We start from the raw sequence: 57671 nt of genomic DNA on the forward strand, positions 1-57671 counted from the left end.
CGTGACCACGTCGCTCCAACACCCGTCCCTCCGCATACACGCCCGCACTTTTTGAGAAGTTACAGTCACTCCTTCTAAGTGCTTGATTTGCTGTACACCACGCGGAGTGACTTCGGGGCGATTTGCGGCCGGCGGCCCGATTACTTCGCTAACCCGGCCTACAACCCTGCAACACTCGTTTCGTCCCGTAGCGCCTGGCGAAAATGCCCTAGCAGGCGCAGCCCGTTGAACACCACCAGCAAGCTCGCCCCCATGTCTGCGAATACCGCCATCCACAACGTGGCGTGGCCGGCAATCGCCAGCCCGAGGAAGACAACCTTGATGCCCAGTGCCAGCGCGATGTTCTGTTTCAACACCGACCCGGCACGTCGGCTCAGGCCGATGAAGGCAGCGATCTTGCGCGGATCGTCGTCCATGATCGCCACGTCGGCCGTTTCCAGCGCGGTCGCGGTGCCGGCAGCGCCCATGGCAAAACCGATGTCGGCTCGCGCCAGCGCCGGCGCATCGTTCACACCGTCGCCGACCATGCCCACCGCGCCATGACGTTCTCTGAGTTCAGCGACGGCGGCCTGCTTGTCTTCCGGCATCAGGTTGCCGCGTGCGACTTCGATACCGAGTTGATCAGCGATCGCTCGCGCGGTAGCCGGGTTGTCGCCGGTCAGCATCACCGCTTCGACGTGCAGCGCTTTGAGATCCGCCACCGCCTGCCGGCTCTCGGCCCGAAGCGCATCGGCGACGCCGAAAATGGCCACCGGACCACTGACTGCACAGAGGACTACGGCGGTCTTGCCGGCATTTTCCAGTTCAGCCAGGCGCGCTTCGAGTGCCGGCGAGCAGACTCCCAGTTTTTCGACCAGGCGATGATTGCCCAGATGCCAGGACGCTCCGTCGATACTGCCTCTGACGCCCCATCCGTTGAGCACGGCGAAATCGTCGACCTTCAGGGTCTTGGCGTCGCGCTGCCTTTCTCGCCAACCGTTGACCACGGCTTGCGCAACCGGATGCGTGCTGTGCTCGTCGAGGCTGGCGGCGATCAACAACGCTTGCTCGATCGGCAGGTCACCGAAAGCCGCCGCATCGGTCAGCACGGGTTTGCCCCGGGTAAGCGTTCCGGTCTTGTCCAGCGCCACGACCTTCAGCAGTCGGCCTCCTTCGAGGTAAGCTCCGCCCTTGATCAGGATGCCGTGCCTGGCTGCCGCTGCCAACCCGCTGACCACGGTCACCGGAGTCGAGACGACCAGCGCGCATGGACAGGCAATCACGACCATGACGAGTGCCTGATAGAACCACTCCGCCAGGGTGCCAGCGAAGAGCAGTGGGCCAAGCACGACCACCAGGACTGCCAGGGCGACCACCGTGGGAGTGTAGTATTGGGCAAAACGATCGACGAAACGCTGTGTTGGCGCGCGTTGGGATTGCGCGTTCTGGATGGCGGCAGCGATGCGAGCCAGGGTGCTGTCGCCGGCCGTCGCCGTCACGGTCGCCTCGATGACCCCATCGGTGACTATGCTTCCGGCGTAGAGCGCGTCGCCGACCTGCTTGTCTACCGGCAGACTCTCGCCGGTGATTGGCGCCTGATCAAGCGCGGCGCGGCCGTATTCGATGCGTGCATCGAGCGGCACGCGTGCGCCGGTGCGAACCCGGATGCGGCTGCCGATCGCGACCGCGGCCACGGGCCGTTCCTGCCAGCCATCGGCGACCTTGACCTCGGCCGTTTCCGGCGCCAGCGCGGTCAACGATTTGATCGCCTTGCGCGCCCGTTCCAGCGACAGGGCCTCGATGGCTTCGGCGACGGCGAACAGGAAGACAACCATCGCCGCTTCCGGCCACTTGCCAATGATCACCGCGCCAGCGACAGCCAGCGACATCAGGAAGTAGATATTGACGGTCAGATTCCTGAGCGCGATCCAGCCTTTCCTGAGCGTTGGCAGGCCGGCGCTCAGAATCGACAGCGCTGCCAGCGCCATCACCGGCCAGGCTGTTTCCTCCCCGGTCGTCCAGGCGAGGCCTTCGGCAGCCACCGCGGCCAACCCGCTGATGGCCAGCAAGCCTGTCAGTCGACCACTCAGGGCTGGGGCCAGCGGCGCTGCCGGCGCGCCGGCTTCGAGCAGGCTGGGAGCCATGTCCAGTGCCACGAGCGCGGCGCCGATCGGCCCGCTGTCGGCCAGCCGGTGGTAGACCGTCAGTTCCCGATCGAGCAGATCGAAGTCCAGGCGGACGACCCCGGGCATCGTTTCGAGTCGTTTGCGGATCAGCTTTTCCTCGGTCGGGCAGTCCATCTTGTCGATGCGGTAGCGCACCCCGCTGGCACCCTCGGGCGGCGGGTTGTTCCTGGCAGGCGCTGCGCCCTGGCCGGCGTCCGTGCCGGCGGTGCAGCACGCATGGGCATGATCATGGTGGCCGACGTGGCGGTGATCGTTAACAGCGTCATCGGTGTCGCGATGCTCGTGCCGATGTTCATCGTCGTGGTCTGCGCCACAGCGCTGCTCATTGCCCTGGACGTGCAGAAGGATTACCGGTTGGGGCTTGGGGTGTTGAGTCATGGCGGCATACCTCCGGGAACGGTGCGCTCATTCAACAGTCTGTAGTGGGTACAGGGTCAAGGACTTTTTGAGGTGGGCGGGATGAGAATTGGCGAATTGGCACAACGCAGCGATTGCGACGTGGAAACGGTGCGCTTTTACGAGCGCGAAGGATTGCTCGACCTTCCCGACCGCGAGGCCAACGGTTATCGTCGCTACAGCGAAGCACACCTGGTACAGATCAAGTTCATTCGCCACTGCCGCTCGCTCGGCATGGGACTGCATGACGTGCGCCGCTTGCGCAGCTTTCAGGCCAACCCCGAACTGGCCTGCGACGAGATCAATCAGTTGATCGACGGACAGATCGACCTTATTCACCAGCAGATCGATTCACTTCGCTTGCTCGAACGACAACTGCACACCCTGCGTGAGACCTGTCACGCCAATCAGAAAGCCAGTGAATGCGGGATCATGCGCAATCTGGCACGCGCGGCAGAGGGAGAAGACTGCTCGTGCCATCCCGCGGACGGCGCGCACTGAAGCACTGAACCGCTCTCCCTGCCCATCAAACTTGACGTATCCTATCCTGGGGGATAGGATACGTCGCATGAGCACACACACTTCCCATCCGGAAATCATCAAGCGTCTGAAGCGCGCCGAGGGGCACCTCAGAAGTATCGTCGGCATGCTTGAGGACGGCCGCAAATGCCTGGACATCGCCCAGCAACTGCAGGCCGTAGAAAGCGCCGTCGGCAACGCCAAGAAGACGCTGGTGCACGACCACATCGATCACTGCCTTGAACAAGCGGTTCGCGACAGCCCGCAAAGCGCGGACGAAACCATCCGTGAGTTCAAAGCGATCACCAAATACCTGTGAGGGAAACCCGATGACCCCTTTTGCCACCCTGCTGGCGCAGGGCACGACCAGCGCCTGGCTGTTCATCCCCAGCGCGATTCTGCTCGGCGCGCTGCATGGCCTCGAACCCGGCCACTCGAAGACGATGATGGCCGCTTTCATCGTCGCCATTCGCGGCACGGTGGCGCAAGCCATTCTGCTCGGGTTGGCGGCGACGATCTCGCATACGGCAGTGGTGTGGGTGATCGCGCTTGGTGGGATGTACTTCGGCCAGAAATGGGATGCAGAAACCAGCGAGCCTTATCTCCAGGTGGCGTCCGCAGTGTTGATCATCGGCGTCGCATTGTGGATGATGTGGCAGACTTGGCGGCAACAGCAATTTTCCGGGCAAGGCGATGACCACGATCACGACCATCATCACGACGAGAGCAAACGAATCGACACCGGCCACGGGGTGGTACGGCTCGATGTATTCGAGGACGGCGTGCCGCCGCGCTTCCGCATGTTCCGCGAAAACGGGCGCGGCCACACCTGGACAGCCGATCAGGTGAGGATCGAGACCGAGCGGCCGGACGGTAGCCGGCAGACATTCAGCTTCGTCCAGCGCGCTGGCTTCGTCGAGTCAGAGCAGGAGATTCCCGAGCCGCACGCCTTTGTCGCCCGTCTGCGCCTGGGCGATGAGCAGCACAGCCATGACTATGACCTAGAGTTCGTCGAGCACGACCACCCTCAGCACGCGATCAAGGATTACGAAGGTCTGGACATATCGGCACCCGGCTACCAGGACCCGCACGAACTTGCACACGCCAATGACATCCGCCACCGTTTCGCCAACCGCGAAGTGACGACCGGGCAGATCATCATGTTCGGACTGACCGGCGGTTTGATCCCCTGCCCGGCTTCGATCACCGTACTGCTTCTGTGCCTGCAACTGAAGGAAATCACGCTTGGCGCGACGCTGGTCCTGTGCTTCAGTATCGGCCTGGCCTTGACCATGGTCCTTTCCGGGACGCTGGCGGCCCTGAGCGTCAAGCACGTTTCCAGGCGCTGGAGCGGTTTCGGCGAGTTCGCGCGCAAAGCGCCGTACTTCTCCGGCGCGCTGATCCTGCTGGTTGGTTTTTACCTGGGCTATCAAGGCGTGCACGCGCTGGCCTGATCCGGTCAGCATGCTCATCACTGCTCTCGTTGTACTCGCCCGGCAGGATGCCCGGCGCACCCTGATTTTCTTGACTCAAGTCAATCATTTCGCTGGCTGCGCCGAGTAAATCCACATTCCAGTTGAAAAACCCTGGCTGAGGCGCTTATGCTTGCACCTCGGTCAACAGTGGGAAGCAAAGGAATGAGTCAAGTGCCCTCGTCACAGGCGGTCGGGACCGTGTACATCGTCGGTAGCGGGCCGGGGGCACTGGATCTGCTGACCCTGCGCGCCGCCCGCCTGATCGGCGAAGCCGATGCGATCGTCTACGACCATTTGATTGCCGAAGGCGTGCTTGACCTGGCACGTCCTGACGCCGAGAAGATCTACGCCGGCAAGCAAAGTTCGAAACACGCCGTCCCGCAGAACGAACTCAATCGGCTGTTGGTCCGTCTGGCGCGTGCGGGCCACAACGTCGTTCGCCTCAAGGGTGGCGACCCCTTCGTTTTCGGGCGCGGCGGCGAAGAGATCGAGACCTTGGTCGAGTCTGGAATCCCGTTCGAGGTGGTTCCCGGAGTGACGGCCGCCGCCGGTTGCGCGGCTTATGCCGGCATCCCTCTGACCCATCGCGAGCACGCCCAGGCAGTCGCCTTTGCCACCGGCCATCTCAAGGACGGGACGATCAATCTCGACTGGCCGTCGCTCGCCCGCCCCCGGCTGACCGTCGTCTTCTACATGGGCGTTGGCGGCCTTGCCGAGATCTGCCGCCAGATGATCGCGCACGGCCTCCCGCCAGACCACCCGGCAGCGGTCGTACAGAACGGAACGACCAAGCGTCAGCGCGTGTTGACCGCCGATCTGGCCACCTTGCCGGCGAAAGTCGAAGCGGCCGGAATCAGATCTCCCGCCCTGATCATTGTCGGCACCGTGGTCCGCCTGCAGCAGAAACTGTCGTGGTTTCGACCGTCATCGTCGCACGACTTCCATAGGGAAGCGTAACGTTCTGATTTCTTGAAGGCCATCGCCTATTCTCTGGGTGCCCAGTGCCGGGCACCGGAAGGCGGTCAGCTTACCGCATGGGCGGAATTGGACATGTGCCGATGGCGGGTGGGGTGTAGAATACTGCCGCTTCAACTACTCAAAAGGCTCGAAAACCTGTGGAGAAGTGGCAAATCAATCGCCGATTTACACCTGCCCGATTTACAGTGGCCCCTTTGAAAGCCCTGTGCTGCTTGTTGCCTTGGTGCCGAGAGGGGGAATCGAACCCCCACGATGTTTCCATCGGCGGATTTTGAGTCCGCTGCGTCTACCGATTCCGCCATCTCGGCTTGGGCGCGCAGTTCGCACGCCGGAAGAGTGGCCGATTATCGCTGATTCTCCGGCCGCCGACAAGCTGATTGGGCATCATTGCCCGACCCGAAAGGCCACCCCTTCGCAGACCAGGTTTGCCATGCTCACGCTCGACGATTTCGACTTCGATCTGCCCAGCGCACTGATCGCCCAGCATCCGACGGCCGAGCGCACGGCCAGCCGCCTGTTGCAAGTCACTGACCAGGCCTTGCATGACCACCGCTTCGGCGACCTTCCCGAACTGATCGCTGCGGGCGATCTGCTGGTTTTCAACGATACGCGTGTGATCAGGGCGCGCCTCTTCGGGCGCAAGGAAAGCGGTGGCCGGATCGAAGTGCTGATCGAACGGATCAGCGACGCTCGCCACGCGCTGGCGCAGATCCGCGCCAGCAAGTCGCCGAAGCCGGGCAGCCGGATTCTTCTCGAAGACGCGATCACGCTGATCGTTCGCGAGCGCAGTGGCGAGCAAGGCGAATTCTTCGCCCTGGAACTTGCCGGCGAGGGCGATCTGTGGGCCTTGATCGAAAAACACGGGCGACTTCCCTTACCCCCCTATATCACCCACGCCGCCGGCAGCGACGACGAAAAGCGTTATCAAACCGTATTTGCCCGCCATCCAGGCGCTGTTGCGGCGCCGACTGCCGGCCTGCATTTCGACGACGCCCTGCTCGCGCAACTTGGTGAGCGTGGCATCGAGGCCGCCTGGCTGACGCTGCATGTCGGCGCCGGCACCTTTCAGCCGGTGCGCGTCCACTCCGTCGCAGAGCACCGCATGCACGCCGAGCGCTTCGAGATTCCACCGGCGACGATCGCCGCCATCGCCCGCACACACGCGCGCGGCGGCCAGGTGATCGCCGTCGGGACGACCAGCCTGCGTGCGCTCGAAGCGGCCGCGCAGGGCGGCGAACTGCACGCCGGTCCTGCCGAGACGGACATCTTCATTACCCCCGGCTACCCGTTTCGGGTCGTCGACCGGCTGATCACCAACTTCCATCTGCCAAAATCGACGCTGCTGATGCTCGTCTCGGCCTTCGCCGGAATGGACGCGATCCGTTCCGCCTATCGGCACGCGATCAGCCACGGCTATCGCTTCTTCAGTTACGGCGACGCGATGTTCCTGGATCGCCGTGAGTCCCCACGCGCAGCCCTTTCCGATCTCTCGAACACCTGCCAATGAACAGAACGATACTCAATGTTGCCGCCCTCGAAGCACTCGACCGGCGCGGACTGCGACCCGACACGCACAAGGTGGCGCTGGGCAGTGCGCTGCTGTGGACTTATCGAACGCCGACCGAGCTGCAGCGCCTGATGAGTCTCAGCGGCCTGCCCACCACTGAGACCAAGAGAGTATTCTCAGCCACCGATGTGAAAGTTGCCCTCAGCGAGCTGCGGCGCAAGGACCTGCTGGTCGACGACCCGACACGCCCCGCTGCCTGCCAACTGGTGGACTCACTGCGCGTACCGCTCTACAGACAGTTGCTCGAGACCCACACGGGTGACCGCCTGGCGCGCATGGTCGTTGAAGCCGATTCGATCGACCCGACGCGGTCCTCGGCAGGTTTCTACGGGCCCATGGGCGGCATCCCGACGACCATCGCCTACGTCCGTGCCAAGTTCTTCTCCGGTGCGCCGAGCGACGAGTTGACGCAGATCAGGAACACCGTCGCGCGGTCGATGGAGTGGGGCCCGATCCTGACGCGAGCCATCCTGTTCGGCTTTGACGGCCCCAGCTTCGAGCGCATAGAACCTCAGTGGCGCTGGCAGGCCGCTGCTCAGGCCGTGGGCACCATTTGCCTCTACTGGTCGAGAGACTTCGATCTTGTCGCTGACTGGGCTTTTGATCAACTGGCACAGCATCCCGAGCAGTTGACCCCGGGTCTGCGCGAGGTGCTCGCCGATCTGGCACTGCAACGCGGTGATGTCGCTGCGCTGGAGTCGGCGCTGGCCGGACTCGACAGCAGCCTGACGGCCGTCCTGCGCGCGGCACGATTGGTCATCGACGGTCAGTGGGCAGCCGGGCAGGCAGCCTTTGAAGCGGCTCTGAAGCAGCGCAAGAGCGAATTCAGTGGCCACAAACGCCTTCTGCCGGACAGCGTCGCCTGGCTCTATCCATTGGCGCTGCTCGCCCAGCAGACGCCCAGACACCTGGAGCTGGCGCGCAAGTTCTGCCTGACCGAGTCCGGCAGACGCGAGCCCGACGCATACGACCGCTGGGGACGCTGGGCACACGCCACTGATGTCCGTCTCGGCAAGACAGCGATTGTCAGTCCCGCTTTCCGGCCCATGCGCACGGCACCCTCCCGACCGACAATCGACTCGCTGTGGCCGATTCTGTTGTCGGCCTGGATCGGCAGCGAGCTGCTCTCGCCCGGCGACTCCGGGCTGCCGGCGGTCGAGTGGCGCGAAACGATCGAGTCGCTGCGCGGCGAGTTGACCCAGCGCCGGCTCAAGACGATGCTGCGCATGCTCGACGGAGCGCAGGCCGTGCTCGAAGGGCGCGACCCACCCAGAGGCTTCTTTGTCGCCGGTCCCGGTGAACAGTGGAGAGAGATCCTCATCGCCCTGCAAGCGCTGGCCGGCGAGCAGCCAGCGGACGCTGGCGGCGGAGAAACGACGCGTGTGCTGTGGGCCGTCGAGGTCGGCCAGCAAGGCGAGCTGCTGACCATCAAGCCGCTCGAACAGAAACGCGGTCCGCGCGGCTGGAGCCGCCCGAAAGCCCTGAGCCTGGCCAGAATCGCCGGCAACGAGCAGTTGCCGACCTGGGATAGCAAGGTCGCGCGGGCACTGCGCGCCGACTACGGCTACAGCAATCGCTACCACCTCGATCTGGCGGCGGCCATCGTCGCTCTCGTCGGTCACCCGTGCGTGGTCCTGGTGCAGGCGCCGGGACAGTTGGTCGAGCTGATTGAAGCGCCGCCGGAACTTGAACTGGTACGCCAGGGTGACCGTTTCGTGATGCGCATCGAACCGCCGCTGCGACCGGCAGTAAAAGCGCTGGCCTACTATCCGCTGAGCACCGAAGAGCGGCGCGAGGCCGAGGCGCTGAGTTTGATCACGCTCGTTCCGGACGGACCGCAACGCCTGCGACTGGTGCGCTTCTCGGCTGCCCAGCGGCAGGCCGCCCGACTCGTTTCCGGCCGCTTCGCCGTGCCGACCGACGCGCCGGAGGCACAGCCCGAACTCGACAAGACCCTGCGCGCACTCGCCGGGCATTTCCAGGTGCATGCCGATTCGGCGCAGGCGACCCGACAGGTGAGCAGCGATGCTCGCCTGCACGCCGAGCTCTCGCCGATGGGCGACGCCCTCTCGCTGCGCCTGGTCGTCGCGCCGCTCGGCCCGGAAGGACCGCGATTGCCGCCAGCCAGCGGCAGGATCCGCCTGATGGCCGTGCACGGCACCGAAACGATTGGCACCGAACGCGACCTGACCGCCGAACGCCGCAATCTCGAAGCGGTGCTTGACGCCCTGCCCTTCCTCGACAGCAGTGGCGACGTCAGCGAGTGGCTCATCGAAGACCCGGAACAGGCGCTCGGCCTGGTCGAAACGCTGCCCACTCTACCGGCGATTGCGGCGGTCGAATGGCCCAAGGGCAAGAACGTTCGCGTCGTCACCGTCGACACCCGCCAGCTCGGCGTACGCGTCAGCCGCGAGCGCGACTGGTTCCGCCTGTCGGGACAGGCGACGCTCGACGAAGGACTGGTCGTCCAGCTCGAAACCCTGCTCAGCGCGGCGCGCGAAAAAACGCGTTTCGTGCCCATGGGCAATGGTGTCTATGCGGCGCTGACGCGTTCGCTGAAGCAGAAGTTGAGCGATCTGGCAGCCGTGCTGGAAACCGACAAGGACGGCGCCAAGGCGCCGACGATTGCCGCCGCCTGGCTCGATGAAGTCCTCGACGGCACGGATACCCAGGCCAGCAAGGAGTTTCGCCAGGCCATCGACCGCCTGCGCCAGGCACAGGCCACCGAACCGAAGCTGCCAAGCCTGCTGCAGGCCACGCTGCGACCGTATCAGGAAGACGGCTACCAGTGGGCGATTCGCCTGGCGACCGCCGGCATGGGCGGCTGCCTGGCCGACGACATGGGCTTGGGCAAAACTCTGCAGGCGCTCGGCGTCCTGCTCGAGCGCGCCGCCGGCGGAGCGGCGCTGGTCATTGCGCCGACCTCGGTGTGCGGCAACTGGCTGGCCGAAGCGCAGCGCTTCGCACCGACCCTCAACGTGCGCATCTACAGCGAAGCAGGCGACAGCGAACGCGAGGACCTGGTCACCAAGGCCGGACCGCAGGACGTGCTGATCGTCTCCTACACCTTGTTGCTCCTGGCGCAGGAACGTTTCGCCGGGCGCAACTGGCACACCCTCGTCGCCGATGAAGCACAGGCGATCAAGAACGCCGCCGCCAAGCGCTCGCAGGCGGTCTTCGACCTCGACGCTGACTTCCGCCTGGCAATGACCGGAACGCCGGTCGAAAATCGACTTGCCGATCTGTGGTCGATCATGCGCTTTGTGAACCCTGGGCTGCTCGGCACGCTCCACCGCTTCAACGAACGCTTTGCCGGCCCGATCGAACGTAACCGCGACCGCGAGGCGCAGCATGTCCTCAAACGTCTGGTCGGCCCCTTCATCCTGCGGCGAACCAAGTCCGAAGTGCTCCAGGATCTGCCGCCACGGACCGAACTGATCCTGACCGTAACCCCGGAGGCGGCCGAAGCGGCGCACTATGAAGCACTGCGGCGTGAAGCGGCGAAGGAGATCGACGCGACGCTCGATGGCGCACCCGAGGCGCAGGCACGTTTCAACATCCTGGCGCAGCTCACGCGCCTGCGCCGCGCGGCCTGTGACCCACGCCTGTGCAGCCCGGAATTCGGGATTACCGGCGCCAAGGTGCAGGCCTTTGCCGAACTGGCCAGCGAACTCATCGCCGGCGGCCATAAGGCACTCGTCTTCAGCCAGTTCGTCGATTTCCTGCAGGTGTTGCGCGAGCCCCTCGACGAAACAGGTGTCCGCTATCAGTACCTCGACGGCGCCACCCCGGCCGCCGAGCGCAGCCGCCGCGTTGCCGCCTTCCAGGCCGGCGAAGGCGATCTGTTCCTGATCAGTCTCAAAGCCGGCGGCTTCGGCCTCAACCTGACCGCCGCCGACTACGTCGTGATCACCGACCCGTGGTGGAACCCGGCAGCCGAAGACCAGGCCATGGGTCGCGCGCACCGTATCGGGCAGTTGCGCCCGGTCACCGTCTATCGACTGGTGACCAAGGGCACCGTCGAGGAGCGCATCGTCGACCTGCACCACGAAAAACGCGCCCTCGCCGACAGCATTCTCGCCGAAGGCGAAGCCAGCGCCTTGCCCTCGACCGAGGATCTGGTGGCGCTGATCCGCGGGGAATAGATCGACCACAGGACCGTGGCCCGGATGCTGCGGATACGGAATTCGCGGCCGAAAAGCGGTGATGTGGAAGTCCACTGAGCGCTCGCGACTCTTGATACTTGATAGCGCTTGTCACCGCACGCCTTTGGCGCAATGCGCATTGCTTGTTGCGCCCTACGCGACCACTGCTCGCTGACCCATGCCACCGCATCCGTTTCGCGACCTGTCTTGGAACAGCCTGGAGGAGCCCCGCGCCGGTACTTTCGCTCTGCGCCATGACGGCTGAGATATGCTCACGCATGGGCTGAGCTTTTATCGTTTGCCGCTATCACCACGACGAACTATAGTCGCTTCATGGGCGTTCAGATGCTGCGATTCACGCCAGACGGGGACTATCGAAAGCCGGCATCCACCGCAACGAAGCCATTCACAAGCAAGAGGAGAAGGAAAATGAGAGCAGAAACACCGGGTTTGGCGGCCGCTTTTTCGGTCTTTGTCATGGTTGCCTGTTTATCCCTGCCAGGCGCAGGTTTGCTGGTCAATTGGCTCACGGGCCAGCGCAGCAAGGCAACGCCGAGCGACAACGCTGCCGTTTAGGCCGCCAGGGCGCCCGGTTCTCACCAATTCTGCGCTGTACGCGCGATGACCAGTCTAGCTGCCTTGCGAAAAAGCTACGAACGCGCCGAACTCAGCGAGGATGCGTCGCACAGCGACCCTCTCAAGCAGTTCGAGGAGTGGCTTAGCGCAGCGATTGCTGCGCGTGTGCCCGAGCCGAATGCCATGACCCTGGCCACGGTGGGCGCCGACCTTCGCCCATCCACCCGGGTGGTGCTGATCAAGGGCTTCGATGAAAAGGGCCTCACCTGGTTCACCAACTATGACAGCCGCAAAGGGCGGGAATTGGCTGGCAATCCCTGGGCAGCACTGCAATTCCACTGGGTCGAACTGGAACGAGTGGTGCGCATCGAAGGCCGGGTTGACAAGGTCAGCGATGCGGAAAGCGACGCCTACTTCGCCAGCCGCCCACTCGACTCGCGCATTGGTGCCTGGGCCAGTCCGCAAAGCCAGGTCATCGCCGGCCGCAGCGTGCTGGTGGCCAACGCCGCTCGCTATGGCGCCCGGTTCCTGCTCCACCCTCCGCGCCCGCCGCACTGGGGTGGCTATCGCCTGCAGCCCGACACCTGGGAGTTCTGGCAGGGCAGGAAAAGCCGTTTACACGACCGCCTGCGCTACCGGCTCGACAGCGACCGGCACTGGCTTCGCGAACGGCTGGCGCCCTGATGCGCTGCGGCCTACCACCGGTGGGGCAGGGCAAGGCAAGGGGCTAGTGCTAGTTGTTGACCGGAGCGACCTTCTGCCACACGCTTGGACACTGGGTGACTGCCGGATAGTAAGCACCCTTTTCCCGGCAGTAATACCAGTAGCCAGGCTCTAGCGCCCGCCCGGGGGACACCAACGGAGCGATCACTTCGTCTCTCTCGACGTAGACCACAGGTGGCGGCACAGCGATCACTTGAGGATAGATCACCGGCGGTGCGTAATAGGCCGGAGGTCCCCACGCCCCCCAGTACAAGGGGGCACCCAGATACACCCCGACGCCCGGGCCACGATAGCCCCATCCGCCTCCGTAATAGCCCCCGCGCGGCCCGCCGTAGCCACCGACGACGACAGCGCCAGACCCCTGGTAGGGGCCACGCCACCCGCCATCGGCCTGAACCAGCATCGGTTGAATGAGGGCCAGCAAGAGCAGCGCGCTGATCGAAGTTTTCATGGAATGCTCTCCCGTATGATGACTCGCCATGAGTTGACAGTGGTCGCCGGATTTCGTCACCATCCGTTTCACTCGGCAGTCGCCGGAACGATCGCCTCGACGATGGCTTGCCTCGCGCTACAGCGCCACTTGATTTCCAGATCGTAGAGCCGAAAGCCATATAGCCGCCGCGGATCGTCAGCGTAGGCAGGACGAGGATCCTGTGCCAGCAGCTCGCGCAGCAGCGTCTCCAGATCGGGCCAACGCGACTCGTGCTGGCACAACTGGGGCAAGGCCTGCGCACTGAAAGCGACCGCCAGAGTTGACGGTGGTCCGTCCACATAACCGGCGCGTGCAGCCGGCTGGCTGTCGACAAACGGGATGTAAGGCTTGATATCCAGTACCGGCGTGCCGTCCAGCAAGTCGACACCGCCAAAGGTAAGCAGCACGCCGTCGCGCGTGTCAATGGCCAACAGTTCGACCAGCGACAAGCCCAGTGGGTTGGGGCGAAACGGGCTGCGGCTGGCGAAGACGCCGACCCGTTCATTGCCGCCGAGGCGCGGCGGACGAACGGTGGGGCTCCACCTGCCGGCTGTCCGATGGAAGATGAAACTGAGCCAGACATGCGAAAAAGCCTCCAGCCCACGTACCGCCTCGGCTCGATCATAGGGTCGCAGGAGGCGCAGGCGGCCGCGAGCATGCGGTGCCAGCCGCGGCTGTCGGGGAATGCCGAAGCGGTCCCGAAACGGCGTCGCCAGATAGCCGATCGGTGAGAACGTGGCCTCAGGCACCGCCGCCGTCACTCGCGACCGACGGCGCTGGCGAAAGCTGCGCCTTGCCGGCAAGCAACTTGCTGATCGCAGCGTCCGCCATGCCCATCGTGACCCGCTAGACGCCGGCGATCGTCAGCGCATGTCTGGCCATCGCCTGCACGATGGACTCGGCCTCACCAACCGCCGCAGCTAGTTCAAAGCGCGCTTGCGGGTTGCGCTCGCGCAAGTCATCAAGCAGAAGCGGCACGTCGCGCCTCAGATGGCCACCCCGAGCGATAAACATCGGTAGCACGACGATACGTTCGAAACCCTCGTCCAGCAGCGCTTCGGCGCACTCGCGCAAGGCCGGCGTCATGAACTCGAGGAAAGCGAGTTCGACTCGCAGTTCGGGAGCCTGGTCGCGCAGCGCCGCGCAGACACGCTGCATCGGGTCAGCCCATTCCGGATCACGGGCGCCGTGTGCAAAGAGGACAAGCGCTGTTCTTGACATGTGGTCAGCCATTTTTTACGGTATGCAGGAGGTAATTCACGTCGGTGTCTTGGCCAAGAGCATATTTACCGGTAAAGGGATTATAGGTCATCCCGCGCAAGTCACACGGATCGAGACCAGCCATCCTTGCCCAGCGCAGAAGCTCCGAAGGCTTGATGAACCGGGCATAGTCATGGGTGCCCTTCGGCAGCATCTGCAGCACGTATTCGGCGCCGATGACGGCAAACAGGTAGGCTTTCGGGTTGCGATTGATCGTCGAGAAGAAGACGTGCCCGCCAGGTTTGGTCAGCGCCGCACAAGCGGCGACTGTACTGGCCGGATCGGGAACGTGTTCGAGCATTTCCATACAGGTGACGACATCGTAGCCGCTGCCGTTCTCGGCAGCCAGTTCCTCGGCGGCGATCTTGCGGTAGTCAACACTTCGCCCGCTCTCGAGCAGGTGCAGGCGAGCAACATTCAGCGCCTTGTCGGAAAGATCGATGCCGGTGACCGTCGCACCTCTCGCGCACATTGCCTCGGAGAGCAGACCACCGCCGCAACCGACGTCCAGAACGCTCTTGCCGGCGAGTTTGCACTGGCCGTCGATCCACTCCAGACGCAAGGGATTGATGTCATGCAGCGGCTTGAAATCGCTACTCGGATCCCACCAGCGATGGGCAAGCTGGCTGAATTTCTCGAGTTCGGTCTGATCAGCGTTGAGGGCCATACCTGCGGTATCCTTGACGAGAGGCAAAAAAAACAAAAAAGCCCTGCCGAGACAGGGCTTCGCGTGCCGCTGGCGGATTACTTGGTGCCGATGAGTTCGATGTCGACACGACGGTCAGGCTGCAGGCAGGCAATGACCTTCGGGCTCGTCTTGCCGAGGCACTGATCAGGCTTGGTGACCGGATTCTTCTTGCCCTTGCCTTCGGTGTAGACACGGTTCGCTTCGATTCCCTTGCCGACCAGGTATTGCTTGACCGACGCAGCGCGCTGCTCGGAGAGTTTCTGGTTGTAGGCATCGGTTCCGATGCGGTCGGTGTGACCAACGGCCAGGATGACTTCGAGCTTGAGTTCCTTCGACTTGGCGACCACTTCGTCGAGCTTCTTCTTGCCTTCCGGACGCAGCGCGGACTTGTTGAAGTCGAACAGCGCATCGGCAGCGATGGTGATCTTGTCACCCGACGGCTTCGCTGACGGCGCAGCGGCCGGCGCGGCCTTGGCGATCACTGCCGGCTCGCAAACCTCCTTCGGAATCAGATCCTTGTCGCACTTGCAGCCGGCCGGGTCTCGGGCGGCACCGGCTGGCGTCCAGAACCCTGTGCGCCAGCAGAGGCCATTGCCACTGACGACCACTTCACCGCGCTGATCGATCACGTACACCCTATCCAGAGGAGCCGAAGTCTGTGCCTGAGCCAGCGAGACGCCGAAGCCGAGAGTGGCGGCGAGCAGGGCCATAATGGAGTTTCTTGCAGTTGTGTTCATCTAGGTTTCCCTCGTTAGTTGGAGCTTGCGAAACGGATCCGCATAGCCGGTTATGCCTCGTTGTCGACTGAACTCATCACGGACGAATTTTATTTTGCCACAAGAGCGCCAGCTTTATCAATCCAGGCGCGTTGTTTTCAACCAGTTGCCCGTTTTCAACGCGTATCCGGCCCGCCACCCATACGTCAGAAACATGCTCCCGGCCTACTGCGTAGGTCAGGTGCGAGACCGGGTCGTAGCAGGGAGCGAGGGCAATATCGTTGAGACTGACGGCGCACAGGTCGGCATACTTGCCCACTGCGATGGAGCCGATGTCCGCCTCGAGACCAAGAGCCCGAGCGCCCCCGAGCGTCGCCATGTGCAATACACGGTGGGCATTGATGGCATCGGCACGCCCACTTTCTTCCTTGGCCAGCAACGCGGCCAGGCGCATTTCCTGAAACAGGTCGAGACGATTGTTACTCGCGGCGCCGTCTGTACCGAGACCGATGTTGATCCCTCTCGCAGACAGTGCGGTGATCGGTGCAATGCCACTGGCAAGCTTGAGATTCGAACTTGGACAATGAGCGACCGAGCATCCATGCTGCGCCAGCAATTCGATTTCCTCGGCGTTGACGTGCACCGCGTGCACGGCAATCAAGGCCGGACTCAGCAAACCCAGCCGACGAATGCGCTCAATCGGGCGCATGCCGAAACGTTCCATGCTGTCGTTGATTTCATGCGCCGTTTCGTGCAAATGGAGGTGAATCGGCAAGTCGATTTGCTCAGCGAGTGTCAGCACCCTGGCAAAACTCCGCTCGCCGACCGTGTATGGCGCATGCGGGGCGAGGCAGAACGACAACAACGGCTCGTCGAGGCGCTGGTCGCGAACGGCGAGACCTTTGGCAAGATAGTCATCCGCATCAGCCGCGTAGTTGCTCGGAAAGTCGACGGTGATCAGACCTATCGCGGCGCGGATTCCTGAGGCGAGCGCTGCGTCAGCCGCGGCGCCGGGGAAGAAATACATATCGTTGAAGCACGTGATGCCACCGCGCAACATTTCGGCGCAGGCCAGCCGGGTGCCGTCATGGACGAACTGCGCCGAGACGTGCTGTGCCTCGGCCGGCCAGACGTGATGGTGCAGCCACTCCATCAGCGGCCGGTCATCGGCAAGACCACGGAGCAGGGTCATCGCGGCATGCGTGTGCAGATTGATCAGCCCCGGAATCAACACATGCTGGTCGAGCCGCTTGCGCTGGCGTGGCGAAAAGCGGGCTGCGACCTCACTCTGCGGGAGAACGTCAAGGATCCGGCCGTGATCGATGGCCACCGCGTAGTTCTCGAGAACTGCCTCAGGCGGATCGACGGGGACCAGCCACCGCGCCTCGATGACCAGGTCGACAATTTCCACAGGCGCCATCATTGCGCTCACCGCTCGCAGAGCCTAAAAAAAACCCCGCCGAAGCGGGGTTTTTTCACATGGCCGGAATTACTTGGTGCCGATGAGTTCGATGTCGACACGACGGTCAGGCTGCAGGCAGGCAATGACCTTCGGGCTCGTCTTGCCGAGGCACTGATCAGGCTTGGTAACCGGATTCTTCTTGCCCTTGCCTTCGGTGTAGATACGGCTCGCTTCGACGCCCTTGCCGACCAGGTACTGCTTGACCGACGCAGCGCGCTGCTCGGAGAGTTTCTGGTTATAGGCATCGGTTCCGATGCGGTCGGTGTGACCAACGGCCAGGATGACTTCAAGCTTGAGTTCCTTCGACTTGGCGACCACTTCGTCGAGCTTCTTCTTGCCTTCCGGACGCAGAGTCGACTTGTTGAAGTCGAACAGCGCATCGGCAGCGATGGTGATCTTGTCACCCGACGGCTTCGCCGACGGGGCGGCGGCCGGTGCGGCCTTGGCGATCACTGCCGGCTCACAGACTTCCCGCGGAATCAGATCTTTATCGCACTTGCAGCCCGCCGGATCCGTAGCTGCCGCGGCTGGCGTCCAGAACCCCGTGCGCCAGCAAAGGCCGGTACCGCTGATCACGACTTCGCCGCGCTGGTCGATCACGTAGACGCGATCAGCAGCGGTTTGGGCCTGTGTAGCGCCAGCGGCCGCGAAAAGGCCGATAGAGGCCAGTAGGGTGGTGATGATTTTCGATTTCAAGATGTTCCTCCTCGATTAATTTCTGTTGGGTCCAAATGCGTGTGATGCGATGCGATTTTTGCGCAGTGAGGAGATTTAAGCATACAAACTTGTTTTGCTTCAACCATCGGTTTGGCATTGTGTCGCATTTATACAACGAACCGTCCGTAAAACGTCGTTCGCTGGAGCGAATGGGCGACTGCAGATCCCCAGCCGGTGCACGGCGGTGGCCCAGCGCGGCGCACGCGCGCGCTTCCCGCGTATCCTCGTATACTTGCCTGCTTGCATCTTTGCATCTTTGCTGCTGAATCCTGCGCAACGGGTTCGGAAGCCGGTACGCCGTGCGTTCGTGCGGCTCAGAAACAGGGAGGAACCAAGGAGAGCCTCATGCCATCACCCAGCCTGGAGTCGGTCGCTCGCATTCTGCACGAGGTACGCCAAGCGCGGGAAATCGTCGTCTTCTCGGGCGCCGGGCTGTCTGCGGACAGCGGCATTCCCACCTTTCGCGATGGCTCAACCGGCTTGTGGAACAACGTGGACCCTGACGAAGTCGCCAGCATTGAAGGCTTCTTGCGCCAACCGCGGGTGGTCTGGGACTGGCTGCTGCAACTGAAGCACCTGGTCGATGACCGGAGTCCGAATGCAGGTCATCGCGCGATTGCCAGGCTTGAGGAAATCTGTGCGACGAAGCGGCTGACCATCATCACCCAGAACATCGACGGCTATCATGCGCGTGCAGGGAATGATGACGTACTCGAAGTCCATGGCACGATTCATCGGCTGCGTTGTCATCGGCGCTGCGGCTTCGTTGCCGTCTGGCAGCAAGACGCCGTCGAACCTTTTCCTTGCCCCGACTGCGGCGGCCCGGTGCGGCCCGACCTGGTATTGTTCGGCGAGGCGCTCGATGAGGAAGTATTTGCCGCTGCCGAACTACGCAGTATCAATGCTGATGTCTTCTTCTGCGTCGGCACGTCGTTCACCGTCCAACCTGCCGCCCGCCTGCCGCTCTGGGCAAGAAGCTCCGGTGCGACGGTGGTGGAAGTCAATCCCCACCCGACGCCTCTCTCGGACGCCGTAGATTACTCGATTCGTAGCGGCGCCTCGCAGTTCTTCAGTGCGCTGTGCGCTCGGCTCGATCACGTATAATGCCCCCCTTTCGCTGCCTTGCCTTGACCAGCCTGCGCAGATCCCATCAGCTCAGATGTCGAGTCGCGAGTCGTCTTCCTTGTCATTGCCGCTTCCCGTGTCGCCGCTGCCAGCCATCGGCGAAAAGCTTCATTTCCCCCCGTTTGCCGGCTCGGCCGACGCGCTTCTGATCGCCAGAGCGGCAGCGGGCGCCGGTATCGGCGCCCGGCGGCGCATGCTGGCGGTAGTGACCGCCCACGCCAGCGATGCCCAGCGCCTGCTGGACGAAATCCCGTGGTTCGCCGCCGATCTGCGCGTACGGTTGCTGCCGGACTGGGAAACATTGCCCTATGACGGCTTTTCGCCACACCACGATCTCGTCTCAGAGCGCCTGGCAACGCTATATGCCGTCACCCGCGGCGATTGTGACGTGCTGCTGGTACCCGCCAGCACCGCCGTTTACCGCCTTTCGCCGCCAGCCTATCTGGCCGCCTACACCTTCTTTCTCAAGCAGGGCGAAAAACTCGATTCGGCGCAGTTCCGCGCCCAGCTGACGCTTGCCGGCTACGCTCATGTCACGCAAGTCGTCGCGCCGGGCGAATACTCGATCCGCGGTGGCATCGTCGACCTTTTCCCGATGGGCTCACCACTACCTTACCGTCTCGATCTCTTCGACAACGAAATCGAAAGCATCAAGACCTTTGACGTCGATAACCAGCGCACGCTCTATCCGGTGCCTGAAGTCCGCCTGCTGCCGGCGCGCGAGTTTCCGCTCGATGACCAGGGACGCGCGCGTTTCCGCCAGCGCTTCCGCGAAATCTTCGAAGGCGACCCCGGCCGCTCGCGGATCTACAAGGATGTCTCGAATGGCGTTCCGCCAGCGGGTATCGAATACTGGCTGCCGCTTTTTTTCGAGGAAACGGCCACCCTCTTCGACTACCTGCCGAAACAGACCGTGCTTTGTCTGCACCGCGACGTGCCCGAAGCGATTCGCACCTTTTGGCGTGAGGCGCAGTCGCGTTACACCATGCTCTCAGGTGACCGAACCCATCCGCTGTTGCCGCCAGCCGATCTTTTCCTGGCCGAGGAACCCTTCTTCGTCGCCGCCAGGTCCTACGCCCGCGTGGACATCGCTGCCGGCGAGTGTGGATTACTGAGTGGGTCGCTCAACGGCCCGGTGCGCAGCTTGCCGTCCCTGGCCGTCGACCGCCGGGCTGAAGACCCGCTGTACCGTCTCAAGGCCTTCATCGACGGCTTCCCTGGCCACGTGCTGCTGCTTGCCGAGACCCCCGGGCGGCGGGAAATGCTGGCCGGACTTTTCGCGGAATACGGACTACACCCCGAACCCTACGCCGGTTTTTCCGAGTTCCTGGCCTCCCGCAGCAAGCTGGCGCTGGGGATGGCGCCGCTGCATGACGGTTTCCTGCTCGATCAACTGGCAATCATCACCGAAGCCGAACTCTACGCCGACAGCCCATCACGTCGCGGGCGCCATGTGGCCCAGCGCAAGGCATCGGTCGACAACTGGCTGCGCGACCTGACCGAATTGAAGATCGGTGCTCCGGTGGTCCATGAGCAACATGGCATCGCACGCTATCAGGGTCTCGTTCTCCTCGACCTGGGTGAAGGCGACACGGAGTTCCTCGAACTCCATTACGCCGGCGATGCCAGGTTGTATGTGCCTGTGTCGCAATTGCACGTCATCTCGCACTACTCGGGCGCTGACCCCGACGCAGCTCCGCTGCACACGCTCGGCTCGCCACAATGGGAAAAAGCCAAACGCCGTGCCGCTCTGCAGGCCCGCGATACGGCGGCGGAGCTGCTCGCTCTCTATGCCCTGCGGGCAGCACGGCAGGGGCACGCCTGTGAGTTCAAGGCTCATGACTACGACGCCTTCGCCGACGGTTTTGGCTTTGAAGAAACGGTCGATCAGGCAGGTGCGATCACCGCGGTGATTGAAGACATGAAGTCGGGCCGGCCGATGGACCGCCTGGTCTGCGGTGACGTCGGCTTCGGCAAGACCGAGGTGGCCTTGCGCGCCGCGTTCTGCGCGGTCGCTGGCGGCCGACAGGTGGCCGTCCTCTGCCCGACCACCCTGCTCTGCGAACAGCATTTCCAGACTTTCAGCGACCGCTTTGCCGACTGGCCGGTGACCATCGCCGAGATCTCGCGCTTCAAGAGCGGCAGGGAGGCCAACCAGGCACTCAGGGAACTGGCCGACGGCAAGCTCGACATCATCATCGGCACGCACCGCCTGCTGCAGAAGGACGTGCAGTTCAGCCGTCTTGGTCTGGTGGTCATCGACGAGGAACACCGCTTCGGGGTCCGCCAGAAGGAGGCGTTGAAGGCGCTTCGTGCCGAGGTTGACGTGCTCACCTTGACCGCCACTCCGATCCCGCGAACGCTCGGCATGTCGCTCGAAGGCCTGCGCGACTTCTCGGTCATCGCCACGGCACCGCAGAAGCGGCTGGCAATCAAGACCTTCGTCACCCGCTTTTCCGACGGCATCATCCGCGAGGCGCTGCTACGTGAATTCAAACGCGGGGGCCAAGTGTACTTCCTGCACAACGAAGTCGACACCATTGAAAACATGCGCGACAAGCTTGCCAAGCTGTTGCCCGAGGCCCGTATCGTCGTCGGCCACGGCCAGCTCAAGGAACGTGACCTGGAGCGCGTGATGCGCGACTTCACTCAACAGCGAGCCAACGTCCTGCTGTGCACGACGATCATCGAGACCGGCATCGACAATCCGCACGCCAACACCATGGTCATCAACCGGGCCGAGAAGTTCGGCCTTGCCCAGTTGCACCAGCTCCGTGGTCGCGTCGGGCGCTCGCACCACCAAGCCTACGCCTACCTGCTGACGCACGACGAGACGGCACTCAGCAAACAGGCTCGCCTGCGACTCGAAGCCATCCAGATGATGGATGAACTGGGTGCCGGTTTCTACCTGGCCATGCATGACCTCGAAATCCGCGGCGCCGGTGAAGTACTCGGCGACAGCCAGTCGGGGGAGATGCAGGAAGTCGGTTTCAATCTGTTCACCGAGATGCTCAACCGGGCCGTCGCGGCGCTCAAACAAGGGAAGGAGCCCGACCCGACGCAAGCGCTGGCGATCGCTACCGAGATAAACCTGCACATCCCTGCCCTGCTCCCCGACGCCTACGCACCGGACGTCCACGAGAGGCTGACGCTTTACAAACGCCTGGCCAACTGCCGCGTGGCCGACGAAATTTCCGCCCTGCAGGAAGAACTGGTCGATCGCTTTGGCGAGTTGCCGCCGCAGGGCCGCGCGCTGCTCGACAGCCACCGGCTACGCCTGCTCTGCAAACCGCTCGGCGTCAGCAAACTCGACGCGACCCTGGAGCAGATCGTCGTGCAATTCGAAGCCGACCCGCCGATCGACCCCATGAAGATCATCAACCTGATCCAGAAGGACCACCACTACCGGCTGGCCGGGCAGGACAGGCTGCTCCTCAAACGCCACTGCCCGACGCTCGCCGACCGTGTGGCAGCGGTCAAAGACCTCGTTCATCAACTCTGCAAGTGACTGTGCCCATGACCATGCTCGACCTCGGCAACATCAACGTTAGCGCCTTCGACCCCATGCCCTCGCCGGAGGAAATCGACGCTCGCCTGCCGCTGCCCCCTGGCGCAGCCAGCGAGGTCATGCGTGGCCGCGAGGTCCTGCGCAACATTCTCGATCGCAGCGACCAGCGCATCTTCGTCGTCGTTGGCCCATGCTCTATCCACGACCCCGTGGCCGGTATAGACTATGCCAAACGCCTGAAGCGGCTCGCTGACGAGGTCAGCGACACCCTCTATCTGGTGATGCGCGTCTATTTTGAAAAGCCACGCACGACGACCGGCTGGAAAGGCTATATCAATGACCCCGACATGGACGATTCCTTCCATGTCGACCAGGGAATGGTCAAGGCGCGCCAGTTCCTGCTCGAACTCGCTGAACTCGGTCTACCGGCGGGCACCGAGGCGCTCGACCCGATTGCGCCGCAGTATCTCGGTGACCTGATTTCCTGGACGGCGATCGGCGCACGCACTACCGAGTCGCAGACGCACCGCGAGATATCGTCGGGCCTGTCGACCCCGGTCGGCTTCAAGAACGGCACCAACGGCGATATCGGGATCGCCGTCAACGCCATCGTCTCGGCGTCCGGGCCGCACAGCTTCCTCGGCATCAACGGACAGGGACGCACGTCGATCGTGCGCACGCGTGGCAATCGTTACGGTCACCTGGTCTTGCGCGGTGGCGACGGCCGACCCAACTATGACACGGTCAGCGTACAGATGGCCGAACAGGCGCTGCGCAAGGCGGGTTTGCCGACCAACATCGTGGTCGACTGCTCACATGCCAACAGTTACAAGAAGCATGACCTGCAGCCACTGGTCATGGCCGACGTCGTCAATCAGGTACGTTTGGGCAACCGGTCGCTGGTCGGCATGATGATCGAATCGAATCTGGTGGCCGGCAACCAGCCGATTCCCGAGGATCTCTCGCAGCTCACCTACGGTTGCTCGGTCACCGACGCGTGTGTCGATTGGCAGACCACCGAGAAGATGATCCACGATGCCGCCAGTCTGCTGCACGATGTTCTACCGGGGCGAACAGGCTAACGGGTCATGGTCAAGCCGCCATACCGGCGGCGTCACACGCCCCCCGCGTAAGCCTTCTGACGCCAGGCCTCGAAGCCACGAGGCCGGTCACCGAATCCACCCACTCCTGCAGTCCGAAATACTGGACCGCAATGGCCCCGCCGCCGATTCCGGTGACCACGGTGCTGATGACGCCGACTGCCCATTCCCGATGCGTTCGGAGTGGCGTCATCAAGATGAGCATGATCCTACATTCCGCTGCTGAGACCTCGGTCGGATGGCTGAAAGCCAGTATCGGCAAACGTTTGCGACCGAGTTTTGCAACTGCACCCCAGTTCCATTTTGGTGTCCGTCAGCTCTCTGAAAAACCGTTTGACGATGGTCACTTAGCGTTCTTCGGTGTCTTCAACGGAGGAATCTAGGATGATGTCTTTCCGCTCGTCCGCCCACGCTGCGGCGGCGAAATGCGAGTCATCGCCACCGACCAGGAGCGCGGCTCGAAGTCACAGCCGACAGCCATCCCCACACACGACAATACAATTCCCAGGCACCCGAGCCCGAAGGCACGGCGCCGGACAGCGCTGGCTTGCCAGCCACGAACGTTTTTTTGCTTCCCCTCTGGTATTTATTAGCCGATCGGTCTAATATAACCATCCATGGACACCGTCAGCTTGATTCCGCGTCGTCGAGGCCGCCCGCCAAAGCGCAGCGATAGCCCGTTCGCCACCCGCGAGTTACTGCTGCGGGCGGGCGTTGAAGCCCTTACCGAAAAAGGCTTCTCGGCGACGGGTATCGACGAGATCCTGCGCCGCGTCGGCGTTCCCAAGGGGTCCTTCTATCATTACTTCGACAGCAAGGAAGCTTTCGGCGCCGCCTTGATCGATTCGTATGGCGCCTACTTTGCTCGCAAACTGGAACGTTTTCTTGCCGACCCGGCGCACCCCCCGCTCGACCGCTTGCGCGCTTTCATCGCCAATGCGCAGGCCGGGATGGCCCGGTACGATTACCAGCGCGGCTGCCTGATCGGCAACCTCGGGCAGGAGATGGGCTCGCTGCCGGAATCGTATCGTGCGCAACTCGGTGGCGTGTTTGCCGATTGGCAGGAGCGACTGGCACGCTGCCTTTCGGCAGCACAAGAAGCGGGCGAGATTTCAGCGGCGGTCGATTGCCTGGAACTGGCCGCTTTTTTCTGGATTGGATGGGAGGGAGCAGTGCTCCGGGCAAAGCTTGAGCGCCATCCACTGGCACTCAATATTTTCTCGGAAGGGTTTTTCGCCGGCGTCTTATCGCGGTGATTTTTTTACATATTATTAGACGACCAGTCTAATCACACAGAAGGAGCAGCAAATGTTCAAAGGCATTCTCATCGAGAAGGACGACGCGGGCTATCGCGCCGCACTCCACGACATCGACGAGTCGCAACTGCCCGACGGTGATGTGACCGTGCGGGTGAGTCATTCGACGCTCAACTACAAGGATGGCCTGGCCATCACCGGCAAGGGCCCGGTGGTACGCAAGTTCCCGATGGTTCCCGGCGTCGACCTGGTCGGCACAGTCGAGGCGACCAGCCACGCAGAGTACAAGGTCGGCGACGCCGTCGTGCTCAACGGTTGGGGCGTCGGTGAGGGCCATTGGGGCGGACTGGCGCAAAAAGCACGTCTCAAGGGCGAATGGCTGGTACCGCTACCTAAGCAATTCACCCCGCAGCAGGCAATGGCCATCGGCACTGCCGGTTACACCGCGATGCTCTGCGTGCTCGCCCTCGAACGCAATGGCGTGACTCCGGACAAGGGCGAGATCCTGGTCACCGGCGCTGCCGGTGGCGTCGGCAGCGTCGCGGTTGCCGTCTTGTCCAAGCTCGGTTACACGGTAGTCGGCGTCAGCGGTCGGCCGGAGGAGAGCGATTACGTCAAGCGACTGGGAGCGACCGAGGTCCTTGAACGTTCGCTCTTCTCGTCGCCGGGCAAGCCTTTGGCAAGGGAACGCTGGGCGGGAGCCGTCGACGTCGTCGGGAGCCATACCTTAGCCAACGTTTGTGCGACGACCAAATACCGTGGCGTCGTCACGGCCTGTGGTCTGGCCGGCGGAATGGACTTCCCGTCGACCGTCGCGCCCTTCATCCTGCGCGCCGTGACCCTGGCCGGCGTCGATAGCGTGATGTGTCCGCGCCCGGATCGTCTGGTCGCCTGGCAGCGCCTGGGCCTTGATCTGGACGTCGCCAAGCTCGATCTGATCACCAATGAGATCGGCCTCGCCGAAGCCATTCCGATGGCCAGCCAGTTGCTCGACGGCAAGGTGCGCGGACGCGTAGTGGTCGACGTAAATCGCTAGCGGCAGGCGCGGTGCCCGGCGCGAGCCGGGTCCGGACAACCCACCAATGTGAGGAGAACAGACTGGTCTTCGGTTGGCTGGATTCCCTTCTACGCGGAAAATCCGGCCGCCGGTAGCGACCGTTTCCGCGGCGGCTACCTCTACGCCGAGCTGATGGGTCCGTGGGGCGACCTGCGCATCAAGGAGATCGACGGCGAAAAGGTCGGCGCCGAGATCGGCATGACCGTGCAACTGTTCAATACCGCCTACCCCTTCCACTATCACCACCCGCAGGAAATCTACATGACCCTGACCAAGCCTCAATGCATCGACCAGAACAAGTATATGGTCATGCACTGGGACAGCGATCAGTTCACACAGGAACGCAAGGACAAGGGCTGGCAGGTGGCCATTGACGGCTCGCAGGGAAAATGGAAGAAGTGGTTTGCCAATCAGGACTCGAACAAGGAGTGGCTGACCTACTTCGAACGTAACGCGATCCATGCCTTCTACTCCATCGACGGCTGCAATCAGACCATCAAGAACTCCGGTCTGGTCACCGTCTGGGCTCGCTCGACGGCGCAGGACAACGAGCAGAGCACCCGCCTCTGTCGGCCGCCATACCTGCGGCATCACGCGCCCCCCGCGTAAGCATTCTGACGCCAGGCCTCGAAGACCACCACCGCGACAGAATTCGATAGGTTGAGGCTGCGCTGGCCGGGTAGCATGGGCAGCCGTAGTCGCCGTTGATCAGGGAATTCGGCGACGATCCCCGCCGATAGGCCACGGGTTTCGGCGCCGAACACGAACACGTCGCCGGGCAGAAAGGCTTGGCCGGAGATCGTTTGAACGGCGCTGGTCGTGCAGGCAAACAAGCGCCGCCCAGCGAGCGCAATGCGCAAGCTGGACCAGTCGTCATGCACCCGCAGTTCGACGTATTCGTGATAGTCGAGTCCGGCGCGGCGCAGGTTCTTGTCTGCCAGGTCGAAACCGAGCGGTTTCACCAGATGCAGCCGACAACCGGTATTCGCGGCGAGTCGGATCACGTTGCCGGTATTGGGAGGGATCTCCGGCTCGACCAGGACGATTTCGAACATTTTTTTGTGTGCCTTTTCTCTCAGATTGACGACAGTTCATCAAGGCTCCTATACTGCCACTGCGTGTCCTTGGGTTTTCTATCCTTTACCGGGAGCACATCATATGTTCAAGAACATCCTCATCCCAACCGACGGTTCGGTTCTGTCGCTCAAGGCGATCAAGGCTGGCATCAAGTTGGCACAATCGCTGGGGGCAAAGGTCACCGGCTACTACGGGATAACGGCGCTGCAGCCCTCAGCCTTCGGCGACGGCGACCTGATCGACAAAAAAATGGTGGATAAGCTCGACCAGGTGGCACAGGCCGCGGGGGAGAAGTACCTCGCTCGTATCGCCAAGGCCGCCGCAACTGCCGGCGTCGCGTACACCGGGCTGGTCACCAAGACACCGACGGCTTACGAAGGAATCATCGACGCGGCGAAGAAAAACAAGTGCGATGCTGTCTTCATCGCCTCGCGCGGTCGCAGCGAGATCAAGAATCTGCTGCTTGGCAGTGTGACACAGAAGGTGCTGTCGCACTCCAAAGTGCCGGTGATCGTCTTCCGTTAACTGACGGCAAGAATCCTGACGCAAGCGGTCAATGAGCGCTGTTCATTGCCGGTCTCGCGGTGCGCGAACAGACTCGTGCTCGCGTCGACTCCTTCGTTCGACGGCTGTGCACAGGATGTCGGCGGCAGCGTCGATGGCCTTGGCGTCAACCGCAGCAAATCCGAGAATCATCCCGGACCGGCACTGCCGAGAATCCGCGTAATACATGGATAGCGGACGCAAGACGATGCCTGCGGCAAGCATTTCGCTGGACAGCGCCACGTCGTCGAGCGCTTGATTGAAAAAGTACGGAAGGTGCAAACCGGCCAGGCCTCCAGTGGTGCTCACCAGGGCGCCGAGCCGAGATTCGATGGCTTTGCGGAGCACGTTGCGCCGCTCCTGATAGATGCTTCGAACCCGTCGCAGGTGGGTGGTCAGGTGCCCCTCGTCGATGAATTCGGCGAGCGCGGCCTGTTCGATCAAGCGCCCTTCCCGGTAGAGTTCGGCATTGCCGATGGCAAACGCTTCGGCCAGGTGTTCGGGGACCACAAGGTAGGCCAGGCGCAAGCCGGGAAACATGGTCTTGCTGAAAGTGCCCAGGTAAAGGACTCGTTGCGACCGCGCCTGACCGAACAGTGAGCCGATAGCGTACGGGTGATAGCGGATCTCATTGTCGTAGTCATCTTCTATGACCCAGGCGTTATGCTCCTCGGCCAGTTCCAGTAGCTTGATTCGCCGACTGAGCGACATCACCACCCCGGAGGGATATTGACTCGATGGCGAGACGAAAATCAGGCGCGGCGGTGACGCCGGAGCGGTTGGCAGCGAGATGCCCTGCTCGTCCAGCGGGATCGGTTCAATGTGTAGTCCGGTGGCTCGCAAGACGTTGCTGGCGCCCCAGTATCCCGGGTCCTCCATCCAGACCAGATCCTTTTCATCGCAGAGCATCCGCGCGCACAGGTCAATGGCCTGATGCGAACCGTTGAGGATGAGGATCTGCCGCGGGGAACAGGACATCATTCGCGATGCTCGCAGGTACTCCGCCAATACTGCCTTCAACGGCCCATATCCGCCGTGGCCATAGCGTGCCAACTGGCGGTGTTCATGGCCAATGTACTTGGACAAAAGGCGCCGCCAGGTCGCGAAGGGAAACAGACTCACGTCCGGCACCCCGGGCACAAACGCACCGCTTTGAATCGGACTGCTGGTCGCGTGCTGGGCGATCTCGGCTCCGCGTCGCGACAGGGGTCTACCTTGCCTCCACGGGCGCCCGCGCTGCGCGTCGCCCGGCCCTGCGAATGAGAGGGCTTCCGAGACCAGAGTTCCGGAACCTCCGCGGCTCTGCAGATACCCTTCCACGCGCAGTTTCTCGTAGGCCCTCACCACCGTGCTTCTGCTGAGCCCGAGTTCGGAGGTCAGCGCGCGGGTCGGCGGGAGTGGGCTGCCCGGTGGCAATTCACGGTCGAGAATGAGGCGCCGAATCACAAGGTACAGGTTTGCCGGTGATCCGGGTTCATTGGCCTGGCCTTCTAGGCGAGAGCGGATCAGTTCCGCGCAAAGCGACTTGTCCATCGGTGACCTCGCCAAATTGGTATCGTGATTGTCGCAACAATTGGTTCAGTCTGGAACTGTTTGCGCCTGTACAGTAGCGCCAATTCGGGATGCGCAGGTAAAGGCTGCCTTACGCCCCGGTGACCGTGACCATGAAAGTCGCGCGAGCGATTGAACCAGCCAACAGGAGATAAGTCTTTGGACCTTGCCGATAAATCACTGCTCAAGCAGTTGTGCTACATCGATGGCGAATGGGTGGGCGCTGATAGTGCGCGGACCTTCACCGTGACCAACCCGGCTACCGGGGAGCCCCTGGCCGCCGTACCCGACGCGAGTAGCGCCGAAACCCGTCGCGCCATCGAGGCAGCGCGCGTTGCGCAGCCGGGATGGCGAGCCCGAACTGCCGGCGAGAGGGCGAAGATTCTGCGCCGTTGGCATGAACTGCTGCTTGCCAATCAGGAGGACCTCGCTCGACTGATGACCGCAGAGCAGGGCAAGCCGCTTGCCGAATCACGCGGCGAAATCGCCTACGCGGCTTCGTTCATCGAGTGGTTTGCCGAGGAAGGGAAGCGAATCTACGGGGACATGATTCCCCCGCATCACGCTGACAAACGCGTACTGGTAGCCAAGGAACCGATCGGCGTCTGTGCCGCGATCACGCCGTGGAACTTTCCTGCCGCGATGATCACCCGCAAGGTCGGTCCGGCACTGGCGGCAGGCTGCACGATAGTGCTCAAGCCGGCTGAAGCGACGCCGCTGTCGGCACTTGCGCTGGCCGAGTTGGCGGAGCGAGCCGGTGTCCCCAAAGGAGTCTTCAATGTCCTCACCGGAGACCCGGTGGCCATCGGCGGCGAGTTGTGCGCCAATCCGACGGTGCGCAAGTTGAGCTTTACCGGGTCTACGGAGGTGGGTCGGATTCTCATGCAGCAGTGCGCACCGACGATCAAGAAGCTGTCCCTCGAATTGGGCGGCAACGCACCGTTCATCGTCTTCGACGATGCCGACCTGGATGCCGCCGTGCAGGGAGCGATGCTCTCCAAGTATCGCAATACCGGCCAGACCTGCGTCTGCGCCAACCGATTGCTCGTCCAGGAAGGTATCCACGATGCATTCGTGGAAAAACTTGCCGCCGCGGTGGCCGCTCTGCGGGTCGGCAACGGCGTTGAAGACGGGGTCACACAAGGCCCGCTGATCGACGACGCGGCGCTCGTTAAAGTGGAAGATCTGGTCGCCGATGCTTGCGACAAGGGGGCTCGCATCGTCTGTGGCGGCAGGCGCCACAGCCTGGGGAGAACGTATTACGAGCCAACGATCCTCACCGGAGTGACGCCGGCGATGCGTATCGCTGACGAAGAGGTCTTCGGGCCGGTGGCGCCGGTGTTCACCTTCACGACCGAGGCCGATGCGGTGGCGATGGCCAACGATACCGAGTGTGGTCTGGCGTCGTACTTCTATACCGAGAACCTGGCGCGCAGCTTGCGGGTGGCCAGCGCCCTGGAATACGGCATGGTCGGAATCAACACCGGTCTGATCTCGACCGAGGTGGCACCGTTCGGCGGCATGAAGTCCTCCGGGCTGGGTCGAGAGGGTTCCCGGTACGGAATCGAGGACTACGTGGAAATAAAATACATCTGTATCGGCGGGATCCAATGAACCGCCAAGTCAATTTTGCCAAGGAGATGAACATGAACGCACCGAACGAAAAGCTGACCCTGAAGACCAATTCCGAGTTGATGGCCCGACGCACGGCGGCGTTGCCGAGAGGTGTCGGCCAGGGACACGCGCTGTTCGCCGAAAGGGCCGAGAACGCAGAAATCTGGGATGTCGAAGGCGGCCGCTGGATCGACTTCTGCGCCGGTATTGCGGTGGTCAATACCGGGCACTGCCATCCCCGCATCGTCGCCGCGGCGCGCCAGCAACTGGCAGCATTTACCCATACCTGCTTTCAGGTTGTGGCCTACGAATCGTACGTCGAGCTGTGTGAGCGCCTCAACGCCGCCGCGCCGGGTAGCACGCCGAAGAAATCATTTCTCGTCAATACCGGGGCAGAAGCCATAGAGAATGCCGTCAAGATCGCCCGTGCGGCAACCGGACGCTCCGGCATGATCGCCTTCGGTGGCGGCTTCCATGGTCGCACCATGTTCGGCATGGCGCTGACCGGCAAGGTCGCTCCCTACAAGATCAAGTTCGGACCATTCCCGGGCGAGATCTTCCATGTTCCGTTCCCGAACGCCCTGCAGGGTATCTCGGAAGAGGATTCCATCGCGGCCATCGAACGTCTGTTCGCGACCAGTATCGAAGCCTCGCGCGTTGCCGCCATCTTCATTGAACCGGTGCAGGGAGAAGGTGGCTACGTTCCGGCACCGCTAGGCTTCCTGCGCCGCCTGCGGACACTGTGCGACGCGCACGGAATTCTGCTGGTTGCCGATGAAGTGCAGACGGGCATTGCCCGCTGCGGCAAACTGTTTGCCAGCGAACACTATGGCGTCGAGCCCGACATCATCACCATGGCCAAAGGTCTCGGTGGCGGCTTGCCGGTCGCCGCGGTGGTCGGCAAGGCGCACATCATGGACGCGGCAGACGTTGGCGGTCTCGGTTCCACCTATGCGGGCAATCCGGTGGCGGTTGCCGGAGCGCTGGCGGTGCTCGACGTGGTCGAGGAAGAACAGCTCTGCGCTCGCTCGATGGCGCTCGGTGAGCGCATGCGCACGCGCTTCAGCGCCATGATGGAGCAGTTCTCGACGATCGCCGAGGTGCGCGGACTGGGCGCGATGACGGCGGTGGAGTTCTGCCGCAATGGTGACCCGCGGCAACCGGCTGCGGATATTGCCGCGGCACTGAAGACCGAAGCGGCCAAGCGCGGCTTGTTGCTCCTCTTGTGTGGGCCGCACGGCAATGTATTGCGGGTGATGGTTCCGCTGACCATCTCGGATGCGGTGCTCAATGAGGGCCTGGATATCATCGAGGCGTCGCTGCACGCGTTGAATGCCTGAACTATTGCTCCAGAAGGCGGCCCCCGGCGAAGCGTCGATCGCCCGACCCCGGGTCGCCCAATCGCCGTCGGGCGGAAAGCGTCTGCCGGTGGGCGCATGCTATCATACCCCGCGACGCTCGGCATTGCCCGGGATGCCGGGCCCGACGTAGAGTTTGAAGACGGTCCTACAACGAATTCAGGCGCAAGGAGAAGCTAGCTGATGGTTCCTTTTTCAATTGCCGGCATCCAGATGAACATCTCGATGGAGCACGCGAACATCGATGCGATGGGGCACAAGCTGGATGTCCTGATGCACCGCTTTCCCTGGGTCCAGATGGTGGTGTTCAGCGAGTTGGCGCCGTTCGGACCGGCCCCGTACCACGCTCAAGCTGCGGGCGGTCCGGCTGAGCAGACTTTTTGCCACATGGCCGCCAAACACGGCCTCTGGCTTCTGCCGGGGTCGATGTTCGAACGCGTCGGTGACGACATCTACAACACCACGCCGGTGATCGATCCGAATGGGAAGGTGGTGACACGCTACCGCAAGATGTTCCCCTTTCTCCCCTACGAAATGGGCATCAAGCCCGGGACGGAATTCTGCACCTTCGACGTACCCAATATCGGGCGCTTCGGGGTTTCCATCTGCTACGACATGTGGTTCCCGGAAACCACCCGGACTCTGGTGTCAATGGGCGCTGAATGCATCCTTCACCCAACCATGACCGACACTATCGACCGTGACGTCGAGCTGCCGATCGCGCGCGCCAGTGCCACGATCAACCAGTGCTACTTCTTTGATATCAACGGCGTGGGCGACTGCGGAACGGGTCGGTCGATTGTCGTTGGCCCGTCAGGCTACGTGATCCACGAGGCGGGGGGTGGCGAAGAGACCATGCCGGTGGAAATTGACCTGTCGAGGGTTCGCCGCGAGCGCGAAGTGGGAATCCGCGGCCTCGGCCAAACACTCAAGAGCTTTCGTGATCGGCCGATCGAGTTCCCCGTCTACCAGAAGCACCTGGGCAGGCGGGACTATCTCGATAGTCTGGGTCCCCTGATCAAGCCGACGCGTGGCTCTCGGTCCGACGTTTTGGTGCCACCCGAGCGGGCGGTCTACTCAATGGACGGTTCCTTCCTCGAGGCCAACCCGGTCGTGGCGGATGCCGATGTGGCTGTGACCGGTGCGGACTCTACGCCCTTGCTCCACGCCCATCTCTGATCGGGCGGGCCTCCTGCCGGAGGCCGCCGCGTCCCTGGCACGACACTTAATCGTATGCCTTGTCGTTGGGCGACTTGAACAGCTTCTTGAGTGCGTACGAGAGCTGGAAGTTGAGGTTCAGACCCTTCGGCGGGATTGGCTGCAGGAACCACTTGGCGTAGATCTTCTCGGCTTCGCCAGAGGTCATCACCTGGGCGAGCGCGCCATCGACGACTTTCTTGAACGCCGGGTCATCCTTGCGCATCATGCAGCCATAGGCTTCATATGACTGCGGCGTCCCGACCACTGCCCACTCGCTGGCGTTCTTGGCTTTGGCCATTTCGCCGTACAGCAACACTTCATCCATGACGAAGGCCACCGCACGGCCGCTCTCCAGGGTCAGGAACGCTTCCCCGTGATCCTTCGCGCTGATCACCTTCATCTTCATATTGTTGCCTTCGTTCATCTTGCGCAGTAGACGGTCGGAGGTAGTGCCGGCGGTGGTCACCACGCTCTTGCCGGCCAGGTCAGGAAAGTCCTTGATCCCGGAGTTGCTCTTGGTCATCAGACGGGTACCGACGACAAAGATGCTGTTCGAGAAGCTCACCTGTTTCTGACGATCGGTGGTGTTGGTCGTCGAACCGCATTCGAGGTCGACCGATCCGTTCTGGACGAGCGTGATGCGATTCTCGGATGTGACGGGAATCAGCTTGACATCGAGCTTGGCCAGCTTCAATTCGGCCTTGATAGCATCTACCGCCTTGAGCATCAAGTCCTGCGAGTAGCCGATGACCTGCTGCTTGTCGTCATAGTACGAAAACGGGATCGACGACTCGCGATGCCCCAGTGTGATGACCCCGGTATCCTTGATCTTCTTCAGCGTACCAGTCAGTTCCTGCCCCTGCACTGGCGCCGACATCAGGGCAGTGGCAAGCGTCGCAGCAACGGCGAAGCGCCGTGAAATGGTGAACATCGTGCCTGTCTCCTTTGCAAACTAAAATTGGTCACTGGCCGGAATGAAGATGACCCCGAGCCAAGACGAGATCCAAGTCCGTTATATCAACTCAGCCTCAGCTCGGGCCGATCGGGAACACGATATCGCGCTCGCCGGCCTGCGGCGCGAACAACGACTGCGGCCAGCGCTGGTCTTGCCAAAACAGCTCGACGCTGCGGCTTGCAGGCTGGTACACCGCACTGTACAGCGTCCCGTAGCCGCGCCGGTAACTGGTCTGGAACAGCGGCGGCTGCAGCAACGCAGCAGCGACTGCCGGCAGGGAATGGGTTTTATCCACCACCCAGTACTCCAGAGCAGCGAGTCGCTCGACAGCGCTGGTCGCTTTCGCGTGCGCTGGCCAGTCCACCTGATGCTGGAAGTTGGTGATCGCCCGACGGCGGGTCACATAGGTGGCCTGGTCGGGGCCAACATACACCGTGGCCCAATGGCTATTGGTATCAAGGAGCGTGATGCTGTAAGACATGTGCGCTGGTACGCGCTTGAGGATATCGCACGCTTCCTCCACCGTGGTCGACACCTCGAGCAGGTAGCGCATCACCAGGGGAATGCCGAAGCCTTCGCCGGCTTGCGTCTTGCCCCCGAAGCTCAGTGACGCAGCCAGGCCAGCCTCGTTGATGCCGTCGAGCGCACCCCAAAGGCAGTCGCCCATGGCCAGCACCCGTTGGCCGCACCAGCGGGTGGCCAGCCAGTTGCCTTCCAGCAAATCCGGAGAATAGTCGTAGTTGCGCAGCAGGGCGGGGCCTTGCTCGCCGAAGGGATCGATCCACACCGCTTGCGAGCAACCGGCAATGTAGACCGGCGGGCACCACATCGAGAGAATGCGTGCTTCGATGTCGCCACCTCCGGCGAGCTCCACCAGCCGCTCCCAGGTGGATACCAGCTCGGGCATGTGCTTGCGCAGCGCACGCCGACAGTCGAGGTAGCTGGGCCGTCCGAAGACGCCGTTGCGCAGGTACCAGTCGCGGTAACCTGGCCAGCAGCGCTCGAACAAATCCTGCCACGATGGGCCGGGAGTGTCCTCCACCAGCGCGGTGAAACGCTGGTGGATCGGCTGGTCCGAGTGTAGCAAGGTGGTCAAAGGATTTTGAACGAACCCGGGGCCGGGGCCGCCTCGTGCTGGGTAGTGACGATGGGTTCGGCGGCGTAGTATTGCTTGATGCCACGAATCCAGTCGCGGGCGCGGATGTTGAGTTTGAAGTTATCGTCCATCGAGCGGCCCCGCGTGATCAGGATACCCAGGTCAGCGCCTTCGTAGCGGTAGTCGCCCGGCCCCGTGATGCGCATGAAGAAGGCCTCGCGCTCGCTGTCGATCGCCTTGCGGTTGTAGTCGAAGCGCTGGTAGCTGACGCCGCCGTCCTCGCCCATGCGATAGATGCCCGTCGCCGGCGCGTGGGTCACCCGGTCGACATGCTTTTCGGTGTACTTCATCACCACCTGTGACCAGGAATCAATGAAGTGCGGCTGCGCCCAACGCTCATTGATTTCACGCACGTTGAGGTCGAAAGGCACTCCCGAGAACTCGAGCAGGTGGAACAGGAACAGCGGCGCATCGGCATAGGCATGCGCGGCATGGTTGGTCATCGGGCTGGCGCCGCAGACGCGCGGGTTCAGTTCGCCGAGGTAGACCTCGCCGTTGTCCTGGTCGATCAGGAAATCGAGGTCGAAATAGCCCCGATAACCTTCTTCCAGCAACTGGTTGCCAAAGCGCTCGGTCATGTCACGGACCTTGGCGACCACCTCTGCGGAGAAGGCGCCGGGGAAGATCTCGTTGCCACACCAACCACCCTTGTAAGGCGTGAGTTCGCGAGCACCGACCACCTCGGTGAGCAGCGGGCCGACCAGCGTTCCCGACTGCGTGGCGCAGGCTTCGAGCGTCGCCCCGCGGCAGTTGATGCGCTTCATGATCTTGATTTCGGGATCCTTGCAGATTTCTTCCTCGTGCTTTTTGAAATCATCTTCCGAAGAGATAAAGAAGGTCGTGTGGCCTGAGTCACCAAAGGCCGACTGGAGTACCAGTTCCTTGCCCAGGCCGCTGCGCTCGGCAATTTCCATCAGGTTGGCGTAGCTGCTGACCTTTTCCAGTGCATTCGGCACCGACGCCACGCCGGCCTTGTTGCCGATGCGCACGGTCTCCATCTTGTTGTCGCAGCGCTGCCGCAGCTTGGCCGGCGGAAACCAGACTTCCATGCCGAGTTCCTTGGCCAGTACCTCGGTCTTCTCGTCGAACATCAGGAAGGTCGCCACCGGCCGGCCACCGCGGCGCTCGATCAGGTCAACCACGTCCTTGTGTTGCAGCAGATAGTTGTTGATGTCCTCGATCGACTCGAATTCGTCGTGCGGCGTCTCCTGCGGCACGAAAACGTTCGGATGCCGGCCATCGAAGCAATCGATGTAACTGATGTAGCGGAAACGGTTGATCCAGCGGTCCATCCCCAACAGGTTGAAGTTGGTGGCGCTGATGAAGTAGATCGGCCGCTCATTGCGGTGGAACATCAGCAGCAAATCGGACATGTTCTTTACGGGATGGGTCATTGTCTTCTCCTCGTCGTTATGACTGTCATGGGACTGCTCTTTTGGGTACTACCTGTCGGCCAATTCATCCGTTTCGGCCTGTGAATTGATCTGCGCCGTCCACACGGCGTTCGCCTGCGCTGAACGCTCCAGCGCGGCCACGGTGTAGATGCGAAAGCCCAGTTCAGCCCGGAAACCATGGATCTCTCGCACATCGAGCGCCTGCATGAAGGTCAATATCTCGGCACTGATCACCTGACCCGGCACCAGAATCGGGAAGCCGGGCGGGTAGGGGATGACGAACTGGGCGGAAACGCATTCGCGCCCGTCCTTCATCGCCTGTTCGGTCTCCTTCATGCCGAGGTACTCGCAGTTCCCCTCGTCGTAGCCCAGGAAGAAAGCGCTGCGGATGTCGCCATCGCGAGTCTCGCTGCGCCCATCGATGCTGCGGCCGCGGAATGCGGTGTGGAAACACGAAAAATTCGGCAGCGGCGGTAGCTCGACGGTGAGTGATCGCACACGTCTTTCATGGATGCGGCGTTCGAGGGTGCTCATGTCGTCCACCCTCTGGTCGATGTCACGAGCGATGTTCACCAGCACTTCGATCAGGTAGGCGATCGTCGAGCGGGTAGTGCCGATGTTGGTCATGAAGAGCACGGTATTGCGCGAAGTCTTGTTGATCTGGATGTCGTACTTGTCCGCCAGATACTTGTTCTTCATGGTGTCGCCATCCATACCCGACAGGCCGATGGCCAGCGTGGCGCGGCTTGGATCGAGCGCAAACTCGTCGGTATGCCAGGCGTTGAACAGGTTGACCCAGCCGCTTTCGACGTTGTACAGCGACTCGACCTGCGACTCACGGAACTCCTCCGGCACCAGGTCTACCACCGTCAGGAAGCGGAAGTAACGCTTCAGCAGGGGATGTGTTTTTACCTGCTCGCGCAGATTCATCGCCAGCTCGAGCTGGCGCTGCACCAGCTCGTAGCCTTCGAGTTCCATCTGCCGCCGGCCGACGTCAAGGGTGGCGAGGATCTGGTAGTTGGGTGAAGTCGAGGTGTGAGTCATGTAGGCCTCATGGAAGGCCTCCTCGGCCTTGTCCTTGAAGTCCACATCCCAAACGTGAATCATTGATCCCTGGCGCAGCGCAGTCAGCGTCTTGTGCGTGGACTGCGTGGCATAAACGCGCACCCTGGCCTTTTTCGGATCGGGAAGCAGGTGGGTGTTGAGCACCCGTTCGTCGTCGGCCCAGGCCGCCTCGTCAAAACTGTTGGCGAATTCCGCGTAGCGCAGGGCATAGGCTTCGCTCTGGAACATCTCGGTCAGCTTGGCGGCAGCCGCCATGCCGGTGCGCTGGCGGTAGACCGGGTGGAAGCGTGCGAAGGCGAACCAGGCCTCGTCCCACAGGAACACCAGATCGGGCTTGATCGCCAGGCACTCGAGCATCAGCCGCTCGACGTCGTAGACGATGCCGTCGAAGGTGCAGTTGGTCAGCAGAACCATGCGCACGCGGCTCAGCGTTCCGGCGTGGCGTAACTCAAGCAGCGTTTCCTTGATGTGGCGAATCGGTACCGCACCGTACATCGAGTACTCGTGCAGCGGATAGGCTTCGAGGTAGGTGATCTGGGCGCCGGCCAGCACCATGCCGTAGTGGTGCGATTTGTGGCAGTTGCGGTCGACCAGAACGATGTCATCCGGCCGGACCATCGCCTGGACGACGATCTTGTTGGCGGTCGAGGTGCCATTGGTGGCGAAGAAGGTGCGACGGGCCCCGAAGGCGCGCGCGGCGTACTCTTGAGCCAGTTTCAGCGAACCCGTCGGTTCGAGGAGCGAATCGAGCCCGCCGGCAGTCGCCGAGGTTTCGGCCATGAACAGGTTCATGCCGTAGAACTGGCCCAGGTCGCCGATCCAGTTTGAATTCATGATCGACTTGCCGCGCGCCAGCGGCAGCGCGTGGAAAACGCCGGTAGGCTGCTTCGCGTATTCGCGCAGCGCATTGAAGAACGGTGCCTGGTAGCGCTCGGAAACACCCTTCAGGATCGAGTAATAGAGTTCAAGCTGATCTTCCTCGCCGAAGAACACGCGCCGGAAGATCGCCGCCGCCTTGGCTGCGACGTCTTCCACCCTGGCGTCGGTCACCAGATAAAGGTCCAGCTCGGGGCGCAACTTGGCAATCTGTTGACCCAGGAGCTGGCCGCGCTCGGACTCCGGCAGGTCTTCCCCAGTGACATCGAGGCCTTCAAAGAAGCGCCGCGCGACTACTTCGGGGACGTACAGCGAGCGGTAGGGAAAGCCGTAGCCGATCACCACGGCCTGCAGGTTGAAGTTCACCATCGACGCAACCAGGGCATCCTCGAAGGTCGGCACCACGACCATGTCGAAAATGAAATCGTCGTCGGGGCGGCGACGGCTGCGAATCCGACGGCGTAGCGCCTCCTCTTCTTCGGCCGGCAGGTCATCGACCATCAGGACTTCGAAGTACGGGCAGCGCATTTGCGTCTGGAACTCCTTTTCGGTTTCCATCTGCGTAGGCAACTCGGCGTCGCTGGTGCCTCCGGGACTGCCGTGGCGATAGGTCAGCGAGGCCAGCATGCGGTGGTGGCGGCGAGCGACGATCGCAGCATGCGCCAGCTCGCCGCGCGCGATGAATCCACACAGCTCGGCGAAGGCACGGCGGCCCGGATAGGCCCAGCAGACCTCGATCGGCGTCAGGATCTCAGTCAATTCGTGCAAGTGCGCCAGGCGCGCCTCGCGATCGCTTTGCTCGCGGGTCCGGTTCGCGAGTTGGGACAGCTCATCGACCAGCTCGATCCAGCTTTCGGTTCGCACTTCCCAGACGCTGCGGTGGCGGCTCAGCGGGGCCGTGGCGTGGCTGCCGGGGGTATTATCTATATTCATGACTTGTCTCCAAAGGTGCCGGCGATGCTTCGCCGCCGGTCGTATAGGCGTCTTTTATCCGACCCACATGATCCACGGGGTGCCGATGACCAGAAACACCACGGTGCAGAAAAGCGTCGTCAGGATTCCCAGGCGGTACAGTTCTCCCTGCTTGAGATAACCGCTGGCGACGAAGATGATGTTCTGGCTGCCGCCCTGTGGTGTGATGACCGAGAAGTAGCTGCTGGCAAACAGCAGCGCATAAGCCATCAAAGGAACCGGAACCCCCGATTTCACGCCAACATCGAGAAACACGCCGAGTAGCGCCAGAACCTGTGCATTCTGGCTGACGAAACCGAAGTGGAGCAACACATAGATGACCAGCAAGGCGACGTAGGCGACCGGCCAGGAGAGACCTGCAAGCCCTACCGCCAAGCGTTCGCCGACGTAGCCCATGAAGCCCATTTCGTTGAGCTGCCCGCTCATGCCGAAAAGCACCGCCAGCCAGATGAAAGTCACCAAAGTGCCGCCCTGCTCGCTCATGTCCTCCATCGTCAGAACGCCGGTCATCATCAGCGTGGCGAGGCCGGCGAGGGCAATCGCCGTCGCATTGAGGTTGTAGGGGGCAGCCAGCACCCAGCCGGTGACCATGACCAGGAACGTCACCGCAGTGATCCGCTCGTTACGCGACATCGGCCCCATGACTCGCAATTCTTTACGCGCGTTCTCCGGGGCCTCCGGGGTGTCGGTAATTCCCGGCGGAAAAAGATAATAGAGCACCAGCGGCAGCAGGGCGAGCACCACCAGACACGGTACTGAGGAGGCGACCAGCCACGAGCCAAAATTGACTTTGAGCCCTTTTTCGGCGGCCAGCCCGGCGCCAACCGGATTGCCCGAGGTGGCGGTGAACCACAGCGCCGACGTGATTGCCAGGCTGGCCATGCCGCAGAACATCAGGTAGCCGCCGAGACGCCGCTTTTTGTCGTCGTCAGGTGTCGAGCCGCTGTTTTGCGCCAGCGCCAGGATGACCGGGAAGAGCACACCACCGCGCGCGGTATTGCTCGGGAAGCCGGGGGCGATCAAGGTATCGGTGATGAAGATGCTGTACGCCAGGCCGAGCGTCGATTTCCCGAATACCGAGATCACGTACAGACTGATCCTTTTGCCGAGCCCACTCTTGACCACCGACTGCGAGACCAGGAAAGCGGTGATCACCAGGAGCACGATGTTGTTGGCAAAAGCACCGTAGGCCTTGGCCGGAGTCAGTGTGCCAGTGAGCACCACGATCGCGCAGAACAGCAGCGAAGAAGTGAATAGCGGGAAGACATTGAGGACCACCGTGGTGATCGCCGACGCGAAGATTGCAAACAGATGCCAGGACTCACGCGTCAGTCCGGCGGGAACCGGCGTGAACCAGAGGCCAAAGAAGAGAACCAGGAGGCACACCAACTTCACGATTCTTCCCGTCCCGAAAGCGGCTGTACTCATTTTGGACCTCCTGCAGTGGTGGGGGCAAGCGCACTGGGCGAGCCGAGGCGCGCCCAACCGTTCAGATCGACCGATCGCCCGGCAAGTTCGTCGCCTTCAATGGCGCCAAGGCGCTGCCATTTGAAGCTGTATTCACCGCTGATCCCGGCGTAGCGGCCGGTACCGCCGATAAACCGGCCTTCGATCAGTTGGCCGGGGCCAAACCCTTCGCCGCTCAACTCGCTGAAGGCCTTGTCGCCATGCTCATCAGTCCACACACTGCGCCCCTGCATGCCGGTGGTGGTATCGGAAAAGCCGATGGCTTCGGACTGGAAACCCAGATTCAGTCGCTGCTTGCCACCCAGCAACAGCGAACCGCTGACTCTAAAAATGCCCGCTCGTTGCCCCGGTGCAAGGTCCATGACCTGTCGGCTCCCAGTGACAGTCCAGTCGCCCGTGAAAGGTCGTTTGTCGTCCGTTGCTGCCGCCGCCGGCTGACTCGCCAGGGGACTCGACTGACTCGCCGACGGACTCGACTGATTCGCCGGCGGACTCGACTGTTGGCCGCAGGCGGTCACCAACAACGCGCTGAGCAGAACAATGCTTCGCGAGTGATGACCTATGGATGGGCTGCTTGGTAAACGCATGATCGGGCCTCCTGTAGAAAGAAAAGCGGCAAGAAACTAGCGTCCGGCTCGACGCGGGCTTGGCAGCCGACCCGCGCTTGTCAGAATACTGCGAAAGAATCTTTGTTGCCTTTTTGAACCTTGTCCAACAGTGCATCCGGCATGCGGTTCCAAGCACACACGCCGAGCCCCCCTCAATAGACTGTCTTTCCGGCGCATGAAGCGCCACCATTTCAGCATCCCACGGCAAGGTTCCTCGTCTGCTACCCGCCGGATCCATGCTCTTTCGCGAAGGCATCAGCCGCTCTCTTGACCGAGGTGAAGAAGTCGCTCGGACCGATCTCCTCGGAGAGTCCCACCTTGGCCAGTTCGATGAGGAAGGGCCGCGGCGCATCGGCAATCTTGACGTCAACACCGTCGTCGGCCAGTTCACGATGCAGTTCGGCAAAACGCTGCGCAGCGGTCACGTCCATGTCGTGGATCGCCTGCGCGTCGATCACCAGCCACTTGACCGGCGGGTCGGCCTCGTCGACCAGCGTCCGGATGCGGGTCATCACATGCCGCGCGTTGGCAAAGATCAACGGTGCGTAGAGGCGATAGACCAGCAAGCCGGGGACGCTCTCCGCCTCGTCGTCATCTCGGCAATGGTGGAACTTCCCGTCACTGAGCAAGCGGCGCAGGACGACATCATCGGGGCGCGAAACCTCGACGAGGACCGTGATCAGTGACAAGAGCAAGCCGAGGATAATCCCCGGCACGACACCGGCAATGAGGATCGCCGCGGTGACTGCCAGGGCAATGGCGAACTCGACGCGATCGACCTTGTAGAGGCCGGTCAGCGATGCCACTTCCAGCATCCCGATGGCGGTAACGATCAGGATGGCGCCCAGGGCCACCTTCGGCAACAGGGCAATCAGTCCGGTCAGAAAAAACAGGAAGAGCAGCAAGCCGACGGCCAACACCAGTTGCGCGACCTGTGACTTGCCGCCGGTGGCATCGACGATCGACGTGCGTGACTGGCTGGCGGAAACCGGAAAACCCTGCCACAGGCCGGCAAGAATGTTCGCCGAGCCAAGCGCTGTCAGTTCCCGATTCGGGTGCACCTCATAACCGTTCTTCTCGGCAAAGGTCTGCGCGAGAAGAATGCCGTCGGAAAATGCGAGGAAGGCAATCGCCACGGCTGCCGGCGCGAGCGCCGCGATATCCCCCCAGTGGAACCCGGGAATGGTCAGGCGCGGCATACCGGAAGGCACCTCGCCGACCAGCGCGATGCCGTAACTTCCCAGATCAAGAAAGAAGACGGCGAGAATCGCGACCGCACAGACGGCCAGCGCGCCCGGTACGCGCGGCAGCCAGCGCGCCAGGGCAATGAGCAGTCCAACGAGCAGCACGCCAATAAAGAAGGTCGGCAAATGCGTCTGCGGCAATTTTTCGATCACCGTATAGAACAACTCGAAGAACTCCTCGCCCTCGGTCTTGATGCCGAACATCTTGCCCAACTGGGTGGCGACCAGGACCATCGACGCACCGTTGAGGTAGCCGATCAGCACCGGCCGAGAAAGCAGGTCAGCAATGACGCCAAGCTTCAACCGCGCGGCGAGGAGCAGCACGCCACCCGAGAGGATACTGAGCACAGCCGCCAGCATGACGAGACGATTCGGGTCGCCCGCCGCCAGGGGCAGGATGGCAGACCCCGCGAGCAGCCCGATAGCCGCGTCCGGCCCGGCGATGACGTGCCGCGAACTGGCAAAGAGCGCATAGCCCACTGCTGCCGCCAGCGCCGCGTACAGCCCGGCAATCGGCGGCAGATGCACCAGTTCGGCATAGGCAATGACTGACGGAATCGACACGATACAGGCCGAAAGTCCGGCAATCGAATCCTTGCCGAGCCAGGCCAGCCGGTAGCTTTTCAAGGTCGCGAAGAGCGGCACACCCGACCGCAGGTAACTGAGCATCGCAGCAGCTTTCATGGGCATGGCTCCGGGGAAAGTGTCGCAGTAGATGAATATGATCACAGTTGCATGAACATGGCAAGTAATTCTGGAGCAATGAACTAGGCAATTACATGCCAAACAAGATGTTTTCCGGCGAGCATGCTACGGTTTTTAAACGTTGCGATAATGCAAAAACACAGTGGGACGGCGAGAAATGACAGAAGTTCAACTCATCCTGGACTTCTCAGAATGGCTTCCACGGCACCGATTGCTCCTGGAAGGCGCCCAGCAGCGTGGCGAGTTCCGGCCGCAGAGACTCGGTCTGCACCGCCAGCCAGCCCTGAACGGCGATGCCCTGGCGACCGGGCAGCGCCACCGCAGTCATCGTTGTCGCCACGGCCAGGTCGTTCAGACGGCCGAGCAACTCCTGCAGGCAAGTCGCCGAGTGAAGGTAGCTGTTCAGCGGCGCCTCCGCCAGAATTGGCGTGAAGAACTCCAGCGCGTAGCGCAGTTGCTTGAACGCCACGCGCAGGCGGTGCCGTGCTGCAGCATCGGCGCCGAGAGCATTCGGGGAGCGCTCGATGACGCGCCGGGTGCGCTTGTCGAGGCAACGCGGAACGAAGTCCGCCAGCGGTTTCCCATCGTCCTCCGGCAATCCCAGAACCGCGGCGGTGAATTCGGTCAGCAGGCGCGAGTAGACTGCCGACTTGATGGCCGTTCGAGCCGCTTTGCGGCTGCTGGCGCGCCGCCGTTCGCTGTGCAGGGATAGCCGCTCGATCGCGACGCTGTCCGGAAAAGCCTCGCTCAGTGCGGGCAGCGTGTCGGCCATGAAAACGTCCCAGTTGCGTGCCTCGCCCAGTTTCCTGGCCAGCTCTTGCCAGAGCGGGTCGAAGTGCGCGACAAAGGACTCAGGCAGTAGCGGCTCCCAGAGGCGAATGGCCGAGCGCAGGCGGCGGATGGCGACCCTCGCCTGGTGGACGAACTCCGGAAGGTCGCCGTCGCAAACGCCTTCTTCGTTGTTTTGCAGGTGGTTGAGGCAGGACAGCGCAACTTGTCGGAAAGCGCCGATGGTCGGCATCCCGGCCTCGATCGGCACCGGCAGTGCCTTTACTGCGGCGTCAGGCGCATCGGCCAGCAAGCGATAAGCGCGATCGGACTTGCTCCTGGCTTCGGGATGCAGCGCCACGGTGGCCTGTAACTCGCCAGCCAGGACAAATAGCTCGCTCACCGCTCCGGCGAGCAGTTCGAGCTCCACCTCGCAGATCGTCCGGCGCCTGCCTTGCGCTTCGATCCAGCCGCGGTCGAGCGCCAGTTCGACACGCACGCCGTCGCGAGGCTCAAGCAGCCAGGCGTGGCGCCTGAAGTGGGTCGTGAAAATGGGTTGCAGTTGATGACGAAGCGACTCGAGCAGAGTGCGAATGGCGAGATTGTCCACGTGGGAGAAATCGAACTCGCCGGGCTGCCCGAGAACTTCCCATTCGCTTCGTTGCGCCAGCCCGCCGCTGAGTAGCGCGGCCGTCTTGACCGTAAACAGCCACTCCCGCCCCCTCTGGCGGTAGCGCACGACAATTCTTTGGCTCCGCAACTGCCTGTCCGGCGTGTCATAGTAGGTATTGATCAGTAGTTGCCGATGTGGCTTGCCGTCGGCCAGCAAGGGATGCCTGGGCAGTTGGCTGGCGGCGCGCGCTGACAGGGAAAGTTTGATTTCGGTCTCGGTGGCCATGGCGAACCCTCGTGCAACGTGGAGCGTGTAGTGGGAGACTGGTCAGGACATCTTTTCGATCAGATGTGCCTTGAGCTGGGCACGTCCCGAAGGATTCGACATGGCGATGATCGTATTGCCTGGCTGGACGAGGTGATCGACCTTGGGATTGAACACCCAGGCTCCATCCTGCTCGCGCAAGGCAAGCAAAATGTAGTCCGGACTGCGCAGGCGCAGATCACCGACTCTAGTCGGCGGGAAATTGGCCGGCACGGGCACCTCTTCGACGCGCACGTTCTTGTCCGAGCGGATCATCTCATCGAGAAAGCCGACGACGTGCGGTCGGACCATCGCGGATGCCAGGCGAATGCCGCCGGTGAAATCGGGCGAGATAACCGTGTTTGCACCGGCTTTGCTCATCTTCTCGACATTGCGCAATTCCTGGGCACGCGCCACGATGCGCAGGTTCGGATTGAGCTGCCTGGCAGTGATGATGATCATCAGATTGCGCGAATCGTCGCCGGTGACGGCAAACAAGCCTCTGGCGTCCTCGATATCGGCGGCCTCCAGCAGGTCATCGTCGGAGGCATCGCCGTGCAGATAGAGCAGACCGGGAAACCTGTCCAGATTCTGCTCAAAACGATCCTCTTCGATATCGATGGCCACGTAGTGCCGGCCGGTATTGTGCAATTCTCTGCCGACACTGCGACCCACCCGCCCGAAACCGCAGACGATGAAATGTTGCCGTAGCTTGTGAATGCGTTTTTCCATCCGTCGTCTCCGCAGGGAATCGTCGAGGTCCTTCTCGAGGAAGAACACCGACAGGCTGGTGAATAGAAAGGTGAGCGCGCCCAGGCCGGCAATGGCCATGATGCCGGCGAAGAGGCGCTCGTTGAGCGAATGGAGAGGGACGATCTCGCCAAAACCGACGGTCGAGATGGTGATCAGCGTCATGTAGAGTGCGTCCGACCAGTTCCCGCTGTCACCGGCAATGTGGTAGAACCCCAGCGTACCAATGGCGACCAACACCAACACGACGACAGCCGCCCAGGCGATACGAACAACGATGCGCTGCAACTGCGCGGCGATGCGCATATCGGACTCTCGCATGCGGCGGCGGCGGCGTCGAAAACGCAGAAGGTCCTGCAGCGCGCTAGCAGGCATGCGAGGAAACCGGGTCGGATTGGGCGCTGATGGTCATAGGCGAAACAGTTGCCGGCAAGGAATCGATCAGGCCGCCAGGAACTCGGGCAGTATATGCTGAGCGGAAGAGAGTCGCACATCTGGGCAAGATTGTCCACGATTCATGGCCGGCCTTCCGTTTCCGATCTGAAAACCAAGGGCAGGCAACACCTGCGCTGCGGCGGCGGCCGGTGTCGTGCCGATCGCGGCCTCGGAAGCTGCGAAACTGGCAGCGGCAGAGAACGAATTCGCCGCGTCGCTGGTCTATGGCATGGGCGTCGCTCCGATCTGCCGCTCGTCGAGAACGATCCGGCGCCGACCGCTGGCCTGCGACCAGCGGGCCGATCCTGCCACCCCTCCTTCAGCCACCGACGACCCTCATGCCGCCAAGCTCCGAAGATCTGGAACAAATCACGGCCCGGACGCTGGCCCATTACAACCAGCGCGCCGAGGACTTCCGCGAGGGGACCGGCCAGCACGACGTTAGTCAGAACATTGCCGCCCTGCTGCGCCATATCACCGGCCAGGCACCGTTCACGATCCTCGACTTTGGCTGTGGTCCGGGCCGCGATCTGGCAAGCTTTGTCCGTCTCGGCCACCTGCCCGTCGGACTGGACGGCGCCGAGCGTTTCGTCGCCATGGCACGCGCCGACAGCGAGTGCACAGTCTGGCGACAGGACTTCCTCAAGCTCGATCTGCCCGCCGAACAGTTCGACGGGGTCTTTGCCAACGCTTCGCTGTTTCATGTTCCGAGCCAGGAACTGCCGCGCGTTCTGCGGCAACTGCGCGCCACGCTCAAGCCGGCAGGCGTGCTATTCTGCTCGAACCCGCGCGGACAGAACGAGGAAGGCTGGAGCAACGGGCGCTTCGGCGCCTATCACGACCTCGCCGCGTGGCGCGACTGGATGACGAATGCCGGCTTCGTCGAACTCGAACACTATTATCGCCCCACCGGTCTGCCCAACGCGCAACAGCCCTGGCTCGCCAGCGTCTGGCGCAAGGCGCCGGAATGACGCACCATGACAGCTCGGCCGCAGGTTGCCGAACGTATTCCCTTCCCTTCACCTAACGACACACCCTCATCATGCCAGCGACCCATTTTTCAAAACGCAGCTTCCGCTTCCGGGCCGGCCCGAGAATCGCCGAAGCGATTCTCGATTATGTCGGCCAGACCCCGGTAAGCAGCGAAGCTCGCAGACAGAGACCGGAAATCCGCGCCCGAGCGCTTGCCCAGACGGCGGCGAGACAGGCCGCGGTCACCGCCGGCACCCTCACGCTGCCCCCCGGCCCACTCGGCTGGCTGACCCTCCTGCCGGAACTCCGTTCGCTATGGAAACTCCAGACACAACTGGTTGCCGACATCGCGGCATGCTACGGGAAAACGGCGGAGTTGAGCCGCGAAGAGATGCTCTATTGCCTTTTCCGGCATACCGACGCCCAGGCTGTCCGCGATCTGGTAGCCCAGATCGGCAGACGCTTTGTCGTCCAGCGCGCCTCGCGTCCACAGGTCCAGTCGGTTGCCCTGAAGATCGGCATGCACATCTCACAACGGCTTATCGGCAAAGGGATTGCGCGCTGGGTCCCTGTCGTCGGCGCACTTGGCGCCGGTGCATACGCGTACTACGACACCTCGCAGGTCGCCCTCACGACCATCGACCTGTTTGCCGGCGTCATTGACGTCGAGGAAGTGGAGATACCCGCCGACAATGAGCGAGAGGCGGCGGTCAATACCGCGCAGGCGGCGCAGCGCCAGGCACGCTGAAGTGGTGGCGCTGGCGGCTGTCGTGCGGACCTAGTAGCCCTTCCAGGCGGGCTTGCGCTTGCCGATGAAGGCGTCAATGCCCTCGCCGGCGTCTTCGGTCATCATGTTGCAGGCCATCACCTCGGAAGCGTACTGGTAAGCAGCGTCGAGCCCCATTTCGAGCTGCTTGTAGAACATCTGCTTGCCCATGCCAATGGCCACCGACGATTTGGCGATGATCGAACGGGCGAGCTTGTCGATCTCGGCGTCGAGCGCATCGCCGGCGACGACACGATTGACCAGACCCTGTTGCAGCGCGGTCTGCGCATCGATGAAATCGCCGGTGAGCAGCATCTCCAGCGCCTGCTTGCGGCCCAGGTTGCGCGACAGGCCAACGCCCGGCGTGGCGCAGAACAGGCCAACGTTGATGCCGGAGGTGGCAAAGCGGGCAGTGTCGGCCGCGATGGCCAGGTCGCACATCGATACCAACTGGCAGCCGGCGGCAGTGGCGATGCCATGCACGCGCGCGATGGCCGGCTGCGGCATCTGCGTCAGGGTCATCATCATCTTGCCGCAGCTCCGGAACAGATCCTGCATGAAAGCCTTGTCGTGGTTGGCGCGCATCTCCTTGAGATCGTGCCCGGCACAGAATGCCTTGCCAGCACCGGCGATGACCACGACGCGGACGGCTGGGTCCTGGGCGATGGCATCGAGTTGCCCCTGCAGGGCGGCAATCATTCCCTGTGACAGAGAATTGAACTGGTGGCCGCGGTTGAGCATCAGCGTGGCGATGCCCTCGCCATCGGCGCGGACAACGTAGGGATCATCGTGATCCGGCATCGACGTCTTCATCTCTTTTCTTCCTCCTGGTGGTCAACGGGTGGCGTGAAGATGCCCGTCCTCGAGCACCCGCGCCAACCGGCAGGGCGCCCGCCGGTCGGCCGCAAGAACGGTCGGCGACTTGGGCTCACTCGATCGCGGCAGTGGACTTTGCCCGTTCGCGCAGGATGAATTTCTGGATCTTGCCGGTCGAGGTCTTCGGCAAGGCACCGAAGATTACTCGCTTGGGGACCTTGAAACGCGCCATGTGCTGACGACAGAATTCGATGATCTCCTGCTCGCTGGCCGTTGTCCCCTCGCGCAACTCGATGAAGGCACAGGGCACTTCGCCCCACATCGCATCGGCGGTGGCCACGACGGCAACAGCGATCACCGCCGGGTGCCGATAGAGAACGTCCTCGACCTCGATCGACGAGATGTTTTCACCCCCGGAGATGATTACGTCCTTCGAGCGATCCTTGATCTTGACGTAGCCGTCGGAGTGCATCACCGCCAGGTCGCCGGTATGGTACCAGCCACCGGCGAACGACTCCTCGGTCGCTTTCGGGTTCTTGAGGTAGCCCTTCATGACCAGATTGCCGCGGAACATGATCTCGCCCATCGTCTCGTGGTCCCAGGGCACCGGCACCATGTCGGTCGGATCGAGCACGGTGATCGCCTCCTGCGCATGGTAACGCACGCCCTGGCGGCCGTTCAGATCGACCTGTTCCGCTACCGGTAGCGCGGCCCAGTGGCTGTGTTTGGCGCAGACGGCTGCCGGCCCGTAGGTTTCGGTCAGGCCGTACACATGCGTCAGATCGACGCCGATATTGGCCATCGCCTCGATGACCGCCGCCGGAGGAGGCGCTGCGGCGACCAGGCCGGACACCTTCTGCGCAATACCGGCGCGCAGTTCGGCCGGCGCATTGGCCATCAGGCTATGGACGATCGGCGCACCACAGTAATGGGTCACGCCGTGCTCCCGAATGGCCTCGAAAATCAGCTTCGGATCAACTCGCCGCAGACAGACATTGGTCCCCGCGTTGGCGGCCATGGTCCACACGAAGCACCACCCGTTGCAGTGAAACATCGGCAGCGTCCACAGATACACGGCGTGCGGCGGCATCCCCCAACTGATGATGTTGCTCATCGAGTTGAGGTAGGCGCCGCGATGGTGATAGACGACGCCCTTCGGGTTGCCGGTGGTTCCCGATGTGTAATTGAGCGAGATCGCGTCCCACTCATCGGCCGGACCGCGCCAGGGAAAGTCGGGACTGCCAGCGGCGATGAAGGCCTCGTACTCCTGCGTACCGAGCCGTTCGCCGGGACCGCTGTATTCGGGGTCGTCAACATCGATGACCAGAATCTGCCGCTGCACGGCCGCCAGCGCCTTCCTGACCATCGGCGAATATTCGCGGTCGGTGATCAGGACCTTGGCCTCGCCGTGCTCGAGCATGAAAGCAATCGTCTCCGCATCGAGCCGCGTGTTGAGGGTATTGAGCACGGCACCGGTGACCGGCACGCCGAAGTGGCACTCGACCATCTCCGGCGTGTTGTTGAGCATCGCGGCGACGGTATCGCCCTCGACGATGCCGTGATTGGTCAGCGCCGACGCCAGACGACGAGCGCGGGTGAAGGTCTCGAGCCAGGTGTAGCGGCGCTGTCCATGGATCACTGCCGTGCGCTCGGGATAGACATAAGCCGTGCGGGCAATGAACGTCAGTGGCGTCAGCGGCGTGTAGTTGGCCGTGTTCTTGTCGAGACCCTGTTGATAGATGTTCTGCATCGCCATCTCCCCTCTAAAGTTTCAAGTATTATTGGCTTTCCGCCACTGTCGACCGGCAGCTTTCCAGCGTGCCACGTTTTTCCAGATCCCTCAACCAGACGGTGAGCTGTTGGCCCAGTTGTTCACTGGCCGAAACCAGCGCGCTGACGCCGCCGCGAGCGTCAGCACTGGGAGCCGGTTGCTCAATGGCGAACTGGCGCTCGGCGACCAGCCGGTGCCCGCTAGCGAACACGCTGGCGCTGCCCTGTAGGATGCCACGGCTGTGCTGCGGCGTGTCGAATAACTGCGAGAACTCGTGCAATTCGAAGCGCAACAGGCAGGCGGTCTGTACCCCGGCGCTGACCAGGCCAAGCTGCTGTCGCAAGCGCTGAGACAACAGCAGCGCCGGTGCGCCAGCCCAACGACTGGTGGCGTAGCTGCGCAGTTTCAGCGAGCTTTCGTAGAGCAGGCGATAGTCGATACCCGATGAATCGAGCCAGTACGAAGCCTTCACCTCGAGGGCCACATTCGACCAGCGGCCACTTTCGGCCACCCTCTGAACCGGCAGCCCGAAGTCGTACACCTCGGCCGGGGGCGACTTGCGCAGGTTGCCGGCGCAGCCGGCAGCGAAGCACGCCGCCAGGCAAATCAGGAACGTCTTCAGGGTGCTCGTCATCGTTATTCCTCACGGCTGGGCGGAGCCACGAAACCAGCCTCGCCGGGTCCCGGGCTCGGCCGCGGAGCGCCGAAGACCAGGCTCTGTGGCGATTCTTCGACCATCTGCAGTACCCGCTTGAGCTGTCGCGAGGTGGCCGATAGCTCGCTGCCGAGTTCGTTGAGACGCGGTGCGAGCGCCCCGAAGCCAGCCGGCGACGAGTCGCCGACCAGCAGGTCGAGTTTTTCACTGACCGCCTGCAGGCGGACGAAGAGGCGACGAGCTTCGACGAGCACTGGCGCGGCCTCACTCGCGGCCTGCTCGGCGCGAGCGAGCGTGCCCTTCAGCAGGCGAACGTTTTCCGGCGCCAGGACCTGCCGCAACTGGCGTGCGACCTCGTTGGCGTTGCCCGTCGCAGCTTCGAGATTGACCAGAACATTGCCCAGATGCTGCCGGTTCTCGGTGTTGAGCAGCTGGTTGACATTGGTCAGGAAATCCCGCGCCTGCCGTAATGTCGCCGCGCCAGCATCCGACAACTGCTCGATCAGCGACGATTGCATGGCGATGCGCGGCGCCTCACCGTCGCCCTCGCCGCCACCCTTGAGGGGCGTCGCGTCGGCACCGCTGTCCTCGAGCAGGATGTGGGCGATGCCGGTGACCCCCTGATAGCCCAGCTTGGCGGTCGTTCCGCGGGTGACCGGCACGGCATCGTCCACGGTGATGCCAATCAGAATCTTGCTTACGTCGTGCGGATCAAGCGCGATCGATTCCACCCTGCCAACCCGAATACCGCGATAACGCACCTGCCCCTGCAAGCTGAGGCCGGTGACGTTCTGCAGTGTTTCCACCGTGTATACCTTGGTCGGCTCGTGCTTGCCACCGAACCACCAGATGGCGCCGAGTGCGGCGAGACCCAGAAGAAGGGTGAAAAGCCCGGCGATGAGGGCATGCGAACGGTTCTCCATGACTAGCCTGCTCCCTGTCCGACGCCCGCCGCAGCGCGCCCGGAAGCGAAGAAATTGCGAATGAAGGGATGCTCGACAGCCAGCACTTCCTCGACCGTACCACAAGCGACGATCCGATGGTCGGCAAGCACGGCGAGGCGCGTGGCCAGACCCATCAGTGTCTCAAGATCGTGCGTCACCATGATGACCGTGAAGCCGAGTTCTTTCTGCAGCGTCTTGAGCAGTTTGACGAAGTTCTCGCTCCGATCGGGGTCGAGGCCCGCCGTCGGCTCGTCGAGAACGAGCAGTTCGGGTTCCAGAGACAGCGCCCGCGCCAGAGCCACCCGCTTGACCATGCCACCAGAGAGCTCGGCCGGCATCAGCCGGGCGTGACGCGGCTCAAGTTCGACCATGCCCAGCTTGAGCAAGACCAGATCGACGATCATCGCCTCATCGAGCATGCGCAGTTCACGCAGCGGGAAGGCAATATTGTCAAACACCGAGAGTGCCGAAAACAGCGCCCCCTGTTGAAAAAGCATGCCGAAGCGTCGGCGGACCATTCGCCGACGCTTCGGGTCGGCGTCGAGCACGGCATGCCCGAAAAGCCTGACCTCGCCCTTGCTCGGCGCCAGGAGGCCGACAATCTCGCGCAGCAGCGTCGTCTTGCCACTCCCCGAACCACCTACCAGACCGAGCATCTGGCCGCGCTCAACGGCAAGATCGATGTCGCGATGGATTACCGCGTCGTCGAACTGCGTCGATAGGCCACGAATCGCGATCACCGGCAGTGCCGTGTGCGAGGCGCCAGCCGGTTCACTCACAGGGGAACCCCGAAGTTGCGTGTCAGGATTGCAAAGACGGCATCGACGAGAATCGCGACGGTGATCGAGGTGACCACCGAGGTGGTCGTCTGCGACGAAAGGCTTTCGGTATTCGGCTTGACGCGCAGGCCAAAATGACAGGCAATGAGAGCGATCAGCACGCCGAAAACCAGACCCTTGCTCATGCCGATCCACACGTTGGCCACCGGCACCACCCGCGGCAGGGTATCGATGAAGAAGCCGTAGGACAGATCCATCTGCAGATTGGCCGACACCATGCCACCGAAAATCCCGGCTGCCGAACACCAGATGACCAGTAGCGGCATCACCACCGCCAGGGCGACGACCTTGGGCAGAACCAGGCGCAGACTTCGCGAGACGCCCATGGTGGCGAGCGCATCGATCTCCTCGGTGACGCGCATGACGCCGATTTGGGCGGTCATCGCCGAACCCGAGCGTCCGGCAACCAGGACGGCGACCAGTACCGGTCCCAGTTCGCGAACGATGCTGATGCCCAGCAGATTGACGATGAAGACGTCGGCACCAAAAGCTTGCAATTGCAGCGCCGAGAGGTAGGAGAGAACGACACCGATCAGAAAGCCGATCAACGCCGTGACCGGCAAGGCCTGGGCACCGCTCTTGTAGAGGTTGGCTGAAAACTCGCGCCAGGGGATGTCGCGCGGATGCAGACCCAGGTACACCACGTCGAGGACCATCTGACCAATCAGAGCAACCATGCCGGCGAGATGGTCGGCCGCGGCCAGGACCAAGCGGCCGGGGACCAGCAGCCAGGCAAGCTGACCCGTGGACCGGACCGAGTCACGGTCAACGGCAATCGCTTCAACACGTTCCAGGAGCAAGCGGTGGGCGGCAGAAACCGCGAGCGAGGCTGGCCAGCGCCGACCCCAGCCGCGCCAGAGGACGATTGCACCGGCGCTGTCCAGCCGCGAGATCGAGCGCAGATCCCATCCGCTGTGGTCAGCCGCCACTTCGCGCAAGCGAAGCTCGAGCCGCGAAATCGGCTGCGGCATCGTCGCCAGCGTCCAGTCACCGGAGAGCACCACCTCTATCGAGCCTGCCCGCCTGACCGTTTCGATCGTCGCCGAGGCCATCGCCGCTTCACTGCACCGCAGGCTCAACGGGTACGGGCTTGATGCGCAACTTGCTGCCGATGCGGCGCCACAGCAGTGCCTCGTCGTTCAAGGCGGCAGCGGTAATGGGGTTGGCGTCCAGCCATGGAGCGGGGATATCGATTTGAAAACCGACCGGCGACTCCTTGACCGACAATTCGGGCAAGGGCTGCTCATCACGCGCACGGTGCAGCAGCGAGGCCATTCGCAGGCAGAATACCAGGCGCCAGTTCGGGTCGCCCGCCGGCATGGAGGCCAGCTTCTGCAGCTTGCCACGCTGGCCAAGGACGAAAAGCGCCAGACGCGCCTGATCTCGTTTCGAGAAGCCCGGCATGTCAGCGTGGCTCAGGAGATACGCGCCATGCTTGTGAAACTCGCTGTGCGCCACGGAAATGCCAATCTCATGCAAGGAAACCGCCCAGCGCAGAAAGTGGACCTCGTTCTCGTGCTCGGGCGAATCGAGTTTGATTATCGCGCCAAGCAGCGCCAGTGCGGTGCGCTCGACGCGTACGACCTGTGCCTTGTCGACCTGGTAGCGACGCTTGAACTCGACGACTGTCTCGTCGCGGGTATCGTGATGCTCGAAGCGCCCAAGCAGGTCGTAGAGAACTCCGAGCGGCAAGGCGCCTTCGGAATAGGTCATCTGCTCGATTCCCAACTCGGAGAACACCGCCGACATGATCGCGGTGACGCCGGGAAGAATCGGCAGGCGTTCGCTGCGCATCCCTTTGAGATCGAGCAGTTCCGCCGACCCGGCCCGGATCATCAGTTGGCGTAATTTCGCCAGCCCCTCCCGGCTGATGCCGGTGCCCCCGTCTGGATTCAACTCATTGATTTCGAGGATCTCGGCGATTTCCTGCGCCGAACCTGATGAACCCACCGCTTCTTGCCAACCGAAACGCTGGTAGTCGGCGGTCAGAGCCTCGATCTCACGGGCCGCCGCCACTTCGGCCGCATAGAAGCGCTTCTTGTCTACCCTGCCGTCCGGAAAGAAGCGCTGTCGATAGCTGATCCCGCCCATGAACAAGGACTCCATCAGCAACGGTTCCGCTTGTTCGCCGATGATGAACTCGGTCGAGCCGCCACCGATGTCGACCACCAGACGCCGGTGACTCGCCGGCGGCAGGGCCTTCGCTGCGCCGATGAAGATCAGTCGGGCCTCTTCGCGACCACCGATGATCTCGATCGGAAAACCCAGTGCAGCCTCGGCCTGGGGAAGAACGATGTGCGCGTTGCGCGCCACCCGCATCGCGTCGGTGGTCACCGCGCGCACCGTTTCCGGTGCGAAGCCGCGCAAACGCTCGCCAAAACGCCGCAAGGCCTGGATCGCGCGCTGCTGCGAAGCATGATCGAGGAGTCTTTCACGGGTCAGACCAGACCCCAGACGAACGGTGTCTTTCAGCGTATCGAGCGGGTGGATCCGATCGCCAACGACGCGCCCGATCTGCAGGCGAAAGCTGTTGGAGCCGAGGTCCACACCGGCAATCAATTCGTAGCTCATGCCTCCTCGTTTTCCTCCCGTGGGCCAAAGGTGGTTGCAGACGCCTCATTCTAGCATCGCCGGGACGCTGATACTGACCCGCGCCAGACCGGTCACGCCGGCAAGTACAGAAAAATGCCAGGGCGATCGACAAGCAATCGACCGATGGATGTAATATGCTCGTCTTTGCTCGCCAACCTGCCCGATCCATCTCTTCTGACGGAACGAATCCATGACTACCGTAACCCTGACCACCGAGACCCTTCCCCACGAGGCTGCCACCGCAAGCACCGTTTTTCCACCCGAATACTTCCTGAATCGCGAGATGGGCCTGCTCGCCTTCAATCGGCGAGTGCTCTGGCAGGCCAGGAACCCGCGCACACCGCTGCTCGAGCGTTTGCGCTTTCTGTGCATCGTGAGCAGCAATCTCGACGAGTTCTTCGAGGTTCGCGAGGCCGGCATCAAGGAACAGATCAAGCTCGGATCGGTGGCCATCACAACCGATGGCAAGACCGCACGCGAAGTCTATCGTCTGGTCAGCGACGAGACGCATTCGATCGTCAAGGAGCAGTACGCGCTGCTCAACGAAGAAATTCTGCCGCTGCTCGTCGCCGAAGGCATCCGTTTCGTCAAGCGCGGCGAGTGGAACACCGCGCAGCGTGAATGGATCAATGACTTCTTTTTCCGCGAAGTCATGCCGGTGATTACCCCCATCGGCCTTGACCCTTCGCACCCTTTCCCGCGCGTGCTCAACAAGAGCCTCAATTTCGCCGTCGAGCTTGAAGGCCGGGACGCCTTCGGTCGCAGCTCAGGGGCGGCCATCGTCCAGGCGCCGCGCGTCCTGCCACGCGTCATCCGACTGCCACGCGAACTCGGCGAAGCCGAATACACCTTCGTCTTTCTGTCTTCGGTCGTGCACGAGTTTGTGCACGAATTGTTTGCCGGCATGAAGGTGCTTGGCTGCTATCAGTTTCGCGTCACGCGCAACAGCGACCTGTTCGTCGATGAGGAGGAGATCAAGAATCTGCGGGCCAAGATCCAGGGCGAGTTGCCGCAGCGCAATTTCGGCGACGCCGTCCGGCTCGAGGTCGCCAACAGTTGTTCGGAAGCGATGACCCAATTTCTGCTCGGACAGTTCAACCTCACCGAGAGCGATCTCTATCGCGTCGCCGGCCCGGTCAACCTCGTTCGACTGATGCAGGTGCCCGACTGGGTACTGCGCGGCGATCTCAAGTTCCCACCGTTCAGCCCCGGAACACCGAAGGCGCTGCAAAAATGTCACAGCGTTTTCGACAGCATCCGCGGCGGCGACATCCTCCTGCACCACCCGTACCAGAGCTTCAATCCGGTCATCGAGTTGCTTGAACAGTCGGCGATCGACCCCCATGTCGTGGCCATCAAGATGACCGTCTATCGCACCGGCACCGACTCGGTCCTGATGCAGTCGCTCCTGCGTGCGGCGCAGAACGGCAAGGAAGTAACGGTGATCGTCGAACTCATGGCCCGTTTCGACGAGGAAGCGAACATCGGCTGGGCGACCAAGCTGGAAGAAGTCGGCGCACACGTCGTCTATGGCGTCGTCGGGTACAAAACGCACGCCAAGATGCTAATGATCGTCCGCCGCGAGGACGGGAAGTCCGGCGGCAGCCTCCTGCGCCGCTATGTACACCTCGGTACCGGCAACTACCATCCGAAAACAGCCCGCCTGTACTCCGATTTCGGACTGCTGACCTGCAACGAAGAGATCGGCGCCGATACCAACGAGGTCTTCAAGCAGCTTACCGGCCTCGGTCGCGCGC

General features: G+C 62.5%; 47 protein-coding genes, 1 tRNA gene and 1 pseudogene (1 of these 49 running past the window's edge). 22 read left to right on the top strand and 27 right to left on the bottom strand.

The features are described from left to right. Positions 1 to 158 precede the first annotated feature (158 nt). Entirely contained in the window at positions 159 to 2543 is a 2385-nt protein-coding gene (locus tag ACCAA_RS20495) for a heavy metal translocating P-type ATPase (RefSeq protein WP_186409105.1), read from the bottom strand. Positions 2544 to 2624: 81 nt separating this feature from the next. On the opposite strand from ACCAA_RS20495, the gene ACCAA_RS20500 reads away from it, so the two are divergent. The 4 genes from ACCAA_RS20500 (at position 2625) to cobA (ending at position 5512) form a co-directional block, all read left to right on the top strand. Then, positions 2625 to 3062, top strand: coding sequence for a Cd(II)/Pb(II)-responsive transcriptional regulator (locus ACCAA_RS20500; RefSeq protein ID WP_186409106.1), 438 nt, complete (start codon positions 2625 to 2627; stop codon positions 3060 to 3062). 67 nt (positions 3063 to 3129) lie between these two features. Further along, positions 3130 to 3399 (top strand): metal-sensing transcriptional repressor, encoded by a 270-nt coding sequence (locus ACCAA_RS20505; RefSeq protein WP_186409107.1) that lies wholly within the window; start codon positions 3130 to 3132, stop codon positions 3397 to 3399. A 10-nt stretch (positions 3400 to 3409) separates the two neighbouring features. Beyond that, positions 3410 to 4534, top strand: coding sequence for a nickel/cobalt efflux protein RcnA (locus ACCAA_RS20510; RefSeq protein ID WP_186409108.1), 1125 nt, complete (start codon positions 3410 to 3412; stop codon positions 4532 to 4534). Positions 4535 to 4717: 183 nt separating this feature from the next. Then, positions 4718 to 5512, top strand: a complete 795-nt coding sequence (cobA, locus tag ACCAA_RS20515; RefSeq protein ID WP_186409109.1) for a uroporphyrinogen-III C-methyltransferase — start codon at positions 4718 to 4720, stop codon at positions 5510 to 5512. Between the two features lie 242 nt (positions 5513 to 5754). On the opposite strand, the gene ACCAA_RS20520 is transcribed toward cobA, so the two are convergent. Then, positions 5755 to 5841, bottom strand: a tRNA-Leu gene (locus tag ACCAA_RS20520). A 122-nt stretch (positions 5842 to 5963) separates the two neighbouring features. Between ACCAA_RS20520 and queA the strand changes: the two genes are divergently transcribed. The 4 genes from queA (at position 5964) to pdxH (ending at position 12505) form a co-directional block, all read left to right on the top strand. Further along, a complete protein-coding gene (gene queA, locus ACCAA_RS20525; RefSeq protein ID WP_186409110.1) occupies positions 5964 to 7040 on the top strand; it encodes a tRNA preQ1(34) S-adenosylmethionine ribosyltransferase-isomerase QueA in 1077 nt (358 codons plus the stop codon). After that, on the top strand, positions 7037 to 11245 hold the full coding sequence (locus ACCAA_RS20530) for an SNF2-related protein (protein ID WP_245754708.1): 4209 nt from the start codon (positions 7037 to 7039) through the stop codon (positions 11243 to 11245). The genes queA and ACCAA_RS20530 overlap by 4 nt, the downstream gene beginning before the upstream one ends. 429 nt (positions 11246 to 11674) lie before the next feature. Then, on the top strand, positions 11675 to 11821 hold the full coding sequence (locus ACCAA_RS20535; protein WP_186409111.1) for a hypothetical protein: 147 nt from the start codon (positions 11675 to 11677) through the stop codon (positions 11819 to 11821). 45 nt (positions 11822 to 11866) lie between these two features. Continuing rightward, the gene (gene pdxH, locus ACCAA_RS20540; protein WP_186409112.1) at positions 11867 to 12505 is read left to right on the top strand and encodes a pyridoxamine 5'-phosphate oxidase; all 639 of its coding nucleotides are present in this window, start codon (positions 11867 to 11869) and stop codon (positions 12503 to 12505) included. A 49-nt stretch (positions 12506 to 12554) separates the two neighbouring features. On the opposite strand, the gene ACCAA_RS20545 is transcribed toward pdxH, so the two are convergent. The 7 genes from ACCAA_RS20545 to ACCAA_RS20575 form a co-directional block, all read right to left on the bottom strand. Continuing rightward, a complete protein-coding gene (locus ACCAA_RS20545; RefSeq protein ID WP_186409113.1) occupies positions 12555 to 12995 on the bottom strand; it encodes a hypothetical protein in 441 nt (146 codons plus the stop codon). Positions 12996 to 13063: 68 nt separating this feature from the next. Then, positions 13064 to 13765 carry a tRNA (N6-threonylcarbamoyladenosine(37)-N6)-methyltransferase TrmO gene (gene tsaA, locus ACCAA_RS20550; protein WP_186409114.1) on the bottom strand — a complete coding sequence of 234 codons (702 nt, stop codon included), beginning with the start codon at positions 13763 to 13765 and terminating at the stop codon, positions 13064 to 13066. A 97-nt stretch (positions 13766 to 13862) separates the two neighbouring features. Then, positions 13863 to 14237, bottom strand: coding sequence for a sirohydrochlorin chelatase (locus tag ACCAA_RS20555; protein WP_186409115.1), 375 nt, complete (start codon positions 14235 to 14237; stop codon positions 13863 to 13865). 4 nt (positions 14238 to 14241) lie between these two features. Beyond that, positions 14242 to 14943, bottom strand: coding sequence for a bifunctional 2-polyprenyl-6-hydroxyphenol methylase/3-demethylubiquinol 3-O-methyltransferase UbiG (ubiG, locus tag ACCAA_RS20560; RefSeq protein ID WP_186409116.1), 702 nt, complete (start codon positions 14941 to 14943; stop codon positions 14242 to 14244). A gap of 77 nt (positions 14944 to 15020) precedes the next feature. Beyond that, positions 15021 to 15701 (bottom strand): OmpA family protein, encoded by a 681-nt coding sequence (locus tag ACCAA_RS20565; RefSeq protein ID WP_186409117.1) that lies wholly within the window; start codon positions 15699 to 15701, stop codon positions 15021 to 15023. Between the two features lie 76 nt (positions 15702 to 15777). Then, a complete protein-coding gene (locus ACCAA_RS20570) occupies positions 15778 to 17103 on the bottom strand; it encodes a TRZ/ATZ family hydrolase (RefSeq protein ID WP_186409118.1) in 1326 nt (441 codons plus the stop codon). Positions 17104 to 17169: 66 nt separating this feature from the next. Next, positions 17170 to 17838, bottom strand: a complete 669-nt coding sequence (locus ACCAA_RS20575; RefSeq protein WP_186409119.1) for an OmpA family protein — start codon at positions 17836 to 17838, stop codon at positions 17170 to 17172. A gap of 366 nt (positions 17839 to 18204) precedes the next feature. On the opposite strand from ACCAA_RS20575, the gene ACCAA_RS20580 reads away from it, so the two are divergent. The 7 genes from ACCAA_RS20580 to ACCAA_RS20610 all read left to right on the top strand — a co-directional run bounded on the left by ACCAA_RS20580 (position 18205) and on the right by ACCAA_RS20610 (position 26514). Further along, entirely contained in the window at positions 18205 to 18963 is a 759-nt protein-coding gene (locus ACCAA_RS20580; protein WP_186409120.1) for an SIR2 family NAD-dependent protein deacylase, read from the top strand. 55 nt (positions 18964 to 19018) lie between these two features. Continuing rightward, positions 19019 to 22492, top strand: a complete 3474-nt coding sequence (gene mfd, locus ACCAA_RS20585; protein ID WP_245754709.1) for a transcription-repair coupling factor — start codon at positions 19019 to 19021, stop codon at positions 22490 to 22492. Between the two features lie 8 nt (positions 22493 to 22500). Next, complete coding sequence (locus tag ACCAA_RS20590; protein WP_186409122.1) at positions 22501 to 23574, top strand: 3-deoxy-7-phosphoheptulonate synthase; 1074 nt, start codon at positions 22501 to 22503, stop codon at positions 23572 to 23574. A gap of 215 nt (positions 23575 to 23789) precedes the next feature. Continuing rightward, complete coding sequence (locus ACCAA_RS20595) at positions 23790 to 23975, top strand: hypothetical protein (RefSeq protein WP_186409123.1); 186 nt, start codon at positions 23790 to 23792, stop codon at positions 23973 to 23975. Between the two features lie 234 nt (positions 23976 to 24209). After that, the gene (acuR, locus tag ACCAA_RS20600; RefSeq protein ID WP_186409124.1) at positions 24210 to 24848 is read left to right on the top strand and encodes an acrylate utilization transcriptional regulator AcuR; all 639 of its coding nucleotides are present in this window, start codon (positions 24210 to 24212) and stop codon (positions 24846 to 24848) included. Between the two features lie 52 nt (positions 24849 to 24900). Beyond that, positions 24901 to 25884, top strand: a complete 984-nt coding sequence (gene acuI / locus ACCAA_RS20605; RefSeq protein ID WP_186409125.1) for an acrylyl-CoA reductase (NADPH) — start codon at positions 24901 to 24903, stop codon at positions 25882 to 25884. Positions 25885 to 25932: 48 nt separating this feature from the next. Further along, positions 25933 to 26514, top strand: a complete 582-nt coding sequence (locus ACCAA_RS20610; RefSeq protein WP_245754710.1) for a dimethylsulfonioproprionate lyase family protein — start codon at positions 25933 to 25935, stop codon at positions 26512 to 26514. Here ACCAA_RS20610 and ACCAA_RS20615 read toward each other — a convergent pair. Further along, a complete protein-coding gene (locus tag ACCAA_RS20615) occupies positions 26496 to 26960 on the bottom strand; it encodes a tRNA (cytidine(34)-2'-O)-methyltransferase (protein WP_186409126.1) in 465 nt (154 codons plus the stop codon). The genes ACCAA_RS20610 and ACCAA_RS20615 overlap by 19 nt on opposite strands. Positions 26961 to 27063: 103 nt before the next feature. Here ACCAA_RS20615 and ACCAA_RS20620 point away from each other — a divergent pair, with 103 nt between their 5' ends. Next, positions 27064 to 27507, top strand: coding sequence for a universal stress protein (locus ACCAA_RS20620; RefSeq protein WP_186409127.1), 444 nt, complete (start codon positions 27064 to 27066; stop codon positions 27505 to 27507). A gap of 42 nt (positions 27508 to 27549) precedes the next feature. On the opposite strand, the gene pdxR is transcribed toward ACCAA_RS20620, so the two are convergent. Further along, complete coding sequence (pdxR, locus tag ACCAA_RS20625) at positions 27550 to 29058, bottom strand: MocR-like pyridoxine biosynthesis transcription factor PdxR (protein WP_186409128.1); 1509 nt, start codon at positions 29056 to 29058, stop codon at positions 27550 to 27552. Between the two features lie 177 nt (positions 29059 to 29235). Between pdxR and ACCAA_RS20630 the strand changes: the two genes are divergently transcribed. The 3 genes from ACCAA_RS20630 (at position 29236) to ACCAA_RS20640 (ending at position 33227) form a co-directional block, all read left to right on the top strand. Further along, entirely contained in the window at positions 29236 to 30690 is a 1455-nt protein-coding gene (locus tag ACCAA_RS20630) for an NAD-dependent succinate-semialdehyde dehydrogenase (RefSeq protein WP_186409129.1), read from the top strand. Positions 30691 to 30722: 32 nt separating this feature from the next. Next, entirely contained in the window at positions 30723 to 32030 is a 1308-nt protein-coding gene (gene gabT, locus ACCAA_RS20635; protein WP_186409130.1) for a 4-aminobutyrate--2-oxoglutarate transaminase, read from the top strand. A 201-nt stretch (positions 32031 to 32231) separates the two neighbouring features. Next, positions 32232 to 33227: a carbon-nitrogen hydrolase family protein gene (locus ACCAA_RS20640; protein WP_186409131.1), complete on the top strand. Its 996-nt coding sequence runs from the start codon at positions 32232 to 32234 to the stop codon at positions 33225 to 33227. A 46-nt stretch (positions 33228 to 33273) separates the two neighbouring features. On the opposite strand, the gene ACCAA_RS20645 is transcribed toward ACCAA_RS20640, so the two are convergent. The 9 genes and pseudogenes from ACCAA_RS20645 to ACCAA_RS20685 all read right to left on the bottom strand — a co-directional run bounded on the left by ACCAA_RS20645 (position 33274) and on the right by ACCAA_RS20685 (position 46499). Continuing rightward, a complete protein-coding gene (locus ACCAA_RS20645) occupies positions 33274 to 34179 on the bottom strand; it encodes a glutamate/aspartate ABC transporter substrate-binding protein (RefSeq protein WP_186409132.1) in 906 nt (301 codons plus the stop codon). A 97-nt stretch (positions 34180 to 34276) separates the two neighbouring features. After that, the gene (locus tag ACCAA_RS20650; RefSeq protein WP_245754711.1) at positions 34277 to 35299 is read right to left on the bottom strand and encodes a C45 family autoproteolytic acyltransferase/hydrolase; all 1023 of its coding nucleotides are present in this window, start codon (positions 35297 to 35299) and stop codon (positions 34277 to 34279) included. Further along, positions 35296 to 36801 (bottom strand): annotated as a pseudogene (locus ACCAA_RS20655) (biotin carboxylase); the annotation flags it as partial. The pseudogene ACCAA_RS20655 and the gene ACCAA_RS20650, both read right to left, overlap by 4 nt. After that, positions 36802 to 39627 carry an aminotransferase class I/II-fold pyridoxal phosphate-dependent enzyme gene (locus tag ACCAA_RS20660; RefSeq protein WP_186409134.1) on the bottom strand — a complete coding sequence of 942 codons (2826 nt, stop codon included), beginning with the start codon at positions 39625 to 39627 and terminating at the stop codon, positions 36802 to 36804. It lies immediately after the preceding pseudogene. Positions 39628 to 39681: 54 nt separating this feature from the next. After that, the gene (locus tag ACCAA_RS20665) at positions 39682 to 41094 is read right to left on the bottom strand and encodes a DASS family sodium-coupled anion symporter (RefSeq protein ID WP_186409135.1); all 1413 of its coding nucleotides are present in this window, start codon (positions 41092 to 41094) and stop codon (positions 39682 to 39684) included. Next, positions 41091 to 41495: a hypothetical protein gene (locus ACCAA_RS20670; RefSeq protein WP_186409136.1), complete on the bottom strand. Its 405-nt coding sequence runs from the start codon at positions 41493 to 41495 to the stop codon at positions 41091 to 41093. The genes ACCAA_RS20665 and ACCAA_RS20670 overlap by 4 nt, the downstream gene beginning before the upstream one ends. 467 nt (positions 41496 to 41962) lie before the next feature. Further along, positions 41963 to 43669, bottom strand: a complete 1707-nt coding sequence (locus ACCAA_RS20675) for a SulP family inorganic anion transporter (protein ID WP_186409137.1) — start codon at positions 43667 to 43669, stop codon at positions 41963 to 41965. A 208-nt stretch (positions 43670 to 43877) separates the two neighbouring features. Then, the gene (locus ACCAA_RS20680) at positions 43878 to 45356 is read right to left on the bottom strand and encodes a CYTH and CHAD domain-containing protein (protein WP_186409138.1); all 1479 of its coding nucleotides are present in this window, start codon (positions 45354 to 45356) and stop codon (positions 43878 to 43880) included. 42 nt (positions 45357 to 45398) lie between these two features. After that, entirely contained in the window at positions 45399 to 46499 is a 1101-nt protein-coding gene (locus tag ACCAA_RS20685) for a potassium channel family protein (protein ID WP_245754712.1), read from the bottom strand. Positions 46500 to 46897: 398 nt separating this feature from the next. On the opposite strand from ACCAA_RS20685, the gene ACCAA_RS20690 reads away from it, so the two are divergent. Both ACCAA_RS20690 and ACCAA_RS20695 read left to right on the top strand, forming a co-directional pair. Next, positions 46898 to 47530 (top strand): class I SAM-dependent methyltransferase, encoded by a 633-nt coding sequence (locus tag ACCAA_RS20690; RefSeq protein ID WP_186409139.1) that lies wholly within the window; start codon positions 46898 to 46900, stop codon positions 47528 to 47530. A gap of 71 nt (positions 47531 to 47601) precedes the next feature. Beyond that, positions 47602 to 48279 carry an EcsC family protein gene (locus ACCAA_RS20695; RefSeq protein WP_186409140.1) on the top strand — a complete coding sequence of 226 codons (678 nt, stop codon included), beginning with the start codon at positions 47602 to 47604 and terminating at the stop codon, positions 48277 to 48279. A 30-nt stretch (positions 48280 to 48309) separates the two neighbouring features. On the opposite strand, the gene ACCAA_RS20700 is transcribed toward ACCAA_RS20695, so the two are convergent. The 7 genes from ACCAA_RS20700 to ACCAA_RS20730 all read right to left on the bottom strand — a co-directional run bounded on the left by ACCAA_RS20700 (position 48310) and on the right by ACCAA_RS20730 (position 55893). After that, the gene (locus ACCAA_RS20700; RefSeq protein WP_186409141.1) at positions 48310 to 49110 is read right to left on the bottom strand and encodes an enoyl-CoA hydratase; all 801 of its coding nucleotides are present in this window, start codon (positions 49108 to 49110) and stop codon (positions 48310 to 48312) included. Between the two features lie 115 nt (positions 49111 to 49225). Continuing rightward, entirely contained in the window at positions 49226 to 50863 is a 1638-nt protein-coding gene (locus tag ACCAA_RS20705) for an acyl-CoA synthetase (RefSeq protein WP_425394510.1), read from the bottom strand. 28 nt (positions 50864 to 50891) lie between these two features. Then, positions 50892 to 51518 (bottom strand): ABC-type transport auxiliary lipoprotein family protein, encoded by a 627-nt coding sequence (locus ACCAA_RS20710; protein WP_186409143.1) that lies wholly within the window; start codon positions 51516 to 51518, stop codon positions 50892 to 50894. Between the two features lie 2 nt (positions 51519 to 51520). Then, the gene (locus ACCAA_RS20715) at positions 51521 to 52462 is read right to left on the bottom strand and encodes an MlaD family protein (protein WP_186409144.1); all 942 of its coding nucleotides are present in this window, start codon (positions 52460 to 52462) and stop codon (positions 51521 to 51523) included. 2 nt (positions 52463 to 52464) lie between these two features. After that, positions 52465 to 53262 (bottom strand): ABC transporter ATP-binding protein, encoded by a 798-nt coding sequence (locus ACCAA_RS20720; RefSeq protein WP_186409145.1) that lies wholly within the window; start codon positions 53260 to 53262, stop codon positions 52465 to 52467. Further along, positions 53259 to 54374 carry an MlaE family ABC transporter permease gene (locus ACCAA_RS20725; RefSeq protein WP_186409146.1) on the bottom strand — a complete coding sequence of 372 codons (1116 nt, stop codon included), beginning with the start codon at positions 54372 to 54374 and terminating at the stop codon, positions 53259 to 53261. The genes ACCAA_RS20720 and ACCAA_RS20725 overlap by 4 nt, the downstream gene beginning before the upstream one ends. A gap of 7 nt (positions 54375 to 54381) precedes the next feature. Next, on the bottom strand, positions 54382 to 55893 hold the full coding sequence (locus tag ACCAA_RS20730) for a Ppx/GppA phosphatase family protein (RefSeq protein ID WP_186409147.1): 1512 nt from the start codon (positions 55891 to 55893) through the stop codon (positions 54382 to 54384). 211 nt (positions 55894 to 56104) lie between these two features. Here ACCAA_RS20730 and ppk1 point away from each other — a divergent pair, with 211 nt between their 5' ends. Further along, positions 56105 to 57671, top strand: the 5' portion of a protein-coding gene (gene ppk1, locus ACCAA_RS20735) for a polyphosphate kinase 1 (RefSeq protein WP_281193226.1). 563 nt of this gene lie beyond the right edge of the window; the window shows 1567 of its 2130 coding nt (coding positions 1-1567); its start codon is at positions 56105 to 56107; the stop codon falls past the right edge of the window.

The organism is Candidatus Accumulibacter aalborgensis, from assembly GCF_900089955.1.
Taxonomy (GTDB): domain Bacteria; phylum Pseudomonadota; class Gammaproteobacteria; order Burkholderiales; family Rhodocyclaceae; genus Accumulibacter; species Accumulibacter aalborgensis.

Excerpts from the sequence above, each read along its gene's own strand:
- queA (WP_186409110.1), top strand. The coding sequence starts at position 5,964 with ATGCTCACGCTCGACGATTTCGACTTCGATCTGCCCAGCGCACTGATC.
- ACCAA_RS20505 (WP_186409107.1), top strand. The coding sequence starts at position 3,130 with ATGAGCACACACACTTCCCATCCGGAAATCATCAAGCGTCTGAAGCGC.
- ACCAA_RS20665 (WP_186409135.1), bottom strand. The coding sequence starts at position 41,094 with ATGAGTACAGCCGCTTTCGGGACGGGAAGAATCGTGAAGTTGGTGTGC.
- ACCAA_RS20730 (WP_186409147.1), bottom strand. The coding sequence starts at position 55,893 with ATGAGCTACGAATTGATTGCCGGTGTGGACCTCGGCTCCAACAGCTTT.
- ACCAA_RS20510 (WP_186409108.1), top strand. The coding sequence starts at position 3,410 with ATGACCCCTTTTGCCACCCTGCTGGCGCAGGGCACGACCAGCGCCTGG.
- ACCAA_RS20700 (WP_186409141.1), bottom strand. The coding sequence starts at position 49,110 with ATGAAGACGTCGATGCCGGATCACGATGATCCCTACGTTGTCCGCGCC.
- ACCAA_RS20680 (WP_186409138.1), bottom strand. The coding sequence starts at position 45,356 with ATGGCCACCGAGACCGAAATCAAACTTTCCCTGTCAGCGCGCGCCGCC.
- ACCAA_RS20670 (WP_186409136.1), bottom strand. The coding sequence starts at position 41,495 with ATGGACCTTGCACCGGGGCAACGAGCGGGCATTTTTAGAGTCAGCGGT.
- ACCAA_RS20565 (WP_186409117.1), bottom strand. The coding sequence starts at position 15,701 with ATGAACACAACTGCAAGAAACTCCATTATGGCCCTGCTCGCCGCCACT.
- ACCAA_RS20690 (WP_186409139.1), top strand. The coding sequence starts at position 46,898 with ATGCCGCCAAGCTCCGAAGATCTGGAACAAATCACGGCCCGGACGCTG.
- cobA (WP_186409109.1), top strand. The coding sequence starts at position 4,718 with ATGAGTCAAGTGCCCTCGTCACAGGCGGTCGGGACCGTGTACATCGTC.
- ACCAA_RS20620 (WP_186409127.1), top strand. The coding sequence starts at position 27,064 with ATGTTCAAGAACATCCTCATCCCAACCGACGGTTCGGTTCTGTCGCTC.
- ACCAA_RS20705 (WP_425394510.1), bottom strand. The coding sequence starts at position 50,863 with ATGCAGAACATCTATCAACAGGGTCTCGACAAGAACACGGCCAACTAC.
- ACCAA_RS20685 (WP_245754712.1), bottom strand. The coding sequence starts at position 46,499 with ATGCCTGCTAGCGCGCTGCAGGACCTTCTGCGTTTTCGACGCCGCCGC.
- gabT (WP_186409130.1), top strand. The coding sequence starts at position 30,723 with ATGAACGCACCGAACGAAAAGCTGACCCTGAAGACCAATTCCGAGTTG.
- ubiG (WP_186409116.1), bottom strand. The coding sequence starts at position 14,943 with ATGGCCCTCAACGCTGATCAGACCGAACTCGAGAAATTCAGCCAGCTT.
- mfd (WP_245754709.1), top strand. The coding sequence starts at position 19,019 with ATGTCGAGTCGCGAGTCGTCTTCCTTGTCATTGCCGCTTCCCGTGTCG.
- ACCAA_RS20710 (WP_186409143.1), bottom strand. The coding sequence starts at position 51,518 with ATGACGAGCACCCTGAAGACGTTCCTGATTTGCCTGGCGGCGTGCTTC.
- pdxR (WP_186409128.1), bottom strand. The coding sequence starts at position 29,058 with ATGGACAAGTCGCTTTGCGCGGAACTGATCCGCTCTCGCCTAGAAGGC.
- ACCAA_RS20580 (WP_186409120.1), top strand. The coding sequence starts at position 18,205 with ATGCCATCACCCAGCCTGGAGTCGGTCGCTCGCATTCTGCACGAGGTA.
- ACCAA_RS20495 (WP_186409105.1), bottom strand. The coding sequence starts at position 2,543 with ATGACTCAACACCCCAAGCCCCAACCGGTAATCCTTCTGCACGTCCAG.
- ACCAA_RS20660 (WP_186409134.1), bottom strand. The coding sequence starts at position 39,627 with ATGAATATAGATAATACCCCCGGCAGCCACGCCACGGCCCCGCTGAGC.
- ACCAA_RS20570 (WP_186409118.1), bottom strand. The coding sequence starts at position 17,103 with ATGATGGCGCCTGTGGAAATTGTCGACCTGGTCATCGAGGCGCGGTGG.
- ACCAA_RS20675 (WP_186409137.1), bottom strand. The coding sequence starts at position 43,669 with ATGAAAGCTGCTGCGATGCTCAGTTACCTGCGGTCGGGTGTGCCGCTC.
- acuR (WP_186409124.1), top strand. The coding sequence starts at position 24,210 with ATGGACACCGTCAGCTTGATTCCGCGTCGTCGAGGCCGCCCGCCAAAG.
- pdxH (WP_186409112.1), top strand. The coding sequence starts at position 11,867 with ATGACCAGTCTAGCTGCCTTGCGAAAAAGCTACGAACGCGCCGAACTC.
- ACCAA_RS20545 (WP_186409113.1), bottom strand. The coding sequence starts at position 12,995 with ATGAAAACTTCGATCAGCGCGCTGCTCTTGCTGGCCCTCATTCAACCG.
- ACCAA_RS20725 (WP_186409146.1), bottom strand. The coding sequence starts at position 54,374 with ATGGCCTCGGCGACGATCGAAACGGTCAGGCGGGCAGGCTCGATAGAG.
- ACCAA_RS20595 (WP_186409123.1), top strand. The coding sequence starts at position 23,790 with ATGAGCATGATCCTACATTCCGCTGCTGAGACCTCGGTCGGATGGCTG.
- ACCAA_RS20645 (WP_186409132.1), bottom strand. The coding sequence starts at position 34,179 with ATGTTCACCATTTCACGGCGCTTCGCCGTTGCTGCGACGCTTGCCACT.
- ACCAA_RS20695 (WP_186409140.1), top strand. The coding sequence starts at position 47,602 with ATGCCAGCGACCCATTTTTCAAAACGCAGCTTCCGCTTCCGGGCCGGC.
- ACCAA_RS20555 (WP_186409115.1), bottom strand. The coding sequence starts at position 14,237 with ATGTCAAGAACAGCGCTTGTCCTCTTTGCACACGGCGCCCGTGATCCG.
- ACCAA_RS20590 (WP_186409122.1), top strand. The coding sequence starts at position 22,501 with ATGACCATGCTCGACCTCGGCAACATCAACGTTAGCGCCTTCGACCCC.
- ACCAA_RS20500 (WP_186409106.1), top strand. The coding sequence starts at position 2,625 with ATGAGAATTGGCGAATTGGCACAACGCAGCGATTGCGACGTGGAAACG.
- ACCAA_RS20615 (WP_186409126.1), bottom strand. The coding sequence starts at position 26,960 with ATGTTCGAAATCGTCCTGGTCGAGCCGGAGATCCCTCCCAATACCGGC.
- ACCAA_RS20535 (WP_186409111.1), top strand. The coding sequence starts at position 11,675 with ATGAGAGCAGAAACACCGGGTTTGGCGGCCGCTTTTTCGGTCTTTGTC.
- ACCAA_RS20640 (WP_186409131.1), top strand. The coding sequence starts at position 32,232 with ATGGTTCCTTTTTCAATTGCCGGCATCCAGATGAACATCTCGATGGAG.
- acuI (WP_186409125.1), top strand. The coding sequence starts at position 24,901 with ATGTTCAAAGGCATTCTCATCGAGAAGGACGACGCGGGCTATCGCGCC.
- ACCAA_RS20530 (WP_245754708.1), top strand. The coding sequence starts at position 7,037 with ATGAACAGAACGATACTCAATGTTGCCGCCCTCGAAGCACTCGACCGG.
- ACCAA_RS20715 (WP_186409144.1), bottom strand. The coding sequence starts at position 52,462 with ATGGAGAACCGTTCGCATGCCCTCATCGCCGGGCTTTTCACCCTTCTT.